Raw genomic sequence first — 41,351 nt, 5'->3', positions numbered from 1 at the left:
TCGACCAGACCAAGAACTAAGCTTGGTTTAGTTTCGACACCAAAAGAAAAGGACGCTTCGGCGTCCTTTTTTATGCGCGACAGAATCTGCCGTTCGTCAGGACGACAGTGTGGAACCCTGCAATAAAAGCAATGGAGCCGCCATGAAAACAGTCCATGCAACAGGCTCCCCGGTTTGTCATCAACTTGACACATTGGCGTACTAACCTGCTTTGGCTTGGGGGAAACAAGCAGGCACCGGGCTCTCCGGCAGAATGTTCAAGCGAGTGGGGATTGCGTAAGCCTAGACCTATAGAGCCGAAAAGGCTATTGACCGAGTTGCTTGCGGGGCGCGGCATGTCGGCCGGACTGGCATTGCTGTCGGCTTGCGTGCTGGTCGTCCTATGGTTTCTCACCATTACGCGTATCGAGAATGAAAAGGAGCTGGCCATCGCCAGTTCCATCGCCGACAGCAAGAACGTCGCAGCCATTGTCTCGGCCAACCTGGACGAAGTGCTGGGCAAGACCTTGCTGTATTCGCGCATCGGCCAGGCCATGCTGGGCGGCGAACACTATACGGCCACTTACCTCAACCCGCTGTTCAACGGTGACTCCGCTTACCTGCGCGTGGCGGTGTTCGATGCGGCCGGGCATCTGGTCTATTCATCGGCGCGCCAGAAGGAAGAGCCGGAACTGAGCAAGCTGATCAACGCCGGTTACATGAGCACGCTGACATCGTCGTACAAACAGAACGCGATGATCATCAACCCGCCCAACAACCGCGACGGTTACAGCTGGCGCGTGCCGTTGCTGATTCCGCTGCAGAGCGCCCGCGGAGAATTGCAAGGGTTCTTCACTGCCATCCTCGACCTGGGCTACTTCCTCAAGACCTATCAGGAAGTCAGCGTGGGCGGTTCCAGCCGGATTGAAATCCTCAACGCTGCCGGGCTGCAGCTGGCCGAACTTTCTGGCGGCATCCTCAGCGGCGGTTCCAATTACGCGGGGCAGGAATACGCCTTGTTCCTGCTGTCCGGCAAGGGCGATGGCCTGATCCACGCCTTGCGTCCGGGCGAGGAGGTGCAGCATGTGGGCGTGCAGCGGCGCCTGGCGCATTATCCGCTGGCGGTGGTGGTCAGCCGCGATCCGCAGCAATTGCTGGGAAAGCTGGGGCCGGCGCACCGCCAGTACTATGTGCAGGCCATCGGCATTTCGCTTGCCATCATCCTGCTCACGGGTGGGCTGATCAACCTGGCGCATCGCAGGCGCTTCCTGTATGAAAAGCTGCTGTACTCCGAACGCGAGAAAAGCGGCCTGATCGACCAGCTGGAACAGGAAAAGTCGCGCGCCTACCAATTGGCATCGCACGACTATCTGACCGGCATTCCCAACCGCATGCTGTTCTACGAACTGGCGTCGACCGAGTTGTCGCGCGCCAAGCGCAGCCGCAACCTGTATGCGCTGTTCTTCCTCGATCTCGACAAGTTCAAACTGATCAACGATACGCTTGGCCACGCCGTCGGCGACGCCTTGCTGCAAACCGTGGCCAAGCGCTTGCGTGCGGCGCTGCGCGAGTACGACCTGGTGGCGCGCCTGGGCGGCGACGAATTCGTGGTGATGGTGTCCGAGATCCGCAACGAGGAGAGCGTGGCGGAGATCGCCGACAAGCTGGTCGAAAGCATCCGCGCACCCTATCCGGACCTGCTTGGCAGTTATGTGGAAACCGCGCCCAGCATCGGCATTGCGCTGTATCCGCGCGATGGGCAGAGCATCGAAGCGCTGATGACCAACGCCGATTCGGCGATGTATACCGCCAAGACGTCCGGTACCGGCCTGTATCGCTTCTACGACGCTTCGCTCAACGCCATCGCAGTGCGCGGACTGGAACTGCTGGCGCGCTTCCGCCAGGCGCTGAAGGAAGATGAATTCTGCCTGCATTACCAACCCAAGGTCGAATTGCAGCAGTTCCGGGTGACCGGCATGGAGGCGCTGATCCGTTGGCAGCATCCCGAGCACGGCCTGATCTTTCCCGGCGAATTCATCGGCCTGGCGGAAGCGCATGACCTGATCGTGCCGCTGGGACATTGGATCATCGAAGCCGTATGCCGCCAGTTGGCGCAATGGCGGGCCAATGGCGCGCCGTTGCTGCCGGTGGCGATCAATGTCTCGGCCAAGCAATTGCGCGACGAGAGCATGCTCGATACCGTGCGCGCGGCATTGCGCCGCTACCAGCTCACACCCGATCTGCTGGAGATCGAAGTCACCGAGAGTTGTTTCATCGAAGATGTGGAAACCGCTCGTGCGACGCTGATCAAGTTGCGCGACGAAGGGCTGAAGATCTACCTGGACGATTACGGTACCGGCTATTCCGGCCTCAGCCATATCAAGACATTGCCGGTGTACGCGCTGAAGATCGACCGTTCCTTCATCAGCGACATTCGCAACGACAATAGCGACGGCATGATCGTCGCCTCCACCGTCACGCTGGCGCGTAATCTGGGCCTGAGGGTGGTGGCCGAAGGCGTGGAGACCAAGGAGCAGTTGATGCATCTGAAGGTGATGGGCTGCGACCAGGTGCAAGGCTTTTACCTGCAGCGGCCGGTGCCGGCGGACCAATTGGAAGCCATTTTGCAGAAGGGCAGGTTTGAGATCGCATGAAGATTGCCGCTAGCGTATTTGCCGTCGTTGCCGCTGCCATGGCGCTGGCCTGCGCCACGCCGGCCATGGCCCAGCCATCTTGCGAACGCCCGGAACGGCTACGCTTTTCCTTCGTGCCGCAGGGCAGTGACGAAGAGCAGCAGGCGGCAATGGACCCACTGCTGGACGCGCTGCGCAGCCAGCTGAAGATACCGGTGGAAATGGTGGTGCCATCCTCGTACGGTTCGGTAATCGAAGGCCTGATTGCAGGCGCCATCGATGTGGCGCGCCTTGGGCCGGCATCTTATGTGACGGCCAGGAAGGGCGACGCCAAGATTACCCCGTTCGCCTCGATGGAGCAGCAGGAGCCCAATTTCGCTCCGGGCGGTGCATCGGCGGTCTACTATTCATTGCTGGTCACGCGCCAGCAGGGGCCTTACGACAGCATCGCCTCGCTGCGCGGCAAGGTGCTGGCGCTGGCAGATCCCGACAGCACCTCCGGCGCGCTGATCCCGCGCCACATCTTCGCGCGCCAGAACGGCCTCAGGCTGGCGAGCTACTTTTCGCGAGTCGGCTACTCCGGCAACCATGAGCAATCGGCGCTGGCGGTACTCAATCGCAATGCCGACGCCGCTTTCGTGGCTAGTACCAACCTCTCGCGCATGATCACCGAAGGCCGGTTGAAAAAACGCGACCTGCGCGTGCTGTGGCGTTCGGCGCCGATTCCTTTCGATCCCTTCGTCTATCGGGGGCAGTTGTGCGCTGATATCCGCAACAAGATCCGTGCAGTCTTCCTCGACAACAAATCGCCCCAGGTCAGGGCCACGCTGCGCAACCTGCATGCCACGCGCTTTGTGCCGGCGCGCGACGCCGACTATAAGATCATCCGCGACCTGCCATGAGCCATTGCTGCTGCACATCCGGGCTATCCAGCACAAGCTGGCCGGCATGCAGTAACATCGTTGCTCAAGTTCGTTTTCATCTTTGGAGTGCTCCATGCAACTGATAGGCATGCTCGATTCGCCCTTCGTGCGCCGCGTCGCGATTTCCCTGCAATTGCTTGACCTGCCGTTCGAACACCAATCGGTATCGGTTTTCCGCACCTTTGACCAGTTCCGCGGCATCAACCCGGTGGTCAAGGCGCCGACGCTGATTTGCGACGATGGTGAAGTATTGATGGATTCCACCCTGATCCTGGAATATGCCGAGGCGCTGTCTGCCCTGGTTTCCGGACGCAGCCTGGTGCCGTCCGATATTCCCGGCCTGCAGAGGTCGCTGCGCGTGACCGGCCTGGCCATGGCGGCTTGTGAGAAAAGCGTGCAAATCATTTACGAACATGAGTTGCGTCCTGCCGAGAAGCTGCATCAGCCCTGGCTGGCGCGCGTGTCGGGCCAGTTGCTGGCCGCTTATGATGCGCTGGAAGCGGTTTTTGAAAAACAGAAGGCGGCAGTTGCCAGCGCCACTATCGACCAGGCCGCGCTGACGACGGCGGTGGCCTGGCAATTCACGCAGAAGATGGTGCCGGATGTTGTACCCGCCGCACGCTACCCGGCGCTGGCGGCGCTGTCCGCCGCCGCCGAGCGGCTGCCCGAATTCGCCGCCGCGCCGCATGGGATGGGCACCTACCGGCAGCCTGCCTGAGCTTCTTATTCGGCCAGCAGCTTCTCGATGTCGGACACCATTTCCTCGGGGCGGGTCTGCGGCGCGTAGCGCTTGTAGACGCTGCCGTCCTTGCGCACCAGGAACTTGGTGAAATTCCATTTGATCGCCTTGCTGCCTAACAGTCCCGGCGCTTCCTTCTTCAGGAATTTGAACAGCGGCGCGGCATCGTCGCCATTGACGTCGATCTTGGCGAACAGCGGGAAGCTCACGCCGTAGTTTTTCTCGCAAAAGGCGCTGATCTCCTCGGCGTTCCCCGGCTCCTGCGAACCGAACTGGTTGCAGGGAAAAGCCATCACCTCCAGGCCGCGGCCCTTGAACTGACGGTGGATGTGTTCCAGCCCGTTGTATTGGGGCGTGAAGCCGCACTTGCTGGCGGTATTGGCGATCAGCATTACCTTCCCGCGTAGCTGTTCCAGCGGGAATTCGGTATCGTCAGCCAGCTTCGGCTGGAATTCGTAGACAGTTGTCATGGTTGGCCCCTAGGTCTTTCCTGTGCGCTATTTTAGCGCCTATAAAGGGAAATAATCCGGCGAACGCGCATGGCTGCGGGCCGTTTCCAGCGAGATGCGCTCGCGGTGCACCAGCTCGCCCATGCTGCCTTCCAGCGTTTGCATGCCCATGCCGGTGGCGGTCTGGATCGCCGAATACATTTGCGCGGTCTTGCCTTCGCGGATCAGGTTGCGGATCGCCGGGGTGCAGAGCATGATCTCGTGCGCTGCCACCCGGCCGTTGCCGTCGAGCGTCTTGAGCAGCGTTTGCGAAATGACCGCCTGCAGCGATTCGGCCAGCATGGCGCGCGCACTTTCCTTTTCGCCGGCGGGGAAGGCGTCGACGATACGGTCCACGGTCTTGGCGGCCGAGGCGGTGTGCAGCGTGCCGAATACCAGGTGGCCGGTTTCGGCGGCGGTCAGCGCCAGGCGGATGGTTTCGGCGTCGCGCAACTCGCCCACCAGCAATACATCGGGATCTTCCCGCAGCGCAGCCCGCAGCGCATTGGCGAAGGAATGGGTATGCACGCCTACCTCGCGCTGGCTGATCAGCGAGCGGCGCGGCTCATGGACGAACTCGATCGGATCTTCGATGGTGAGGATATGGGCCGCGCGTTGCTCGTTGATGTGGTTGACCATGGCGGCCAGCGTGGTGCTCTTGCCCGAGCCGGTAGGGCCGGTCACCAGCACCAGCCCGCGTGGGCGCGATGCCAGATCGGCGCAGATGGCCGGCGCGCCTGCGCTGTGCAGCGTGGGGATCTGTTGCGGGATATGGCGGATGGCGATTGCCGCACCGCGCTGTTGCCGGAAGGCATTGATGCGGAACCGGCCCAGGGCCTGATGCTGGAACGAGAAGTCGCATTCCAGATGTTCGGCGTAGGCGCGCCGTTGTTCTTCATTCATCACCGATAGCAGCATCGCCTGCAGCAGCTCGTCGGACAGGGGGCTGAGATTGATGCGGCGGATGTCGCCATGCACGCGCAGCATGGGCGGCAAACCGGCCGACAGATGCAGGTCGGAAGCCTGGTTTCTGACGCCAAATGCCAGTAGTCCGGCAATGTCCATTTATAATCCTTGCAAGGAAAGCACTGAGCAATCTATTTATATTCCCCGCAGCCGAGCCCTCCCGGCACCGGATTATGTCGCCAATCGCCAAAAACTTGCAACACGTGAGATCCCAGATCGCCATCTCCGCGGAACGCGCGCACCGCGCTCCGTCATCGATACAATTGCTGGCGGTCTCCAAGACCTTCGGCACCGATGCGGTGATGGAGGCGGTGCGGGCCGGGCAGCAGGCATTCGGGGAGAATTATCTGCAGGAAGCGCTGGAGAAGATCGCCGCGATGAAATCGCTGGCGCCGGCGGCGCAGCTGCAGTGGCACTTCATCGGTCCCATCCAGAGCAATAAGACCCGGCCCATTGCCGAGAGCTTCGACTGGGTCCATTCGGTAGACCGCGAAAAGGTCGCCCGCCGATTGTCGGAACAGCGTCCGCCGGAACTGGGAGCGCTCAACATCTGTCTGCAGGTGAACATCAGCGGCGAGCAAAGCAAGAGCGGCCTGGCGCCGGAAGAACTGCCCGCGGTCGCGGCGCAGGTGGCGGCATTGCCCAATCTGGCGCTGCGCGGGCTGATGGCGATTCCCGAGCCGAGCGATGATGTCGCGCGCCAGCGTGCAGCCTTCGCTGCGGTGCGCGGCTTGTACGAATCGCTGCGCGCCGATGGCTTGCCGCTGGATACGCTGTCGATGGGCATGTCGGCGGATCTGGAAGCGGCGGTGGCCGAGGGCGCGACCATTGTGCGCATCGGCAGCGCCATCTTCGGTGCGCGCAACTACATGTAAGAGGCCCCAGGCGGGCGCCTGCATCTTTTTTATTGGAACAGCGCTTTACGGCGACGACACAAGGAGTGGAAGTGAAGATAGCGTTTATTGGTGGCGGAAACATGGCGACCGCCTTGATCGGCGGATTGGTCGGCAAGGTGGCGGAGCCGCAGAATATCCACGTGGTTGACCTCAATGCCGATTCGCTGCAAGCGCTGCAGGGCAAGTTCGGCGTCACTACCGCCACCGCCATCGACGGCACGGTTGCCTCCAGCGACGTGGTGGTGCTGGCGGTCAAGCCGCAGCAGATCCACGACGTGGTGGCGACCCTGAAACCCTTCATCGGCGCGCAACTGGTGTTGAGCATTGCCGCCGGCATCCGCATTGCAGACATGTCGCGCTGGCTGGACGGCCACCAGGCCGTGGTGCGCGCCATGCCCAACACGCCGGCGTTGATCGGCCGCGGCATCACCGGTGTGGCGGCCAACCAGGAAGTGTCGACGTTGCAGCGCGCCCAGGCGGATTCCATCCTCAAGGCGGTCGGCGAGACGGTGTGGGTATCGTCCGAAGAGCAGCTCGACGCGGTTACCGCGATTTCCGGCAGCGGCCCGGCGTATGTCTTCTACTTTCTCGAAGCGATGGAAAAGGCCGCCACCGAACTGGGCTTGTCGTCCGCCGAGGGCATGCAGCTGGCCAAGGCCACGTTCGAAGGCGCTACCGAGCTGGCACGCCGTTCCGACGAATCGGTCGCCACGTTGCGTGAACGCGTAACCTCCAAGGGCGGCACCACTTATGCCGCGCTGGTCTCCATGGAGCAGTCCGGCGTCAAGGATTCCATCGTCACCGCGCTCAAGGCCGCCGCCGCCCGCAGCAAGGAACTCGGCGACGAGTTCGGCAAGGCCTGATGAAGAGAATTGCAAGCATTGTTGCGGCGCTGCCGCTGGCGGGCGTGCTCCTGCTGGCAGGGTGCGCCTCGACCGCCGACAGCGACGGTTATTACACCGTGCGCCGTGGCGATACCCTCTATAGCATCGGCCGCGACTTCGACCAGAATCCCTCCAACCTGGTTACCTGGAACCGGCTGCGCAATCCCAACGACCTGGAAGTCGGCCAGCGCATCCTGGTGAAACCGCCTTCCGGGATCGTGGCGCGCACCGGCGCCGGCCAGAGCAGCCGCGGCGCATCGTCGGCGCCGGCGCGCAAGGCGACGCCGGCCGCCAAGCCCGCAGCCAAAGCGACGGGCAAGGGCGACGATGACGATGCGCCGGCTCCGGCCGATGCCAAACTTGACTGGATCTGGCCTACGCAGGGCAAGTCGGCGCCCAGCAGCGACAGTTACAAGAAGGGCATCGACATCGCCGGCACCGATGGCCAGGCAGTGGTGGCTGCTGCTGCCGGCAAGGTGACCTATGCCGGCCACGGTATCCGCGGCTATGGCAACATGGTGATCATCAAGCACACGCCTACGCTGCTGTCGGTCTATGCGCATAACAAGAGCATCGCGGTCAAGGAGGGCCAGATGGTCACGCGCGGCCAGCAGATCGCCGCGATGGGCAACAGCGACACCAGCAGTGTCAAGCTGTATTTTGAAATCCGCCGCAACGGCAAGCCGGTCAATGTGATGGCCTTGCTGCCGTCGCGCTGAACCGTTCAGGAATTGTCATGGCCAAGCTCGACGAGATCGTCAGGAAACAAAAGACGGGGGCTACCTTTGTCATCAGCGCCCAGATGCTGCACATGAGTCCGCGTGAGTTCGATGCGATGGCGCAGGTGTGGGACGATGATGGTGGTCCCGGCTTCAACGTTGTGGGTACGCCGTTTCGGGTGGTGGTGGATGGGGAGTTTCTGATCAGCCGGGTGACGGTGGTGAGGACTACTGCGGAAGTGTGATGCTTTATTGCGTCGTATTGGATGTTGGTGCTGGGTAGTCTGGTCTTGCTGCGTGTTGGTGCTCTGGCTTGATTGGGTTGTTTCTCCGGTCGGAGGGGAGCGCCGGGGGCGGCCCGGCAGCCGCTCACTTTTCTTGTCTCGCCAAGAAAAGTAAGCAAAAGAAGGCGACCGCTACTGCCCAGCCCCTTCGGGGTACCCGCTGGAGTGACGGGAAAAATGGATCAGCAAGGCAGTCGGAGCGCAGCGATTCTGCCTTGCCCATTTTTCCCGTCACTCCAGCGGCTGGTCAGAAGCGGACTTCGTAACCGGCTCGCCTTCGGCCTCGCGCTGCTTGCTTCTGGCCTGCGGCTTCGGTGCGATGCATTCAGCCCTTGCGCTGCAATCGGTACACCACCGTATCCAACCTCTTCAATCCGCGCTCAATGAACTTGGGCTCTTTCTCCAGGATGTCGCGGTGGTCGATTACCTGCACCCCGGTATGCGGCGCGTAGATATCCAGCACTTCCTTTTCCGGTACTGAAAACGGCGGCCCATCCATCTGCTCTTGGGCATATTCCAGAGTGATCAGGATGCTGCGTGCACCGTCCGGCAAACGGCCGTAAACCTGCTGCGCATAGCGCTCACGCATCTCCGGCGGCAGGGCGATCAGGGCTGCGCGGTCATAGGCGCCGGCACAGCCGGCCAAGGTTGCATCATCGAGCTTGAAGATGTCGCCGCAGATGATCTCGATGGCGCCGGCCGAGTAATGGGTCCCTTGTGTCGATTCGTGCACTTGCGGTGACAGTTGGTTTTCAGCGAAGAACTGTTCGACTGCCAACTGCGACAGCTCCACGCCCAATACCTTGTGCCCCTGTTCGGCCAGCCACAGCATGTCCAGCGACTTGCCGCACAGCGGCGCCAGCACCGTGCTGCCGGCCGGCAGCTCCAGCGCCGGCCAGTATTTTTGCAGCAGCGGCGTCACGCGCGACTGGTGAAAATGGGTGCGTCCCTCGCGCCAGCGCTCCAGCCAGAATTCTGCTTCCATCGTGTCTCCTTGTTATCGTGAATCCGTTTGCGCGGTCAGCGCAACAGGTAATCCAGCGCCACGCCGGCGAAGATTGCCGAGCCCAGCCAGTTGTTGTTGTTGAAAGCGGCGAAGCAGCGCATGCGGTCGCGTTCGCGGATCAGCGTGTAGTGGTAGATGGCGAAACCGCAGGCCACCAGCATGCCGGCCGAGAACCACAGGCCCATGCCGTACTGCAGCCCCACTACCCAGATCAGGGCCAGCGCGGCGGCGTAGCACAGCATCACTGCCAGCACGTCATGGCGGCCGAAGGTGATGGCGGAGGTCTTGATGCCGATCTTGAGGTCGTCGTCGCGGTCGACCATGGCGTATTCGGTATCGTACGCCACTGCCCAGAACACATTGGCGACCAGCAGCACCCAGGCCGCCGGCGGCACTTCGCCGGTCACCGTGGCAAAGCCCATGGGGATGCCGAAGCCGAAAGCGATGCCCAGGTAAGCTTGCGGGATGGCGAAGAAGCGCTTGAAGTAGGGGTAGGTGGCGGCGATGATGAGCGCGGCTACCGATAACTGCTTGGTCAGCGTGTTGAGCGGCAGGATCAGCAGGAACGATACCAGGGCCAGCACGCCGGCCACCATCAGCGCTTCCCACGACTTGATCTTGCCGGCGGTCAGCGGGCGTTGCTCGGTGCGTTTTACAAAACGGTCGAAGTCGCGGTCGGCGTAATCGTTGATGGCGCAGCCGGCCGAGCGCATCAGCGCGGTGCCCACCACATAGATGGCCAGCACGCCCAGCGAGGGAACGCCGCCCGAGGCCAGCCACAGGGCGATCAGCGTGGGCCACAACAGCAGCAGGATACCGATGGGTTTGTGTGCGCGCACCAGCAGTGCGTAAAGCTTGAGCCTGTTCATGCCTGGTCCGGAAAACGAAAGCCGCATTATAAATCGCCGCCGCAGCACCTGCTGCCGGCCTGACGCGCGGCTGACAGCGCGCTCCCACTGAGCAGGAAATCGCAGGAAAAATATCTTATTGATAATTTTCTGCTGCGCAGCGGCATCGTTTTTCTTTGCACCCGGCGGGGAGTGCCGTTAATGTAACGCGGCTGTCATGGAGCGTTGTTAGCATCAAAACCCCTTTTCTGGAGGTCTCTGATGAACTTAAAAAAATTGGTCGCGGCCGGCATGTTGGCGACGATCGCCTCTTCCGCCTACGCCGCAACTGAAATTTCCTGGTGGCATTCGATGACCGGAGCCTTGGGCGAACGCGTCAATGCCTTGGCCGATGACTTCAACAAGAGCCAGTCCGACTACAAGGTGGTCCCGGTCTACAAGGGCACCTACGATGAATCGATGGCTGCCGCCATCGCCGCCTACCGCGCCGGCAACGCGCCGGATATCCTGCAGGTATTCGAGGTCGGCACTGCCACCATGATCTACGCCAAGGGCGCGGTCAAGCCGGTGTATGAAGTCATGCACCAGGCCGGCGAGAAATTCGACCAGAATGCCTACGTGCCGGCGGTAGCGGGTTACTACTCGACCGCCAAGGGCATGATGTCCTTCCCGTTCAACAGCTCTACCACCATCATGTTCTACAACAAGGACATGTTCGCCAAGGCCGGTCTCGATCCCGAGAAGCCGCCCGCCACCTGGCAGGACTTCGTCGGCATGGCCGCCAAGATCAAGGCCAGCGGCGCATCGTGCGCATACACCACGACCTGGCAATCCTGGGTGCATTTGGAATCGTTTTCAACGTGGCATAACGTCGAGCTGGCATCGAAGAACAATGGCTTCGGCGGCCTCGATGCGCGCCTGAAACTCAACAGCCCGCTGCACGTGCGCCATATCGAAAACCTGGCGAACTGGGCCAAGCAGGGGTACTTCACCTATGCCGGCCGCAAGGATGAAGCCAACGCCAAGTTCAATGCCGGCGAGTGCGCGATGATCACCGGTTCCTCCTCCGCTTATGCCGATATCCGCAAGAACGCCAAGTTCAAGTTCGGCGTTGCCGCGCTGCCGTACTACAATGACGTGCCGGGCGCACCGCAGAACACGGTCATCGGCGGCGCTTCGCTGTGGGTGATGGGCGGCAAGAAGGCTGACGAGTACAAGGGCGTGGCCAAGTTCTTCACCTACCTCTCCAAGCCGGAAGTGGCAGCGAAGTGGCACCAGGATACCGGCTACCTGCCGGTCACCAAGGCCGCCTACGAGCTGACCAAGCAGGCCGGTTTCTATGAGCGCAATCCCGGCACCGATGTCGCGGTCAAGCAGATGATCGTCAAGACCACCGAGAAGTCGCGCGGCCTGCGCCTGGGCAATTATGCGCAGGTCCGCACCGTGTTCGACGAGGAACTGGAAAACGTCTGGACCGGCAAGAAGACCCCGAAGGAAGCGCTGGACTCGGCCGTCAAGCGCGGCGACGAGCTGCTGGTGCGCTTCGAGAAAGCCAACAAGGGTAACCAGTAATACCTGCATTGACTGTGCCGCCGTCCGCGTCGCCCGCAGTGGGTGCGCGGACGGCGTTTCCGGCGGCATCGCCCCATTCAATGGGATGGCGCGGCGCCGCTGGTTTTCGCTTTCCTGAACCTTCTTTCCTGGCCTGAACGAACGTGGAAAAACGCGCGCGATTCAAATCCAAGTGGCTGCCGTATCTGCTGGTCGCACCGCAGATCCTGGTCACTTTGCTGTTCTTTTTCTGGCCGGCGGTACAGGCGATGTACCAGTCGGTGCTGTTGCAGGACGCCTTCGGCGGCTATTCCGAATTCGTCTGGCTGGATAACTTCGCCGCCTTGTTCGGCGACCCGACCTATCTCGAATCCTTCCGCACTACGGCGGTCTTCTCCCTGCTGGTGGCGTTCTTCGGCATGACGCTGTCGCTCCTGCTGGCGGTATTCGCCGACCGCGTCACCCGCGGCGCGTCGATCTACAAGACCTTCCTGATCTGGCCCTATGCGGTGTCGCCGGTGGTGGTGGGCGTGCTGTGGATGTTCCTGCTGAGTCCCTCGCTGGGGGTGCTGTCGCACCTGCTGGGCAAGTTCGGCATCGGCTGGGACTATATGGTCAACGGCCGCCACGCGATGATCCTGATCGTGATCGCCGCCGTGTGGAAACAGATCAGCTACAACTTCCTGTTCTTCCTGGCGGGCCTGCAATCGATTCCCAAGTCGCTTATCGAAGCGGCTGCCATCGACGGCGCCGGCCCAGTCAAGCGCTTCTTCACCATTGTGTTCCCGCTGATCTCGCCGACCACTTTCTTCCTGCTGGTGGTCAATGTGGTCTACGCCTTCTTCGACACCTTCGCCATCGTCGAAGCCACCACCCATGGCGGCCCCGGCAAGGACACCGAGATCCTGGTCTACAAGGTGTTCTCGGACGGCTTCAAGGGCGGCGACCTGGGCAGCGCCGCGGCGCAGTCGGTGGTGCTGATGGCGGTGGTGATCCTGCTGACCGTGGTGCAGTTCAAATACGTTGAGAAGAAGGTCCAATACGCATGATAGAAAGACGACCAATCCTGGACGCGGTCAGCCACCTGGTGCTGATCCTGGGCGTGCTGGCGGTGGTGTTTCCGCTCTATGTCGCCTTCATCGCCAGCACCCAGACCGCCGAGCAGTCGGCCATGTCGCCGATTTCGCTGGTGCCCGGCGGCGAGCTGCTCAATAACTACGGCACGGTGCTGTTCAAGGGCGCCTCCGGCCAGGTCATCGCGCCGCCGGTGATCAACATGCTGTGGGTCAGCCTGGTGACGGCGCTGGTGATCGCCGTGGGCAAGATCGCCATCTCCATGCTGTCCGCGTTCGCCATCGTGTATTTCCGCTTCCCCGGCCGCAACCTGTTCTTCTGGATGATCTTCGTCACCCTGATGCTGCCGGTGGAAGTGCGCATCACGCCGACCTACCAGGTGGTGTCCGACCTGGGCATGTTGAACAGCTACGCCGGCCTGACGGTGCCGCTGATCGCCTCGGCAACGGCTACCTTCCTGTTCCGCCAGTTCTTCCTGACCGTGCCCGACGAGCTGGCCGAGGCGGCCCGCATCGATGGCGCCGGGCCGCTGCGCTTCCTCAAGGATGTGCTGTGGCCGTTGTCGCGCACCAATGTGATTGCGCTGTTCGTGATCATGTTCATCTACGGCTGGAACCAGTACCTGTGGCCGCTGATGATCGCCACGCAGCAGAACATGTACCCGATCGGCATCGGCATCAAGACCCTGATCTCCGGCGGCGATTCGGCCGTCGAGTGGAACATGGTAATGGCCACCATGATGCTGGCCATGCTGCCGCCCGGACTGATCGTGGTGGTGATGCAGAAGTGGTTCGTCAAGGGTCTGGTCGATTCCGAAAAATAAATTTCTCACGCATAGCGAATATGGCAGCGATCCATCTCAAGCAAGTCCGCAAGACCTATGGCCGTGGCGCCAAGGCGGTCGACGTCATCCACGGCATCGATGCCGACATCGCCGACGGCGAATTCATCGTCATGGTCGGCCCTTCCGGCTGCGGCAAGTCCACGCTGCTGCGCATGGTGGCCGGCCTGGAAGAAATCAGCGATGGCCAGATCGTCATCGGCGAGCGCGTGGTCAACGAGCTGGAACCCAAGGAGCGCGATATCGCGATGGTGTTCCAGAACTACGCGCTGTATCCGCACATGACGGTGTACGAGAACATGGCCTACGGCTTGAAGATCGCAGGCCTCTCCAAAGCCGAGATCGATGAGCGCGTGCAGCGCGCGGCGGCGATCCTCGAATTGGGCGCCTTGCTCGAACGCACGCCGCGCCAGCTCTCCGGCGGCCAGCGCCAGCGCGTGGCGATGGGCCGCGCCATCGTGCGCAAGCCTGCCGTGTTCCTGTTCGATGAACCGCTGTCCAACCTCGACGCCAAGCTGCGCGTGCAGATGCGATTGGAAATCCAGAAATTGCATGCCTCGCTGCGCACCACCAGCCTGTACGTGACGCACGACCAGGTCGAGGCGATGACGCTGGGGCAGCGCATGATCGTCATGAACAAGGGCCGTGCCGAACAGATCGGCACGCCGGCGCAAGTTTACGGAAAACCGGCGACCACCTTTGTCGCCGGCTTCATCGGTTCGCCGCCGATGAACCTGCTCAACGGCAAACTCAGCGACGACGGTACGCGTTTTACGTTCGACGACGGTTCAACGGTCGACTTGCCGGCGTCGAAGAACATCGGTGGAGGTGCGCGCATTCTCGGCATCCGTCCGGAACATCTGCAACTGGGCCTCCCCGGCCTGACGATGCAAGTCGAACTGGTCGAAGCGCTGGGCGCCGAACTGCTGGTGCACACGCGCTGCGGCGGCCAGAGCATGGTCGCGCGCTGCGCGGCCGGCACCGACGTGGCCATGGGACAAACAGTGACGGCCGGTTTCGATGCAGGTCTTTTGCACTGGTTCGATCCGCTGACCACGCATCGCATTGATTGATCGATCGATCTCTTTCAGTCTTCCAGGGCCACCACGATATCCAGTTCAAGGGCGGCGTTGCGCGGCAATTGCGCGACGCCGACGCTGGTGCGCGCATGTTGTCCCAGTTCCGGTCCGAACAATTCATAGATCAGCGATGAGGCGGCATCGGCCACGGCGCTTTGCTGGCTGAAGTCTTCGGTGCTGTTGACGTAGACGTTCAGGCGCAGGATCTTGCCGATGCGCCTGAGATCGCCGACCGTGTCGCGCAGGGCGGCAAGCGCCCGGATCAAGGCGGCGCGCGCGCCCGCTTTGGCTTCTTCTATCGTGACTTCGCGGCCCAGCTTGCCGGACACCAGCACCCGATCGCCTTCACGCGGCAACTGGCCGCTGATCCAGGCCAGGCCCTGATGCATCACGCCGGGCGCATATTGCGCGCCGGGCGCGGCGGAAGCGGGCAGGGTAATGGCAAGTTCGGTCAGGCGTTGTTCCAGATTCATGGGGCTTCCTTTCGGTTGCTTCGTCGTGGCAGGCCGGGATTAGCTGTGTGTGCCGTGGATGCATCTATAATAAATTTTGCTGCGGCATGGCGGCAAAGCATCTTTTCTCAGGCTGGCCTCAATATTTCTCACGCATTTCCATACCACGATGACGGCACGAAAACTTCCTTCGCTGAACGCCTTGCGCGCCTTCGAGGCTTCGGCCCGCCATCAGAGTTTTACCCTGGCGGCGCAGGAGCTTAATGTCACGCCCGGCGCGGTCAGCCATCAGGTCAAGGCCTTGGAGGATGCACTGGGTCTGCCGCTGTTCGAACGCTTGCCTAGTCAATTGCGGCTGACCGATGCCGGGCGGCGCTATCTCGATGCGGTCGGCGACGCTTTCGACCGCATCGAAGGGGCGACCGCCAATCTGCACGCACGGCCGGACCGGCGGCGCTTGTCGATTTCCACTTCGCCCAACTTCGCCGCCAAATGGCTGGTGCCGCGTCTGGGCGCGTTCGCCGCGCAGTATCCGGAACTGGATTTGCGCCTGGAGCAGAGCGAGCACCAGGTCAATTTCATCCGCGAAGAAATCGATCTGGCGATCCGCTATGGCGAAGGTCCGTGGCCGGGTCTCTCATGCATGCGCCTGGGGGATGAGTTTCTGTTACCGGTGTGTGCGCCGTCTTTCCAGAGCTTGCAGAGCATTGCAGACATGGCCGGCGTGGCATTGCTCCACGTGAACGATCGGCAGCCGTGGCGTGACTGGTTTGCGGCGCATGGCGGGCAGATGGAGGACAAGGCAGGTATCGTCTTCAATCAGGAAAGCGCCGCCGTCGATGCCGCCATCGCCGGTCAGGGCGTGGCGCTGGCGCGTTCGTCGCTGGTCGCGCGGGCTTTGCAGCAGCGGCAGTTGATTGCGCCCGTGCCGCTCATGCTGCCGCTGCTCCAGGCGTATTGGCTGGTGTACCCGCAAAGCGGGGATCTGGACGGTAACGTCACCGCTTTCTCCAATTGGTTGTTGCAGTCGTTTGAAACGGACCGGAAATTCTGGAAGGAAGTCATTCACTAAAACAAGGCATCAAAAGGAGACAAGCATGGACAAGCATCGTCGCAATCTGATCAAGGCCGGCGCTTCGGCGGCTGTCGGCAGCATGTTGATGGGACAGAATCTGGCTCAGGCGCAAAGCGGGTCGCCGACACCCGCGGTCGCGCCGCTGGCAGGCAAGATCGGCATGCGCCTGGCAACGGCGACGATCGCCGGCGGCGCGCCCACCGTGATCGTGGTGCTGGACGATGGCCGCATCGTCGATCTGAAAAGCGCGGCGCAGCGCCAGAACGTTGCGCTCGGTTTCGACGGCGCGTCGATGCTGGCGTTGGTTGCCAGCGGCAATGCCGGTTTGGTGCAGGTCAAGGCAGTGGCCGATCGTGCGGCGCAGGATACTGGTTTGCCGTCCTTGGGCCAGGCCAGCCTGATGTCGCCGATTCCGCGGCCGGATCGCAATATTTACTGCGTCGGCTGGAATTATCTCGACCACTTTGAAGAAGGCAAGAATGCGCGCGCCGACAAGGTGGTGCAGACCTTGCCGGACCATCCGGTGTTTTTCAGCAAGGCCACGCATACGATGAACGGGCCTTTCGATCCGATTCCGCACGACATCACCAACTCCAATACGACCGACTGGGAAGCGGAACTGGCAGTCGTCATCGGCCGGCGCGGCCGCAATATCCAGGAAGCCGAAGCCATGGATTACGTGTTCGGCTATGCCGCCTACAACGATACGACCTCGCGCCAGATCCAGCAGAAGCGCCATGGCGGCCAATGGTTCAAGGGCAAGAGTCTGGACGGCCACGGGCCGATGGGGCCGTGGATCGTCACGGCGGCGGGCGTGAAGCTGGATGACGTGCGCGTGATCTGCCGCGTCAACGGCGTCGAGAAACAAAATGCCAGCTATCGGCAAATGTATTTCAAGATCCCGCGCATCATCGCGGAGCTGTCGCGCGGCATGACGCTGGAGGCGGGCGACATCATCGCCACCGGAACGCCTTCCGGCGTCGGCTTTGCGCGCACGCCGCCGGAGTTTCTCAAGCCGGGCGATATGCTGGAGACCGAAATCACCGGCGTCGGCATTATCCGCAACCCGATCAAATCGGAAGTCTGAGCCGCGATCCGTCAAATGAAATGGCCCGGCATCGCAAGGGATGCCGGGCCAGGTTCTGTTTGCGGCGGTGGGGGAAGTCGTCAGGCCCTAGTATTTTTCTTCCACGTGCGGCACGCGCTGCGCGGGGTCGTAGAAGAAGGTCTCTTCGACGATCCGTTCGTCCTGCCAGCGCTGGTAGGCCAGTTCTTCCAGGTGGGTGACGGTGCCGTCCAGCCATTCGAAATGAAAAATCCAGCGGATCACCACCTTGTCGCCCTCGACGAATACCGGCCTGACGCATTTCGACTTCAGCGATTTCACACGCGCCATGACCTTGCGTTCATTGGCAACATGGGCATCGCGGCCGAAGCGTAGCGGTTCGTTATTTTCCTGCATGGTGGCATCTTCGGCATAGAACTCTTCCACGGCTTCAATGTGGGCATTCGCTTCGACGCGAGCGATGAATTTTTCCAGAGTTTCCTTGCTTGGCATACGAGTCTCCTTGTTGTTCAATTCAGGCCGGTGGCGCGCAGCGCGTGCGGATGGCGTTGTTGCCGTCTTGTTGCCACCAACTGTCGGCCTGTTCCCCGCCGGCCTGGCGCAGCGCCTGGCGTATGGCGCCGGACGGCTGCAGATTCAGGGTCATGCCGTGCTCGCTCATGCGTGCATAGTTGGCCTGGATGCGGTTCCTGACGGTGGCCCAGTTGGCGTCGCTGGTGGCTTTGGCCGCTTGCGTCAATGCGGCTTGCTGCGCCGGCGCCAGCTTGTTCCAGACATCGTTGTTGATGACGGTGTAGCTGAGCGGAATGGCATAGCTGACCGCGGTGAAGTTGGGCAGGTAATCCCACAGTCGATTGCCGGCGCCGCCGTCGCCGGACGACAGCACGGCATTGAGTTCGCCGGAAGTCAGTTTGGGGCCCACCGCCGAGAACGGCAAATTGACGCTTTGCGCGCCGATGCGCTGGAAGACGCCGCGGCTGTTGTCGTCGTAGGTGCGGATGCTGAGCGCCTTGAGCGCCGCCACGTCCGGCAGGGGCTTGGCCGACCAGATGCCCGACGGCGGCCAGGGCGTGGCGTACAGCAGGCGCATGTTCAGCGCTGCCAGGTGGCGTTCAAGTTCCGGCTGGGTACAGGAGAACAGGCTTTGCGCCTGCTCGAAGTCGTCGACCACGAATGGCAGCGACGACAGCAGAAAGAACGAATCGCTGCCGCCCAGGATGCCGGCGAACAGCGTGCCGATCTCGGCCCGGCCCTCGCTTACCGCGGCGACCTGGTCTTTGCCTTTGTAGGGATTGGCCGCTTCCTGCAGCGTCGTGATGCCGACAGCCCCGTTCGACAGCTTTGCCGCATTGGCCGCGAACTGCAGATCGGCGCTGGCGGTGACCGAGGTGGCCGGGTATTCGTTGATCAGGCGCAGATTGGCGGTCTGGGCCGGCACGGAGGCCGCCGGCAGTAGAAAGATGGCGGCGCAGGCCAACCGGCGCAATGTTGCGGATGCAATGACGGACATGCTTTTCCCCCCGATGCTGGCGTTATTGATGGAACCAATGGAACCCGATACTTCCCCGTACACGGTCCGCCAGGCAAGGTGGCGCAATCAGCCCGCGGTCAACTCCGTCTCGTGCAGCATATCCACGCCGTTGAGATTGCAGGCGAATACCGCCTTCTGCACAGCGTCGATCGCCGCCTGGCGGGTAAAGCTCTTGCGCCAGGCGATCACCACGCGGCGCGATGGCGCCGGCGCGATGAAGGGCACGTAGCGCACCATGCTGTCGCGTGCGTTGAGGTCGGTGATGGAGGCCTTGGGGAGTACGGTGATGCCGATGCCCGACGACACCATGTGGCGGATGGTTTCCAGCGAAGAGCCCTCGAAGGTGCGGGCGATGCCGTCGCCGCTGGTCGAGAAACGCGACATCTCCGGGCAGACTTCCAGCACCTGGTCGCGGAAGCAATGGCCGTTGCCCAGCAACAGCATGGTTTCGCTCTTGAGGTCGCGGGCGTCGATTTCCTTGCGGTCGGCCCACTTGTGGTGGCGCGGCAAGGCCACCACGAATTCCTCGTCGTACAGCGGCAGCACGTTCAGGCCGTGGTCGGGGAAGGGCAGGGCCATGATGGCCGCGTCCAGCTCGCCCTGGCGCAGCAGCTCGATCAGGCGGGTGGTGAAATTCTCCTGCAGGATCAGCGGCATCTGCGGAACGGTCTCGATCATGGTCTTGACCAGCGAGGGCAGCAGGTAGGGGCCGATGGTGTAGATGATGCCCAGGCGCAGCGGGCCCGACAGCGGGTCCTTGTTCTGGTTGGCGATTTCCTTGATGGCGGCGGTCTGTTCCAGCACCCGCTCGGCCTGCGCCACGATCTGCGCGCCCAGCGGCGTGACCGACACTTCAGTGCCGCCGCGTTCGAAGATCACCACGCCCAGTTCGTCTTCCAGCTTCTTGATGGCGACTGACAGCGTGGGCTGGGCCACGAAACAGGCTTCCGCCGCATGGCCGAAGTGCTTTTCGCGGGCAACTGCCACGATGTATTTGAGTTCTGTGAGTGTCATGCTGATAGGCCAAATCCGATTTCAAGGACTATAGCGTATTTTTGAACCGGGGGTTCCGCGCCGCATCAGGCAAGGTGCAGGCGGCCTCGCGGGCGCTGTCACGTCTTGGTCATAATCGGCAGGTATGTTGTCACGCACTTTACAGTGGATACAGTGGACTGGAACGTCCGCCGATCGCCGTTAATCTTGCTCAAAGGGAAACAATGGACAACGAAGAACTGGTCAAACGCATTCACCGCGAACTGGCTGACAGCTATGACGAAGAGATGGAACTGGAGATCGAAGACCGTACCGTCGACCCGGTGACCGGCGAGATTTCCAGCGCGCATGGCGACGTCGAGAAGGAATACCGCCGCCAGTACTTCCGCGAACTGTTCCGCCTGCAGGGCGAACTGGTCAAGCTGCAGGACTGGGTGGTGAAGACCGGCCACAAGGTCGTGATCGTGTTCGAAGGCCGCGACGCGGCCGGCAAGGGCGGCGTGATCAAGCGCATCACCCAGCGCCTCAATCCGCGGGTGGCGCGTGTGGCCGCGCTGCCGGCGCCCAACGACCGCGAACGCACCCAATGGTATTTCCAGCGCTATGTGTCGCACCTGCCGGCCGCCGGCGAGATCGTGCTGTTCGACCGCAGCTGGTATAACCGTGCCGGCGTCGAGCGCGTCATGGGTTTTTGCAACGACGAGCAATACGAGGAGTTCTTCCGCTCGGTGCCGGAGTTCGAGCGCATGCTCACGCGTGCCGGCATTCAGGTGATCAAGTACTGGTTTTCCATCACCGATGAAGAGCAGCACCTGCGTTTCCTCTCCCGCATCCATGACCCGTTGAAGCAGTGGAAGCTGAGCCCGATGGACCTGGAGTCGCGCCGCCGCTGGGAGGAATACACCAAGGCTAAGGAAGTGATGCTGGAGCGCACCCACATTCCCGAGGCGCCGTGGTGGGTGGTGCAGGCGGTGGACAAGAAGAAGGCGCGCCTGAACTGTATCCAGCATTTGCTGCAGCAGATGCCTTACCAGGAAGTGCCGCATTCGCCGGTGATCCTGCCGGAACGCGAGCGCCATGAAGACTATGAACGCCATCCGGTGCCGGATAACATGATCGTGCCCGAGTACTATTGAGCGAGATGCAGGTCTTCCTGTTGCCGTGGTTCTGCTGAAGGGCCGGGCGGAAATAAAAAATGGCCGGTGCGATGCACCGGCCATTGTTATTTGAGGCTGAACGAAAACGAATCAGCCGAAATGCTTTTCGATGATGGCCCCGAACGCCTGTTCGGCCGACATGCCGTTGAGCATCAGCGCGCTGATTTCGTCCGAATGCTGGTTGATCCCTTCCGGCAGCATGGCGCGGTTGGCCTTGAAGTAGGCGTACTTCTCGCCGTCGATGGCTTCGCGGGCGCGTGCCGCCGCCGTCATCGGACGGGCGCCGCCGGTGCTGCGGGCCGAGGCCGCGCGCGCCGAACGCGGGATGCTGCTGCGCGCGCCGCTGCCGCCGGTGGCGATGATGCGCTTGATCTGTTCCAGCGTGAAGATGGAAGTGACGTTGCCCGCGCCGAACTCGTCCTCTTCTGCGCGGTGCAGATGGTGGTTGCCGTCAAAGGCCATCTTCTTGTCGAAGCTGTTGATGACTTCGTAGTGCGGCTTTTGCACCGAACCGAACATGGAGAAGTGCACGCGGTCGCCATAGGCGGCCATCTGTCCGACGACACCGTTGAGGAATTCAGGCTTGATGGCCTCGACGTTGCCATGCCAGCGCTTGGTTTTGCTTGAACTCAAAATAAATCTTCCAATGATGCATGCGCGTCCTTGTATCGATGGGATCGATGCGGCGATGGCCGCCAAGGTCGCGCAAAATAAAAAAAGCGGGGATCGAGACAATATTATCCTCCTCTGTTCGTCATCTTGCATGCCCGGCGCCGACTTTTTCTGCGCCGCCGATCCGGGGAATTGCCTGCAACGCCATGTCCAGAAAGGGTTTGCGGGGTTTTGCACGGCATGTGGTTGAAAACTTGTCATCAGGCCGCCATATCAACCATGCGATGCAAGTATTTAGTCGCGTTTTGTCGGGCATACCGGCCTGATGCTGAGCTTCGGCCTCTTCCCCCACAACAAGAAAGTCCTCATGCGCCGCACCTATATTGGAGTCTTCATTTTTCTCGGCATCTTTGCCGTCCTGCATGCATGGATAGGCTGGCAACTGTTGCCTGCGCTGACCGGCGACACCGGATGGATCGCTGCCGGCGCCGTCGTGCTGGCCATGTCGCTGTTGCTAATGCCCGCCGCCTTGTTCGCCCCTATCCTGAAACGCCGCGGTATGGCCGAAGTCTCGGCTGACCGCCTGGCATGGGCCGGCATGCTGGCCATGGGGGCGTTCTCCTCGGCGCTGCTGCTGACCGCGCTGCGCGCCATCGCACTGGCGCTGGCGCCGCTGCTGAACCTGTCCGCCATCCACCTGCACCAGCTGGACGAGGCCACCGCCTGGCTGGTGCTGGCGCTGACCGCCGCCGCCACCGTGGTGGGCTTTCTCAACGCGCGCCGCACCGCGGCCGTGGTGAACGTCAGCGTGCCCATCGCCAACCTGCCGCCGCAGCTTGAGGGCTTCACCATCGTGCAGATCAGCGACATCCATGTCGGCCCCACCATCAAGCGTCCCTACCTGCAGGCCATCGTCGACAAGGTCAATACGCTGCATCCCGATGTGGTGGCGATCACCGGCGACCTGGTCGACGGCAGCGTGCACCAGCTGGCAGCGCATACCGAACCGTTGGCGCAGATCAAGGCGCGCCACGGCGTCTATTTCGTCACCGGCAACCATGAGTACTATTCGAACGCGCATGAATGGATAGAGGAAGTGCGCCGCCTCGGCCTGACCGTGCTGATGAACGAGCACGTGGTGCTCAGCCATGAAGGCGCCGGCCTGGTACTGGCCGGCGTGACCGATTTCACCGCCCACCAGTTCGACCCGGCCCACCGCAGCGACCCGCACGCCGCCATTGAAAATGCCCCCGCCGGCAGTCCGCGCATCTTGCTGGCGCACCAGCCGCGCTCGGCAGCCGCTGCAGCCGAGGCCGGCTTCGACCTGCAACTGTCGGGCCACACCCACGGCGGCCAATTCTTCCCCTGGAATTTTTTCGTGCCGCTGCAGCAGCCCTATGTGGCAGGCCTGAACCGCTTGCACAAGCTGTGGATTTACGTCAGCCGCGGGACCGGCTACTGGGGGCCGCCCAAGCGACTGCTGGCGCCTTCTGAAATTACGCGGGTGATGCTGACGGCGGGGTGATCCCGCGCATCACTGAAACCGATTGTTCAGGCCGCCGTTTCCAGGCGGCCTTGTTCTTCATATCCTCGCGCCAGGCGGCGCAATGTTTGCGGCGGCTGCCCAAACAGTCGCATGAAGGCGCGCCGCATGCGCTCGGCATCGCCGAAGCCGGTGGTGCGGGCGATCTGCTCCAGCGGGTCGGATGACTCCTCGACACGGATGCGGGCAGCTTCGGCGCGCATCTGCTCGATCGCCTTGGCCGGCGTCTGGCCGGTTTCGGCGGTGAAGGCGCGGTCGAACTGGCGGCGGGAGAGGCATGCCACTTCTGCCAATACATCCACGGTCAATTCCTGCTGCAGATGCTCGCGCGCGAAGCTGAGCGCGCGGCGGATGCGGTCGCTGCCGCCATCCATTTCCTGCAGCGCCGAGAACTGCGACTGCCCGCCCGGGCGGCGATGGTAGACCACCAGCTCGCGCGCCACTGCGCGCGCCAGGTCGGCGCCATGGTCGTCCTCGATCAGGGCCAATGCCAGGTCGATGCCGGCGGAGATGCCGGCCGAGGTCCACACCGAACCGTCGCGCGAATAAATCCTGTCGCTATCCACCAGCACCTTCGGATGCATCTTCTGCAGTTTGGCCGCCACACGCCAGTGCGTGGTGGCGCGCTTGCCGTCCAGCACGCCGGAAGCGGCCAGCACGAAGGCGCCGGTGCACACGCCGGCGATGCGGCGCGAGCGCTGTGCCGCGCGCACGATGTAGCTGCGCAATTGTTCGGACACCAGCCCCTCGCGCGGCGCGCCACCGCCAGCGACCACCAGCGTGTCGAAACTGGCCGCACCGATGCGCTCGGTCTGGATGCAGGCGCCAGCCGAACTGCGGATCATGCCGCCCGGCTCCGACAGCAGCGACAGGCGGTACAGTTGCTTGCCCGATACCCGGTTGGCGGCATCGAAAGCCGAGAGCGGCCCGGTAAAGTCGAGCATGCTGCAATCGGTGAAGATCAGGAAGGCGGTGTCGCGGACGGGCATTTGGATCTCCGGCAAGAGATGGCTTGAAATGCAGGAATTATGGCATTTTAGACGTATGTGTGCGGCGCACACTGCGCAGGTCGATATCACCGGGACCTGCCATGGACCAAACCGCCATCGTCGCCGAAGTGCGCGACGCTCCTCCCGCCGCTGCGCGCCACCGCTGGAAAGTCCTGGCTGCCGGCGTGGCCGCCAACGCCAGTTTCTCCGCCATCTTTTCCGGTATTCCGGTGACCTCGGTAGTGTTGCGCGCGGACTACCAGCTCAGCAACACCCAGCTTGGGCTGGCGCTGGGCCTGTTGAGCCTGGGCGTGGCCCTGGGAGAATTGCCTTGGGGCGTACTGACCGACCGCCTGGGCGACCGCAAGGTGCTGCTGACCGGCTTGCTGGGTACCGTCGCTGCGCTGTGGCTGCTGGTGTTGTTCGCGCTGCCGGGGCAGGGCGCCGCCACTTTCCGATGGTTGTGTGCGGGGCTGATGCTGGCCGGTTTGCTGGGCGGCAGCGTCAATGGCTCAAGCGGGCGCGCGGTGATGGGATGGTTTCGCGATGGCGAGCGCGGCCTGGCGATGAGCATACGCCAGACCGCGGTGCCGCTTGGCGGCGGCATCGGTGCGCTGCTGCTGCCGTCGCTGGCAGCCCATGCCGGTTTCGGCGCCGTCTATGGCGCGTTGATCGCAGGTTGCCTGGCCAGCGTGTGGCTGACCTTGCTGTGGCTGCGCGAGCCGCCGCCATCGCCGCAGGTGCAGCCGGGCAATGGCACGGTTGCGCAGGAGCGCTCCGCATTGCGCAGCGGCATGGTCTGGCGCCTGGCGCTGGGAACCGGCTTGCTGTGCGCGCCGCAGGTGGCGCTGATCAGTTTCGGCGGCATCTTCCTGCACGACTTCAGCCATGCCGGCCTGGTGCTGATCAGTGCGGTGATGGCGACCGTGCAAGTGGGGGCCGCGGTCTCGCGTATCGCCAGCGGCCGCTGGACCGACCGTCGCGGCAATCGCCGCGGTTACCTGCGTGGCTGCGCCTTGCTGAGCGCGGGGCTGTTTGCGCTGCTGGGAATACTGACCGCATTCAGTGCGGGAACGTCATCGGCGCTGGTGCCGCTGGCGCTGTCGCTCACTGCCGCCGGCATTGCGGTGTCGGCCTGGCATGGCGTGGCTTATACCGAGCTTGCAGTACAGGCCGGGCCGGCGCAGATCGGTACCGCGCTGGGACTGGGCAACAGTTGCGTCTTCACGGTGTTCTTCCTGACCGCGCAGGCCGTTCCGCCGCTGCTGCAATGGCAGGGATGGGCCAGCGTCTGGCTGGCGATGGCGCTGGTGGCGCTGGCGGTGCGGCCGTTGTTTCCGCCGCCGGACCAGCCTTGAGAGGGCACTTTGGAAGTCCGTTCCTGAGGCGGATTCCTGAAAAAGGCCGGTCTTAGACGACCGGTCTAATTTTTCGCTAGAATGTCGCCATGCGAGAAAATTACGGCGAAAACAAGCGGAACATCCTCATGGCCGGACGCGCGATCATCGCGCAAAAAGGCTTCTCCGGCGTCGGGCTGTCCGAGATCCTGGCGGCGGCGGAGATTCCCAAAGGGTCCTTCTACCATTACTTCGGCTCCAAGGAGCAGTATGGGCGCGAGCTCATCGAACACTATGTCGAGGGCTACCTTGAGCTGCTGGGCAAGGTACTCGGCGACGCTGCCTATGGCGCCAGCGCGCGTGAGCGGCTGTTGACCTATTGGGGCTATTGGCTGGAAAGCCAGTGCTGCCAGGAGTTCGAGCAGCGCTGCCTGGTGGTCAAGCTCAGCGCCGAAGTGGCCGACCTGTCCGACGACATGCGCGAGGTCTTGCATGAAGGCACGGGGCGCTTTATCGCCCGCATTGCCGGCTGCATCGAAGACGGCGTCGCCGAGGGCTCGCTGCACACCGTGCTGGAGCCGCTGGCCACCGCCACCATGCTTTACCAGCTTTGGCTGGGCGCGAGCCTGCTGTCCAAGCTAAGCCGCGACCGCGTGCCGATGGAAAGCGCGATGCACGTCACCCGCCGGGTGCTGGTTCCGCCGCAGTAGAACCAGTCATTCATTCTTATCCCTGAATTCAAATTTCCCTATTTCCCAAAGGACTTCCCATGAGCGCCAATCACGCAGTCAACCGCAGGATCGTCCTCGCCTCGCGCCCCAGCGGCGCGCCTACGGCCGCCGACTTCCGTCTCGAGGAAACCGCCGTGCCGGTACCCGAAGAAGGGCAGGTGCTGCTGCGCGCCGAGTGGCTTTCGCTCGATCCCTATATGCGCGGCCGCATGAGCGATGCGCCGTCTTACGCGCCCTCGGTCGACATCGGCGCGGTGATGACAGGCGGCACCGTCTCGCGCGTGGTGGCTTCGCGCCATGCCGATTTCCATGAAGGCGACCTAGTGATGGCCTATACCGGCTGGCAGGAGTACGCCGTTTCCGACGGCAGCGGCGCCACCAGGCTGCCGGCCGGCTTCGACCATCCTTCCCATGCGCTGGGTGTGCTTGGCATGCCGGGTTATACCGCCTATTCCGGCCTGATCGACATCGGCCAGCCGCGCGCCGGTGAAACCGTGGTGGTGGCTGCGGCGACCGGCGCGGTCGGCTCGCTGGTCGGGCAGATCGCCAAGATCAAGGGCTGCCGAGTGATCGGCGTGGCCGGCGGCGCGCAGAAGTGCGAATACGCGGTCAAGGAACTGGGTTTCGACGCCTGCATCGACCACCGTTCGGCGGATTTTTCCGCGCAGTTGAAAGCGGCTTGCCCCAAGGGCATCGACATCTATTTCGAGAATGTCGGCGGCGCCGTGTTCGATGCCGTGGTGCCGTTGCTGAACGTCCACGCCCGCATCCCGGTGTGCGGCCTGATCGCGCATTACAACGGCGGCCGCGTCGAGTCCGACGCCAGCGCATTGCTGCGCCGCGTGCTGACGCACCGCATCCAGATCCAGGGCTTCATCATTTTCGATTACTACGTCAATCGTCCCGAATTGCTGGCGGCTTTCAACCACGATGTCTCGGGCTGGCTCAAGGAAGGCCGTCTGCGCTACCGCGAAGACGTGGTGCAAGGGCTGGAGAACGCGCCGCAAGCCTTCATCGGCATGCTGGAAGGCAAGAACTTCGGCAAGCTGGTGGTCAAACTCGACTGACGACTGGCATCCATCCGGGCGAACACCCCGGCAACCCGGCGCGGCGGCGATCCTGCCGCGTTTTCAAGGATCTTATTCATGATTCCGTTTTCCGTACTTGACCTGTCCCCGATCAACAAGGGCAGCACCGCGGCCCAGGCCTTCAACAACACCAGGGAACTGGCGCAGCTGGCCGAGAAACTCGGCTACCAGCGCTACTGGCTGGCCGAGCACCACAACATGGCCGGCATCGCCAGCGCCGCCACCTCGCTGGTGATCTCGCACGTGGCGGCCAACACCAAGAGTATCCGCGTCGGCTCCGGCGGCATTATGCTGCCCAACCATTCGCCGCTGGTGATAGCCGAGCAGTTCGGTACGCTGGAGTCGCTCTATCCCGGCCGCATCGATCTGGGCCTGGGCCGTGCGCCGGGTTCCGACCAGCGCACCGCGCGCGCCCTGCGCCGCCACATGGGCGGCGACACCGCCGAGAATTTCCCGCAGGATGTGCAGGAGTTGCAGGACTATTTCGCCGAACCCTCGGACTACCAGTCGCTGCGCGCCGTGCCCGGCGCCGGACTGAACGTGCCGATCTGGCTGCTGGGGTCGAGCATGTTCAGCGCCCAGTTGGCGGCCGAGCTCGGCCTGCCGTTTGCCTTCGCTTCGCACTTTGCGCCGGGCTTCATGAAGTCGGCGGTGGAGATCTACCGCGCCCGCTTCAAGCCCTCGGCCGCGTTGCAAAAACCGTATGTGATGCTGGGCCTGAATGTGTTCGCCGCCGATACCGATCGCGAGGCGGTGCGCCTGTTCAGTTCGCTGCAGCAGCAGTTCATCAACCTGATCCGCGGCACGCCGGGCCAACTGAACCCGCCGGTGGACGACATCGCCGGCTACTGGCAACCGGGCGAGCAGGCGCACGTGGAACGTTCGCTGGCCTGTGCCGTGGTGGGCGACCGTGAGACCGTGCGCGAGGGCTTGCAGAATTTCATCGATGACACTGCACCGGATGAGCTGATGATCACCGCACAGATCTACGACCATGCGGCGCGGCTGCATTCATTCGGGATCGTGGCCGAGGTGAGGGAACAGTTGGAACGGGGTGTGACGATCTGATGCATCCCCGGCGGTGCGCAATCCTGCGCACCTCCTGAAACGCCGGCCATCCACAGGTATCATGCTCCCATTCCAATAAGAACTTCAGGAGCACGCATGTTGTACAGCAAGACCTGCCTGGGCGGTATGGTGACCGCCCCCCATCACCTCGCCGCGCAAGCCGGCGCCAATGTCCTGCGCGAAGGCGGCAATGCGGTGGAAGCCATGGTTGCCGCGGCTGCCGCCATCGCGGTGGTCTATCCGCATATGAATGGCATCGGCGGCGACGGCTTCTGGGTCATCAGCGAACCGGGCCGCGAGCCGGTTGCGATCCAGGCTTGCGGCCCTTCGGCTGCACTGGCGACCCGGCAGTTCTATGCGCAGCATGGCGATGCCGCCATCCCCACGCGCGGCCCGCGCGCCGCCTTGACGGTGGCCGGGGCCGTCGGCGGCTGGGCCGCCGCGCTCGACTATGCCGAACGTTTCGGCCGTCCGCTGCCTTTGAAGAACCTGCTGGGCGACGCCATCCGCCATGCGCAGTCGGGCGTGCCGGTCACGCGGTCGCAGCATGAACTTACACGCGACAAATGGGCGGAGCTGAAAGACCAGCCCGGCTTTGCCGACACGTATGCCGCGCAAGGCATACCGGAGATGAGCGCGGTACTCAGGCAACCGGCGCTGGCGGCGACGCTCACGCGCCTGGCCGAAGCCGGCCTCGACGATTTCTACCGCGGCGACCTGGCCGCGACGATCGCGGCCGGGCTGGAGCATGCCGGCAGCCCGTTGCGCGCCGGGGACCTCGCGGCCTATCGGGCGCAGGTGCTGCAGCCGCTGATGGTGCAGCTCAAGTCCGGCCGCGTGTACAACCTGCCGCCACCGACGCAAGGCGTCTCGGCGCTGATGATCATCGGCCTGTTCGACCGCCTGGGCGTGGCCGAGGCCGATGGCTTCGCGCACATCCACGGCCTGGTGGAGGCGACCAAGCGCGCCTTCATCTTGCGCAACCGCCATGTCACCGATCCGGCCCACATGAGCGTGGACGCCGCCGATTGGCTGCTGGCCGAGGCGCTGGACCGGGAGGCTGCGCACATCCATCCGCAACGCGCAGCGCCCTGGCCGCATCCGGCCAAGCCGGGCGACACCATCTGGATGGGCGCGGCCGATGCGCAGGGACGCGTGGTCAGCTACATCCAGAGCATCTTCTGGGAATTCGGCAGCGGCGTGGTGGTGCCGGACACCGGCATCGTGTGGCAGAACCGCGGCGCCAGCTTCACGCTGGATGACGGCGCCAACCAGTTGCAGCCGGGCAAACTGCCGTTCCATACCCTGAACCCTTCGCTGGCGCGCCTGAACGATGGCCGCACGCTGGCTTACGGCACCATGGGCGGAGAAGGGCAGCCGCAGACGCAGGCGGCGGTGTTTACCCGCCATGTGCTGTTCGGCCAGAACCTGCAGGCTGCGGTCAGCGCGCCGCGCTGGCTGTTGGGACGCACCTGGGGCGACGTGTCCACCAACCTGAAGCTGGAAGGGCGGGTACCGGAGGCGACCGTGGACGCCTTGCGGCGCGCCGGCCATGATGTGCAGGTGGTGGACGACTACACCGACATGATGGGACATGCCGGTGCCGTGTGCGTGCATCCGGGCGGCGTGATCGAAGGCGCTACCGATCCGCGTGCCGATGGCATTTGCGCCGGCGCCTGAGCGCGCCGGCCCTTTCTGGGCGGACGGAGGGGGCTTTTGAGGGCACCCTGCCGTCCGTTGTCTTTTTGCACTTCTCTATGCGTTCAGAGGTGTTTCCTGCTGGGTGAGATTTCGTTCCTTGCCGGCCGGTATGCTGCTTGCCGTCTGCTTCCATCACGATCGGTTTTTTGATTTACAGATATATTCGCGCCGGACAATTTCTATTGGGAAATTCTTTGTTACACTTTTTTTTCAAAGCCGATGAAAAAAAGTGAACGTTCTGGCAAGATGCCATGTATACAAACGCGGTTCGCAGGGGAAGCCGTCATGCATTTGCTCGTATTTGCCGCCATTTGTTCCAATTGAATAAGAAAAAAGCCCCATCTCCTCCGAATCTATCGTCGCTGATCACGATGGGGGTGGTTGTTACCGTGCTGATCACGACCGTGTCGGTGCTGATCCTGGTGGATCAGTTCACCCGAGGCTATGCACGCTCGGAAGCCGAGATGCGCCTCAAGCAACTCGCCTGGCAGATGCAGGATGCGCTCGAACGCAGCATGACCGAGCGCCAGATCGATTTGCGCATCCTGGTGGCACGCCCTTCCATCCGTGAAGGCAAGGACTTGCCGCACATGCGCGACGTCCTCAACGAACTGCAGGCCAATGTCCCCAATTACGCCTGGATCGGCATGGCTGCTCCCGACGGCACGGTGCTGGTGGCCACCAATGGTTTGCTCGAAGGCCAGAGCGTGGCCGAACGGCCGTGGTTCAAGGAAGGCCAGCGAAACTTCTATTCCGCCGATTACCATCCCGCCATGCTGCTGGAGCAGAAACTGCCGCAGCAGCAGGAGCCTTGGCGCTTCGTCGACATTTCCTCGCCGGTGCTGGACATGCAGGGGCGTTTCGTCGGCGTGATGGGCATGCATCTTTCCTGGACATGGGCGCGTGAGATGGCGGCCAAGCTGATCGATCCGGTGGGCGAACGTTATGGCGTCGAAGTCATGATCGTGCGTTCTGACGGCACCGTGATGCTCGGCCCCAAGGCGCTGGAAGAAAAGAAGATCGATACCGACAGCTTCCGTGCCTCGCAAAAGTCGAAGGGCGGCGGCGCCATGCTGGAGCGTTGGCCCGATGGCAGCCGCTACATCACCGGTTTCTCGCACACCGGCCAGGACGAACGCATGATGCTCAAGTGGAGCGTGATCGTGCGCCAGCCCGAGCATGTCGCACTGGATGCCTTCCACAGCCTGGAACGCAGGGTGATCCTGGTGGGCGCGCTGATCGGCGCGGTCCTGGTGATCCTGGCCTATGTGCTCACGCGCCGCCTGGTGGGGCCGGTCAATGATCTGAGCGCCGCGCTGGAGTTGCGTACTTCCGGCGTGCAAGATGTGCAGATCCCGCTCGTCAACAGCTACCGCGAAGTGCAGTTGCTGTCGTCGAGCCTGGTCAACATGGTCGAACGCGAAGAAACCTACCTGCGCGAAATGCGCACGCTCAATGAAAACCTTGAGCAGCGTGTGGCCGAACGTACCAGCCGCCTTCACGAAACGGCCATCGCTCTGCAGCAGTCGCTGGACCTGCAGCACGCCAACCAGATCAAGCTGGCAGAAAGCGCGGACGAGCTGCGCGCCATCCTGGAAAACGCGCAGGACGCCTTCATCGCCGCCGACGAGCAGGGCGTGATCGTCGAATGGAACCGCCAGGCCGAACTGCTGCTGGGCTGGATGCGCACCGAGGCCGTGGGGCGCCAGATGGCCGAACTGATCATTCCGCTGGATATGCGCGACGCGCACCATCGCGGCATGAAGGAGTTCCTCGAAAACGGCACCAGCGTCGTCATCAATAACCGCATCGAGCTGCAGGCTCTTCACCATGACGGCCACGAACTGCCGGTCGAGATCACCGTCGGCCACGTCAAGCGCCACAGCGGCCACCTGTTCATCGCCTTCCTGCACGACATCACCGAACGGCTGGCCTTCCGCGACCAGATGCGCGAGCTGGCGCTGACCGACATGCTGACCAACCTGCCCAACCGCCGCGCCTTCTCCGACCGCCTGCCCGAAGCCATGATGCGCGCGCGCCGTGCGCACGAGCTGATGGCGCTGTTCTTCATGGACATCGACGGCTTCAAGGGCGTCAACGACCGCTACGGCCACGAGGCCGGCGACGAGCTGCTGATCCAGTTCGCCCAGCGCCTGCTGAACTCGGTGCGCGATGTCGATACTGTCTCGCGCCTGGCCGGCGACGAGTTCGTGGTGATCCTGGAAAAGCTGCAGACCCAGCAGGATGCGATCAACGTCGCCGACAAGATCCTCAACGCCATCCGCGTGCCGTTCGAACTGACGCACTCGCGCATCAATGTCTCCAGCAGCATTGGCGTGGCCGTTTACCTTCCCGACGAGGATGGCGAGATCGGGCCGGAAGAACTGTTGGCCATGGCCGACAAGGCCATGTATGCCGCCAAGCGCCGCGGCAAGAACCGGGTTGAAGTGGGCAAGATCACCGACGCGTGACCTGGCCGGCCGGTTCGCCCGGCTGCCGCTTCAATCTTCTGCGCATTCCAGGCCATCACCGCCATCCCGGCGCGGAAGCGGCGATCCGGAATTTCCCGCCCTTCAAAAATCCCCTTCTGTTTACGCGTTGTTTACGCCCCCTCCCCATAGTTTTACCTGGATTTGATGCCATAGCTCCTATCGTTCGACTGTCTCCGATTCCGTCAGGAACGGATTGAACAACGTGAACAAATGGAGTGGGAAATGTGGCAAACCGATTTTCTCTATGTGGGCATGCTGCTGCTGTGCGGCGCCTCGATGTGGGGCTTCATCGCCCTGTGCAGCCGTCTGGAACGGCAAGAGGGAGATAAGAAATGAACGCCATGACTTTGCTCGGGCTGGCCGTGTCCGTCGCCTTGCTGGTTTATCTGGTCTACGCCCTGATCAAGCCGGAGGACTTCTGACATGGACAGCAACGCCTATCTCCAACTGGCCCTTTACCTGGCCGTCCTGCTGACCTTGTCGGTCCCGCTGGGCTGGTACATCGCCCGCGTGATGGAAGGGAAGTCGAAGGTCAACCGCGTCTTCGGCGGCGTCGAACACGTGTTCTATCGCCTGTGCGGCATCAGCCGCGATACCGAAATGGACTGGAAGCAGTACGCCATCGCGGTGGTCCTGTTCAACTTCCTTGGCCTGATTTTTGTCTACGCATTGCAGCGCGTGCAGCAATGGCTGCCGTTCAATCCGCAGGGCCTGGGCAGCGTCGGCATCGATTCCTCGTTCAACACAGCCATCAGTTTCGTGTCCAACACCAACTGGCAAGGCTATGCGGGCGAGACCACCATGAGCTACCTGACGCAGATGGCGGCGTTGGCGGTACAGAACTTCGTCTCGGCTGCCACCGGCATCGCCATCGCCTTTGCGCTGATCCGCGGGTTCTCGCGCCACAGCAGCAAGAGCATCGGCAACTTCTGGGTCGACATGACGCGCTCCTCGCTGTACGTCCTCATGCCGTTGTCGGTGATCCTGGCGCTGGTGCTGGTGCAGCAGGGCAGCATCCAGAACTTCAAGCCTTATCAGGAAGTGAAGACGCTGGAAGTGACCCACTACACGGTGCCCAAGCTGGATGCCGCCGGCCAGCCGCTGAAGGATGCCAAGGGCGAACCGCTGGTCGAGGCGCAGAGCACCGACAAGCAGACCTTGCCCATGGGCCCGGTGGCCTCGCAGGAAGCGATCAAGATGCTGGGCACCAACGGCGGCGGCTTCTTCAATGCCAATTCCGCGCACCCTTATGAGAATCCGACCCCGCTGTCGAACTTCCTGGAGATGCTGGCGATCCTGATCATCCCGGCCGCGCTGTGCACCAGCTTTGGCGTCCTGGTCGGCGACCGCCGCCAGGGCTGGGCCATCCTGGCGTCGATGACGCTGCTGTTCGTGGCGATGACGCTGACCATCATGTATTTCGAATCGCAGCCCAACCCGATGCTGGCCTCGCTGCACGCTTCCGGCCCCGGCATGATGGAAGGCAAGGAAACCCGTTTCGGCATCACCGCCTCGGCCCTGTTCGCCTCGATCACCACGGCGGCCTCTTGCGGCGCGGTCAACGCCATGCATGATTCGCTCTCGCCGCTGGGCGGGCTGGTGCCGATGCTGCAGATGCAGCTGGGCGAGGTGATTTACGGCGGCGTCGGCTCGGGTCTCTACGGCATGCTGATTTTCGCGGTGCTGGCGGTGTTCATCGCTGGCCTGATGATCGGCCGCACGCCGGAGTATCTCGGCAAGAAGATCGGCGTGTTCGACATGAAGATGATGTCGATCGCCATCCTCATGACGCCGGCGCTGGTGCTGATCTTCACCGCCGTCTCGGTGATGGTGGAGAACGGCCTGGCCGGCATCGCCAACCCTGGCGCGCATGGCTTCTCCGAAATCCTGTACGCCTTCAGTTCGGCCGCCAACAATAACGGCAGTGCCTTCGCCGGGCTCTCGGCCAATACGCCGTACTACAACATCACTACCGGCATCGCCATGTGGCTGGGCCGCTTCGGGATCATTGTCCCGGTGCTGGCGATGGCCGGTTCGCTGGCCGCCAAGAAGCGCCTCACCGCGACTTCGGGCACCTTGCCCACGCACGGGCCGCTGTTCGTGGCGCTGCTGATCGGCGCCGTGATCCTGGTCGGTGCGCTGACCTATGTGCCGGCGCTGGCCTTGGGGCCGGTGGTCGAGCATCTTCAAATGATGGCGATGTAAGCAAGCTGATGGATGCCGCTCCGGCCCAACCGCCGGAGCGGAGCAACCAGAAACGGATACCGATATGACTACCCCTTCTTCCCATACCCAGTCCGGTGCCGCCACGGCATCGGACGCGATACCGTCCGCCACGCAGACCGTGCGCTGGATGTTCGATCCCAAAATCGTCAAGCCGGCGCTGGTCGATTCAGTGCGCAAGCTGTCGCCGCGCGTGCAGTGGCGCAACCCGGTGATGTTCGTGGTTTACCTCGGCAGCATCCTGACCACGCTGCTGTTCATCCAGGCGCTCGTCGGCAAGGGCGAAGCCCCGGCCGGCTTCATCTTTGCCGTAGCCGCATGGCTGTGGTTCACGGTGCTGTTCGCCAATTTCGCCGAGGCGCTGGCCGAAGGCCGCAGCAAGGCCCAGGCGGCCGCTTTGCGTGGCGTCAAAAAGAGCGTGCTGGCCAAGAAATTGCGCCGCGTCGAGCTGGTGCGCGGCGCCGGCGTTGGCGCGGACCAGTGTGAAGTGGTGGAAGGCGGAACGCTGCGCAAAGGCGACCTGGTGCTCATCGAAGCCGGCGACACCGTGCCGGCCGATGGCGACGTCGTCGAAGGCGTGGCCACCGTGGATGAGAGCGCCATCACCGGCGAATCGGCCCCGGTGATCCGCGAATCCGGCGGCGACTTCTCGGCGGTGACCGGCGGTACCCGCGTGCTGTCGGACTGGATCATCGTGCGCGTCTCGGTCAACCCGGGCGAAGCCTTCCTTGACCGCATGATCGCCATGGTCGAAGGAGCACGCCGCCAGAAGACCCCCAATGAACTCGCACTCACGCTGCTGCTGGTGGCGCTGACCATCGTGTTCCTGCTGGTGACGGTGACGCTGCTGCCGTTCTCGCTGTTCTCGGTCACCGCCGCCGGCGCCGGTTCGCCGGTATCGGTGACGGCCCTGATCGCGCTCCTGGTGTGTCTGATCCCGACCACCATCGGCGGCCTGCTGTCGGCCATCGGCGTGGCCGGCATGAGCCGCATGATGCAGGCCAATGTGATCGCCACTTCCGGCCGCGCGGTGGAAGCCGCCGGCGACGTCGATGTGCTGCTGCTGGACAAGACCGGCACCATCACGCTGGGTAACCGCCAGGCCGCCGCTTTCCTGCCGGCGCCGGGCGTGTCCGAGCGCGAGCTGGCCGATGTGGCGCAGCTGGCCTCGCTGGCCGATGAGACGCCGGAAGGCCGCAGCATTGTGGTGCTGGCCAAGAACCGCTTCAACCTGCGCGAGCGCGAGATGGCCGGCCTGGGTGCGCAGTTCATCCCGTTCTCGGCGCAGACCCGCGTCTCCGGCATCGACCTCGGCACGCGCCGCATCCGCAAGGGCGCGGCTGATGCGATCCGCAAGCTGGCGCGTTCGGCCGACCAGCGCCTGCCCAGCCAGGTCGAGACGGATATCGAGTCCATCGCCCGCCGCGGCGGCACCCCGCTGGTGGTGGTCGAATGGAACAATGAAGCCAATGTCGTCAACAACGGCGCACCGATCCGCATCCTCGGCACGGTCGAGCTGAAGGACATCGTCAAGGGCGGCATCAAGGAACGCTTCGGCGAACTGCGCCGCATGGGCATCAAGACCGTGATGATCACCGGCGACAACCGCCTGACCGCCGCCGCCATCGCGGCCGAAGCCGGGGTCGACGACTTCCTGGCCGAAGCCACGCCGGAGCAGAAGCTGGCGCTGATCCGCCAGCACCAGGCCGAAGGCAAGCTGGTGGCAATGACCGGCGACGGCACCAACGACGCCCCGGCGCTGGCCCAGGCCGACGTGGCCGTGGCCATGAACAGCGGCACCCAGGCGGCGAAAGAGGCCGGCAACATGGTCGACCTCGACTCCAACCCGACCAAGCTGATCGAGATCGTCGAGATCGGCAAGCAGATGCTGATGACGCGCGGCAGCCTGACCACCTTTTCCATCGCCAACGATGTGGCCAAGTATTTCGCCATCATTCCCGCCATGTTCGCCGCCACCTATCCGCAACTGGGGGCATTGAACGTGATGCACCTGGCCAGCCCCGGCTCGGCCATCATGTCGGCGGTGATCTTCAATGCGCTGGTGATCGTGGCACTGATCCCGCTGGCATTGCGTGGCGTGCGCTATCGCGCGCTGGGCGCGGCGGTGCTGCTGCGCCGGAACCTGCTGATCTATGGCGTGGGCGGACTCCTGGTGCCGTTCGTCGGCATCAAGCTGATCGACATGTTGCTGGCCGCTTTCGGCCTGGTCTGACCCCGCACCGACTTCACAAGGAAACATCATGAAATCACCTGCCTTAAAGAACACGCTGCGTCCGGCACTGACGCTTTTCATCCTGCTGGGCGTGCTGCTTGGCGGCATTTATCCGGCCATCGTCACCGGCCTGGCGCAAGCCTTCTTTCCACATCAGGCCAACGGCAGCGTTATTGAGCGCCGCGGCGTGGCGGTCGGCTCGGAGCTGATCGGCCAGAACTTCTCCGGCCCCGGTTATTTCTGGGGCCGGCCGTCGGCTGCCGGTAATTTCCCCAACAATGGCATGGCATCCGGCGGCAGCAATCTGGGACCGACCAACCCGGCCCTCAAGCAAGCCGCCGAGGAGCGTGCCAAGGCCTTGAGCGAAGCGAGCGACGGCAGCCGGCGGGCTATCCCGATCGACTTGCTGACGGCTTCCGGCAGCGGCCTAGATCCGCACATCAGCCCGGCAGCGGCCGATTACCAGGCGATGCGGGTGGCGCAGGCGCGGGGATTGGAGATTGAGCGGGTACGGGCCTTGATCCGGAACAATAGCGAGGCGCCGCAGTGGGGCTTGTTTGGGGAGCCTCGGGTTAATGTGTTGAAGTTGAATTTGGCATTGGATGAGGTGGCGCCTTTGGTTGTTAAGTAGCATTTTTGGGTAGTCTGGTCTTGTTGCGTGTTTGTGTACTGGCTTAATGCTTATCTTTCTTCGGTCGAAGCGGAGCGCCGGGGGCGGCCCGGCAGCCGCTCACTTTCTTTGCTTCGCCAAAGAAAGTAAGCAAAGAAAGGCGACCGCTACTACCCAGCCCCTTCGGGGTACCCGCAGAGGAGATGAAAAAAATGGGCAAGGCAGAGTCGCTACGCTCCGACTGCCTTGCTGATCCATTTTTTTCATCTCCTCTGCGGCTGGTTAGAAGCGGACTTCGTATCCGGCTCGCCTTCGGCATTGCGGTGCTTGCGGAAAATCGAAGGAATTGATGATTGGCAAGAGACGCTAGCGCATCACCGTACCGATCCCGATGCCGCAGGCGAGGCAGTTAAGCTGTTCCCCTTGTGGGCCAGCCGTTGGAGTGCCATGAAAAATGGATCAGCAAGGCAGTCGGAGCGCAGCGACTCTGCCTTGCCCATTTTTCATGGCACTCCAACGGGAACCCCGAAGGGGCTGGCACTTAGGGGCCACCTTTCTTTGCTTACTTTCTTTGGTGGGCCAAAGAAAGTGAGCGGCTGCCGGGCCGCCCCCGGCGCTCCCTTTCGACCGAAGAAAGAAAAGACTAAAGCCAGTACATCTGCACACAGCAAGACCAGACTACCCAGAACAACCTCACGAAACCTAAGCCTCTGCACTACAATTCCCAATAAACGCCCACCCACCATGACCACCCGCCCCAACCCCGACGACCTGCTCGAACGCGTAATGCGCGAAGAAGACCGCCAGGCACGCGGCCGCCTGAAGGTGTTTTTCGGCTTTTCGGCAGGGGTGGGCAAAACCTTCGCCATGCTGGAAGCGGCCCAGGTACTGCACGCGCAGGGCACCGACGTGGTCGCCGGCGTGGTCGAAACCCATGGCCGCGCCGAGACCGAGGCGCAACTGGCAGGGATCGAGCGCCTGCCGATGAAGATGGTGGCTTACCGCGACCGCCAGCTCCCCGAATTCGATCTCGACGCCGCGCTGGAACGCAAGCCGCAGGTCATGCTGGTGGACGAACTGGCGCATTCCAACGTGCCCGGTTCGCGCCACGCCAAACGCTGGCAGGACATCGATGAATTGCTGCGCGCCGGCATCGACGTCTACACCACCCTGAATGTCCAGCATATCGAAAGCCTCAACGACGTGGTCGGCCAGATCACCGGCATCCGCGTGTTCGAGACCGTGCCCGACCATGTGTTCGACCAGGCCGACGATGTCATGCTGGTCGATATCCCGCCCGACGAGCTGCTGGCGCGCCTGAAGCAGGGCAAGGTCTACTTGCCGCAGCAGGCCGAGAAGGCCGGGCGCAATTTTTTCCGCAAGGGCAACCTGATCGCGCTGCGCGAGATCGCCCTGCGCCGCACCGCCGACCGTGTCGATGCCGACATGCGCGAGTACCGCGCCGACCGCTCCATCGCCCAGCTATGGCAGGCCCGCGAGCGCATCGTAGTGGCCATTGGCAGCGGCGCCGGCGAGGAACGCCTGATCCGCGAGGCGGCGCGCCTGGCGGCCAAGCTGCAGGCCGAATGGCTGGCGGTACATGTCGACCTGACCCACAGCCGCCATCCAATGGCGGGGCGCGAGCGTGTGGTCGGTTACCTCAAGCTGGCGCAATCGCTGGGGGCGGAAACCGCCAGCATCAGCGGCGACGACCTGGCCACGGCACTGCTGCAGTTCGCCCGCGCGCGCAACGCCGGCAAGCTGGTGGTGGGGCAGCAGCGCGGCGGCTGGCACCGGCTGCTGCGCCGGCCCGGCGGCTCGCTGTCACAGCGTATCGCCGCCATGGGCGAAGAACTCGACATCTATGCCGTGGCGCGCCTGCGCGCCAGGCATGATGCCCGCGGTGAGAATGCCGGCCGCGATGACAGCGCCGCCAGCGCTGCCGAATCCTTGCTCACGCGCCGCCGGCGCACGCGCGGCTATGCTTGGGCGGTGGTCAGCTGCGCCGTCACTACGGCGCTGGCCTTCGTGCTCAACGACTTCCTGCATCCGGCCAACGTCATCATGCTGTACCTGGTAGGCGTGATGCTGGTGGCGATGCGCTATGGCCGCTCGGCCTCGGCACTGGTGTCGGTGCTGTCGGTGCTGTCCTTCGATTTCTTCTTTGTCGCGCCGCGTTTTTCGATCTCGGTCTCGGACGCGCAATATCTTCTGACGCTGATAGTGATGCTGGCGGTGTCGCTGTTCATCAGTTCGCTCACGGCCCGCCTGCGCCGCCAGGCGCGCGTGGCCATGCAGCGCGAGGCGCGCGCATCCAACCTCTACATGCTGGGCAAGGAACTGTCGGCGCTGCTGACGCTGGATCAGATCCTGGAGATCGGCCGCCGCCACCTGGCCGCAGTGTTCGGCGCACGCATTGCCTTCTTCTTGCCCGACAGTGCCAACCAGCTACGCCCGGCCGAGCCGGAGCAGGAATCGGGCGGCGCCCATGTGCTCAAGAGCGTGGACGCCGGTGTGGCGCAATGGGTCTACGACAACGGCCAGCCGGCCGGCAAGGGCACCGCCACGCTGCCTTCCGCCGCCGCGCTCTATCTGCCGCTGACCGCCACCATGCGCACGCGCGGCGTGCTGGCGTTCGCCATCGAAGGCGCGAACGAAGAAGAGCGCCAGCTTGCCGCTGCCCAGCTGGCATTGCCCGAGAACCGCCAGATGCTGGAGATATTCTGTTCGCAGATCGCCATGGCGATCGAGCGCCTGCACTATGCCGAAGTGGCGCAGGATGCGCTGGTGAGCATGGAATCCGAGCGCCTGCGCAATTCGCTGCTGTCGGCCATTTCACACGACCTGCGCACGCCGCTGACCTCATTGGTCGGCAGCGCCGATGTGCTGGCCGCCAACGTCCGGCTGGACGAGGATGCGCGCAGCATGGCGCGCACCATCAGCGAACAGTCGCAGAAGATGGTCGGCCTGATGAACAACCTGCTCGACATGGCGCGCCTGCAGGCTGGCGTGGTGACGCTGAACCGCCAGTGGAATGCGCTGGAGGAGGTGGCCGGCTCGGCGCTGCGCTTGTTGTCCAAGGCGCTCGAAGGCCGTCCGGTTGAAACGCGCCTGCCTGCCGACCTGCCGCTGCTGCGGGTGGATGCGGTGCTGCTGGAGCGTGTATTCGCCAACCTGGTGGAGAATGCAATCAAGTATTCTCCGCCGGGCAGCGGCATTGCCATTGCCGCCCATGTTGAGGCGACGGAAGGCGGGGAGCAGATCAAGGTGAGCGTATCCGACCATGGCCGGGGATTTCCGCCGGCGATGGCGCAACACGCTTTCGAAAAGTTCACGCGCGGCGACAACGAGTCGAGCACGCCCGGCGTCGGCCTGGGCCTGGCGATTTGCCGCGCCATCGTCGAAGCCCATCAAGGCAGGATATGGATCGCGTCGCAGGAGGCCGGGCCGGGAGCCACGGTCTGCTTTACCTTGCCGGTCGAAACGCAGCCGGCCTTGCCGGAAGAGTAGAGCGTGTTATATGCCATTTCATCCCCCGCG

Annotated in this window: 37 protein-coding genes; 26 read left to right on the top strand and 11 right to left on the bottom strand. The window is 63.1% G+C overall.

The genetic code is table 11. From position 1 onward, the window contains the following. Positions 1–335: 335 nt before the first annotated feature. The 3 genes from AKL28_RS18820 (at position 336) to AKL28_RS18810 (ending at position 4,253) form a co-directional block, all read left to right on the top strand. On the top strand, positions 336–2,633 hold the full coding sequence (locus tag AKL28_RS18820) for a bifunctional diguanylate cyclase/phosphodiesterase (protein WP_402703062.1): 2,298 nt from the start codon (positions 336–338) through the stop codon (positions 2,631–2,633). After that, positions 2,630–3,514, top strand: a complete 885-nt coding sequence (locus AKL28_RS18815; protein ID WP_050469693.1) for a phosphate/phosphite/phosphonate ABC transporter substrate-binding protein — start codon at positions 2,630–2,632, stop codon at positions 3,512–3,514. The genes AKL28_RS18820 and AKL28_RS18815 overlap by 4 nt, the downstream gene beginning before the upstream one ends. 94 nt (positions 3,515–3,608) lie before the next feature. Next, entirely contained in the window at positions 3,609–4,253 is a 645-nt protein-coding gene (locus AKL28_RS18810) for a glutathione S-transferase (protein ID WP_050469692.1), read from the top strand. A 5-nt stretch (positions 4,254–4,258) separates the two neighbouring features. Here the strand turns inward: AKL28_RS18810 and AKL28_RS18805 are convergent, their stop codons facing one another. Continuing rightward, positions 4,259–4,744 (bottom strand): glutathione peroxidase, encoded by a 486-nt coding sequence (locus tag AKL28_RS18805; protein ID WP_050469691.1) that lies wholly within the window; start codon positions 4,742–4,744, stop codon positions 4,259–4,261. A 39-nt stretch (positions 4,745–4,783) separates the two neighbouring features. Next, positions 4,784–5,827 carry a type IV pilus twitching motility protein PilT gene (locus AKL28_RS18800; RefSeq protein WP_050469690.1) on the bottom strand — a complete coding sequence of 348 codons (1,044 nt, stop codon included), beginning with the start codon at positions 5,825–5,827 and terminating at the stop codon, positions 4,784–4,786. 74 nt (positions 5,828–5,901) lie between these two features. Here AKL28_RS18800 and AKL28_RS18795 point away from each other — a divergent pair, with 74 nt between their 5' ends. The 4 genes from AKL28_RS18795 to AKL28_RS18780 all read left to right on the top strand — a co-directional run bounded on the left by AKL28_RS18795 (position 5,902) and on the right by AKL28_RS18780 (position 8,472). Further along, positions 5,902–6,603 carry a YggS family pyridoxal phosphate-dependent enzyme gene (locus AKL28_RS18795; protein WP_050469689.1) on the top strand — a complete coding sequence of 234 codons (702 nt, stop codon included), beginning with the start codon at positions 5,902–5,904 and terminating at the stop codon, positions 6,601–6,603. A 71-nt stretch (positions 6,604–6,674) separates the two neighbouring features. Then, positions 6,675–7,487 (top strand): pyrroline-5-carboxylate reductase, encoded by an 813-nt coding sequence (gene proC, locus AKL28_RS18790; RefSeq protein WP_082221572.1) that lies wholly within the window; start codon positions 6,675–6,677, stop codon positions 7,485–7,487. Beyond that, complete coding sequence (locus AKL28_RS18785; protein ID WP_050469687.1) at positions 7,487–8,227, top strand: peptidoglycan DD-metalloendopeptidase family protein; 741 nt, start codon at positions 7,487–7,489, stop codon at positions 8,225–8,227. Before proC ends, AKL28_RS18785 begins: the two co-directional genes overlap by 1 nt. Before the next feature lie 17 nt (positions 8,228–8,244). Then, positions 8,245–8,472 carry a hypothetical protein gene (locus AKL28_RS18780; RefSeq protein WP_050469686.1) on the top strand — a complete coding sequence of 76 codons (228 nt, stop codon included), beginning with the start codon at positions 8,245–8,247 and terminating at the stop codon, positions 8,470–8,472. Between the two features lie 364 nt (positions 8,473–8,836). Here the strand turns inward: AKL28_RS18780 and AKL28_RS18775 are convergent, their stop codons facing one another. Next, positions 8,837–9,496, bottom strand: a complete 660-nt coding sequence (locus AKL28_RS18775; RefSeq protein ID WP_050469685.1) for a thiopurine S-methyltransferase — start codon at positions 9,494–9,496, stop codon at positions 8,837–8,839. A gap of 35 nt (positions 9,497–9,531) precedes the next feature. Beyond that, positions 9,532–10,386 (bottom strand): 4-hydroxybenzoate octaprenyltransferase, encoded by an 855-nt coding sequence (gene ubiA, locus AKL28_RS18770; protein ID WP_050469684.1) that lies wholly within the window; start codon positions 10,384–10,386, stop codon positions 9,532–9,534. A gap of 240 nt (positions 10,387–10,626) precedes the next feature. Here ubiA and ugpB point away from each other — a divergent pair, with 240 nt between their 5' ends. The 4 genes from ugpB to AKL28_RS18750 all read left to right on the top strand — a co-directional run bounded on the left by ugpB (position 10,627) and on the right by AKL28_RS18750 (position 14,904). Then, on the top strand, positions 10,627–11,937 hold the full coding sequence (ugpB, locus tag AKL28_RS18765) for a sn-glycerol-3-phosphate ABC transporter substrate-binding protein UgpB (protein ID WP_050469683.1): 1,311 nt from the start codon (positions 10,627–10,629) through the stop codon (positions 11,935–11,937). A gap of 143 nt (positions 11,938–12,080) precedes the next feature. Continuing rightward, positions 12,081–12,965: a sn-glycerol-3-phosphate ABC transporter permease UgpA gene (gene ugpA / locus AKL28_RS18760; RefSeq protein WP_050469682.1), complete on the top strand. Its 885-nt coding sequence runs from the start codon at positions 12,081–12,083 to the stop codon at positions 12,963–12,965. Then, a complete protein-coding gene (gene ugpE, locus AKL28_RS18755) occupies positions 12,962–13,813 on the top strand; it encodes a sn-glycerol-3-phosphate ABC transporter permease UgpE (protein ID WP_050469681.1) in 852 nt (283 codons plus the stop codon). The genes ugpA and ugpE overlap by 4 nt, the downstream gene beginning before the upstream one ends. A gap of 20 nt (positions 13,814–13,833) precedes the next feature. Further along, positions 13,834–14,904: a sn-glycerol-3-phosphate import ATP-binding protein UgpC gene (locus AKL28_RS18750; RefSeq protein WP_050469680.1), complete on the top strand. Its 1,071-nt coding sequence runs from the start codon at positions 13,834–13,836 to the stop codon at positions 14,902–14,904. A gap of 14 nt (positions 14,905–14,918) precedes the next feature. Here AKL28_RS18750 and AKL28_RS18745 read toward each other — a convergent pair whose 3' ends face one another. Further along, positions 14,919–15,383, bottom strand: coding sequence for a RidA family protein (locus AKL28_RS18745; protein ID WP_050469679.1), 465 nt, complete (start codon positions 15,381–15,383; stop codon positions 14,919–14,921). 148 nt (positions 15,384–15,531) lie between these two features. On the opposite strand from AKL28_RS18745, the gene gcvA reads away from it, so the two are divergent. Together gcvA and AKL28_RS18735 are read left to right on the top strand one after the other, a co-directional pair. Then, complete coding sequence (gcvA, locus tag AKL28_RS18740) at positions 15,532–16,434, top strand: transcriptional regulator GcvA (RefSeq protein ID WP_050469678.1); 903 nt, start codon at positions 15,532–15,534, stop codon at positions 16,432–16,434. Positions 16,435–16,459: 25 nt separating this feature from the next. Beyond that, positions 16,460–17,524 carry a fumarylacetoacetate hydrolase family protein gene (locus AKL28_RS18735; protein ID WP_050469677.1) on the top strand — a complete coding sequence of 355 codons (1,065 nt, stop codon included), beginning with the start codon at positions 16,460–16,462 and terminating at the stop codon, positions 17,522–17,524. 87 nt (positions 17,525–17,611) lie between these two features. Here AKL28_RS18735 and AKL28_RS18730 read toward each other — a convergent pair whose 3' ends face one another. The 3 genes from AKL28_RS18730 to AKL28_RS18720 form a co-directional block, all read right to left on the bottom strand. Further along, the gene (locus tag AKL28_RS18730; RefSeq protein WP_050469676.1) at positions 17,612–17,995 is read right to left on the bottom strand and encodes a nuclear transport factor 2 family protein; all 384 of its coding nucleotides are present in this window, start codon (positions 17,993–17,995) and stop codon (positions 17,612–17,614) included. A gap of 22 nt (positions 17,996–18,017) precedes the next feature. Next, positions 18,018–19,013, bottom strand: a complete 996-nt coding sequence (locus AKL28_RS18725; protein WP_050469696.1) for a TRAP transporter substrate-binding protein — start codon at positions 19,011–19,013, stop codon at positions 18,018–18,020. An 87-nt stretch (positions 19,014–19,100) separates the two neighbouring features. Next, complete coding sequence (locus AKL28_RS18720) at positions 19,101–20,048, bottom strand: LysR substrate-binding domain-containing protein (protein WP_050469675.1); 948 nt, start codon at positions 20,046–20,048, stop codon at positions 19,101–19,103. Positions 20,049–20,251: 203 nt separating this feature from the next. Between AKL28_RS18720 and ppk2 the strand changes: the two genes are divergently transcribed. Then, positions 20,252–21,163, top strand: a complete 912-nt coding sequence (gene ppk2, locus AKL28_RS18715; RefSeq protein WP_050469674.1) for a polyphosphate kinase 2 — start codon at positions 20,252–20,254, stop codon at positions 21,161–21,163. Positions 21,164–21,274: 111 nt separating this feature from the next. On the opposite strand, the gene AKL28_RS18710 is transcribed toward ppk2, so the two are convergent. Then, positions 21,275–21,817, bottom strand: a complete 543-nt coding sequence (locus tag AKL28_RS18710; RefSeq protein WP_050469673.1) for a hypothetical protein — start codon at positions 21,815–21,817, stop codon at positions 21,275–21,277. Between the two features lie 121 nt (positions 21,818–21,938). After that, entirely contained in the window at positions 21,939–22,220 is a 282-nt protein-coding gene (locus AKL28_RS24880) for a hypothetical protein (RefSeq protein ID WP_169801862.1), read from the bottom strand. On the opposite strand from AKL28_RS24880, the gene AKL28_RS18705 reads away from it, so the two are divergent. Continuing rightward, complete coding sequence (locus AKL28_RS18705; RefSeq protein ID WP_050469695.1) at positions 22,164–23,321, top strand: metallophosphoesterase; 1,158 nt, start codon at positions 22,164–22,166, stop codon at positions 23,319–23,321. The genes AKL28_RS24880 and AKL28_RS18705 overlap by 57 nt on opposite strands. A gap of 26 nt (positions 23,322–23,347) precedes the next feature. Here AKL28_RS18705 and AKL28_RS18700 read toward each other — a convergent pair whose 3' ends face one another. Then, positions 23,348–24,328 carry a GlxA family transcriptional regulator gene (locus tag AKL28_RS18700; RefSeq protein ID WP_050469672.1) on the bottom strand — a complete coding sequence of 327 codons (981 nt, stop codon included), beginning with the start codon at positions 24,326–24,328 and terminating at the stop codon, positions 23,348–23,350. 101 nt (positions 24,329–24,429) lie between these two features. Between AKL28_RS18700 and AKL28_RS18695 the strand changes: the two genes are divergently transcribed. From AKL28_RS18695 to AKL28_RS18645, 11 genes are all read left to right on the top strand, one after another. Further along, entirely contained in the window at positions 24,430–25,686 is a 1,257-nt protein-coding gene (locus AKL28_RS18695; protein WP_050469671.1) for an MFS transporter, read from the top strand. An 89-nt stretch (positions 25,687–25,775) separates the two neighbouring features. After that, positions 25,776–26,375 (top strand): TetR/AcrR family transcriptional regulator, encoded by a 600-nt coding sequence (locus AKL28_RS18690; RefSeq protein WP_050469670.1) that lies wholly within the window; start codon positions 25,776–25,778, stop codon positions 26,373–26,375. Between the two features lie 59 nt (positions 26,376–26,434). Further along, positions 26,435–27,463, top strand: coding sequence for an NADP-dependent oxidoreductase (locus AKL28_RS18685; protein ID WP_050469669.1), 1,029 nt, complete (start codon positions 26,435–26,437; stop codon positions 27,461–27,463). 78 nt (positions 27,464–27,541) lie between these two features. Continuing rightward, the gene (locus AKL28_RS18680) at positions 27,542–28,552 is read left to right on the top strand and encodes an LLM class flavin-dependent oxidoreductase (protein WP_050469668.1); all 1,011 of its coding nucleotides are present in this window, start codon (positions 27,542–27,544) and stop codon (positions 28,550–28,552) included. 96 nt (positions 28,553–28,648) lie between these two features. Then, positions 28,649–30,232 carry a gamma-glutamyltransferase family protein gene (locus AKL28_RS18675; protein WP_050469667.1) on the top strand — a complete coding sequence of 528 codons (1,584 nt, stop codon included), beginning with the start codon at positions 28,649–28,651 and terminating at the stop codon, positions 30,230–30,232. A gap of 341 nt (positions 30,233–30,573) precedes the next feature. Further along, positions 30,574–32,724, top strand: coding sequence for a diguanylate cyclase domain-containing protein (locus AKL28_RS18670; protein WP_082221571.1), 2,151 nt, complete (start codon positions 30,574–30,576; stop codon positions 32,722–32,724). Positions 32,725–33,077: 353 nt separating this feature from the next. After that, on the top strand, positions 33,078–33,167 hold the full coding sequence (gene kdpF / locus AKL28_RS18665; protein WP_050469665.1) for a K(+)-transporting ATPase subunit F: 90 nt from the start codon (positions 33,078–33,080) through the stop codon (positions 33,165–33,167). 1 nt (position 33,168) lies between these two features. Next, positions 33,169–34,950, top strand: a complete 1,782-nt coding sequence (gene kdpA / locus AKL28_RS18660) for a potassium-transporting ATPase subunit KdpA (RefSeq protein ID WP_050469664.1) — start codon at positions 33,169–33,171, stop codon at positions 34,948–34,950. Positions 34,951–35,098: 148 nt separating this feature from the next. After that, complete coding sequence (kdpB, locus tag AKL28_RS18655) at positions 35,099–37,201, top strand: potassium-transporting ATPase subunit KdpB (protein ID WP_197091067.1); 2,103 nt, start codon at positions 35,099–35,101, stop codon at positions 37,199–37,201. A 28-nt stretch (positions 37,202–37,229) separates the two neighbouring features. Further along, positions 37,230–37,832, top strand: coding sequence for a potassium-transporting ATPase subunit KdpC (gene kdpC, locus AKL28_RS18650; RefSeq protein ID WP_050469662.1), 603 nt, complete (start codon positions 37,230–37,232; stop codon positions 37,830–37,832). 723 nt (positions 37,833–38,555) lie between these two features. Further along, entirely contained in the window at positions 38,556–41,321 is a 2,766-nt protein-coding gene (locus AKL28_RS18645) for a sensor histidine kinase (protein ID WP_082221570.1), read from the top strand. Positions 41,322–41,351 lie beyond the last annotated feature (30 nt).

Origin of the sequence: Herbaspirillum chlorophenolicum, from assembly GCF_001189955.1 — a bacterium.
GTDB lineage: Bacteria > Pseudomonadota > Gammaproteobacteria > Burkholderiales > Burkholderiaceae_D > Herbaspirillum > Herbaspirillum chlorophenolicum.
The sequence above is the reverse complement of the archived record's forward strand: the minus strand, read 5'-3'. Positions and strand labels throughout refer to the sequence as shown.

Coding starts and splice junctions, on each gene's coding strand:
- AKL28_RS18780 (WP_050469686.1), top strand. CDS start 8,245: ATGGCCAAGCTCGACGAGATCGTCAGGAAACAAAAGACGGGGGCTACC.
- AKL28_RS18745 (WP_050469679.1), bottom strand. CDS start 15,383: ATGAATCTGGAACAACGCCTGACCGAACTTGCCATTACCCTGCCCGCT.
- AKL28_RS18795 (WP_050469689.1), top strand. CDS start 5,902: ATGTCGCCAATCGCCAAAAACTTGCAACACGTGAGATCCCAGATCGCC.
- AKL28_RS18680 (WP_050469668.1), top strand. CDS start 27,542: ATGATTCCGTTTTCCGTACTTGACCTGTCCCCGATCAACAAGGGCAGC.
- ppk2 (WP_050469674.1), top strand. CDS start 20,252: ATGGACAACGAAGAACTGGTCAAACGCATTCACCGCGAACTGGCTGAC.
- kdpF (WP_050469665.1), top strand. CDS start 33,078: ATGAACGCCATGACTTTGCTCGGGCTGGCCGTGTCCGTCGCCTTGCTG.
- AKL28_RS18675 (WP_050469667.1), top strand. CDS start 28,649: ATGTTGTACAGCAAGACCTGCCTGGGCGGTATGGTGACCGCCCCCCAT.
- AKL28_RS18695 (WP_050469671.1), top strand. CDS start 24,430: ATGGACCAAACCGCCATCGTCGCCGAAGTGCGCGACGCTCCTCCCGCC.
- AKL28_RS24880 (WP_169801862.1), bottom strand. CDS start 22,220: ATGCAGGACGGCAAAGATGCCGAGAAAAATGAAGACTCCAATATAGGT.
- gcvA (WP_050469678.1), top strand. CDS start 15,532: ATGACGGCACGAAAACTTCCTTCGCTGAACGCCTTGCGCGCCTTCGAG.
- kdpB (WP_197091067.1), top strand. CDS start 35,099: ATGTTCGATCCCAAAATCGTCAAGCCGGCGCTGGTCGATTCAGTGCGC.
- AKL28_RS18805 (WP_050469691.1), bottom strand. CDS start 4,744: ATGACAACTGTCTACGAATTCCAGCCGAAGCTGGCTGACGATACCGAA.
- AKL28_RS18735 (WP_050469677.1), top strand. CDS start 16,460: ATGGACAAGCATCGTCGCAATCTGATCAAGGCCGGCGCTTCGGCGGCT.
- AKL28_RS18785 (WP_050469687.1), top strand. CDS start 7,487: ATGAAGAGAATTGCAAGCATTGTTGCGGCGCTGCCGCTGGCGGGCGTG.
- AKL28_RS18750 (WP_050469680.1), top strand. CDS start 13,834: ATGGCAGCGATCCATCTCAAGCAAGTCCGCAAGACCTATGGCCGTGGC.
- AKL28_RS18730 (WP_050469676.1), bottom strand. CDS start 17,995: ATGCCAAGCAAGGAAACTCTGGAAAAATTCATCGCTCGCGTCGAAGCG.
- AKL28_RS18775 (WP_050469685.1), bottom strand. CDS start 9,496: ATGGAAGCAGAATTCTGGCTGGAGCGCTGGCGCGAGGGACGCACCCAT.
- AKL28_RS18815 (WP_050469693.1), top strand. CDS start 2,630: ATGAAGATTGCCGCTAGCGTATTTGCCGTCGTTGCCGCTGCCATGGCG.
- AKL28_RS18705 (WP_050469695.1), top strand. CDS start 22,164: ATGCGCCGCACCTATATTGGAGTCTTCATTTTTCTCGGCATCTTTGCC.
- ugpE (WP_050469681.1), top strand. CDS start 12,962: ATGATAGAAAGACGACCAATCCTGGACGCGGTCAGCCACCTGGTGCTG.
- AKL28_RS18700 (WP_050469672.1), bottom strand. CDS start 24,328: ATGCCCGTCCGCGACACCGCCTTCCTGATCTTCACCGATTGCAGCATG.
- AKL28_RS18720 (WP_050469675.1), bottom strand. CDS start 20,048: ATGACACTCACAGAACTCAAATACATCGTGGCAGTTGCCCGCGAAAAG.
- ugpB (WP_050469683.1), top strand. CDS start 10,627: ATGAACTTAAAAAAATTGGTCGCGGCCGGCATGTTGGCGACGATCGCC.
- kdpC (WP_050469662.1), top strand. CDS start 37,230: ATGAAATCACCTGCCTTAAAGAACACGCTGCGTCCGGCACTGACGCTT.
- kdpA (WP_050469664.1), top strand. CDS start 33,169: ATGGACAGCAACGCCTATCTCCAACTGGCCCTTTACCTGGCCGTCCTG.
- AKL28_RS18800 (WP_050469690.1), bottom strand. CDS start 5,827: ATGGACATTGCCGGACTACTGGCATTTGGCGTCAGAAACCAGGCTTCC.
- AKL28_RS18685 (WP_050469669.1), top strand. CDS start 26,435: ATGAGCGCCAATCACGCAGTCAACCGCAGGATCGTCCTCGCCTCGCGC.
- AKL28_RS18725 (WP_050469696.1), bottom strand. CDS start 19,013: ATGTCCGTCATTGCATCCGCAACATTGCGCCGGTTGGCCTGCGCCGCC.
- AKL28_RS18645 (WP_082221570.1), top strand. CDS start 38,556: ATGACCACCCGCCCCAACCCCGACGACCTGCTCGAACGCGTAATGCGC.
- AKL28_RS18810 (WP_050469692.1), top strand. CDS start 3,609: ATGCAACTGATAGGCATGCTCGATTCGCCCTTCGTGCGCCGCGTCGCG.
- ubiA (WP_050469684.1), bottom strand. CDS start 10,386: ATGAACAGGCTCAAGCTTTACGCACTGCTGGTGCGCGCACACAAACCC.
- AKL28_RS18820 (WP_402703062.1), top strand. CDS start 336: ATGTCGGCCGGACTGGCATTGCTGTCGGCTTGCGTGCTGGTCGTCCTA.
- AKL28_RS18690 (WP_050469670.1), top strand. CDS start 25,776: ATGCGAGAAAATTACGGCGAAAACAAGCGGAACATCCTCATGGCCGGA.